52 protein-coding genes (1 of these 52 running past the window's edge) are annotated in these 57671 nt (G+C 39.9%); 18 read left to right on the top strand and 34 right to left on the bottom strand.

The features are described 5' to 3' along the window. Together mnmG and LKE05_RS03010 are read right to left on the bottom strand one after the other, a co-directional pair. Window positions 1-337, bottom strand: the 5' end (the start) of a protein-coding gene (gene mnmG, locus LKE05_RS03015; protein ID WP_308455886.1) for a tRNA uridine-5-carboxymethylaminomethyl(34) synthesis enzyme MnmG. 1535 nt of this gene lie to the left of the window's left edge; only the first 337 of its 1872 coding nucleotides appear in the window; its start codon is at window positions 335-337; its stop codon lies beyond the left edge, outside the window. Continuing rightward, a complete protein-coding gene (locus LKE05_RS03010) occupies window positions 337-1242 on the bottom strand; it encodes a DUF624 domain-containing protein (protein WP_308455885.1) in 906 nt (301 codons plus the stop codon). The genes mnmG and LKE05_RS03010 overlap by 1 nt, the downstream gene beginning before the upstream one ends. Before the next feature lie 139 nt (window positions 1243-1381). Here LKE05_RS03010 and LKE05_RS03005 point away from each other — a divergent pair, with 139 nt between their 5' ends. Beyond that, window positions 1382-2308, top strand: a complete 927-nt coding sequence (locus tag LKE05_RS03005) for an RluA family pseudouridine synthase (protein ID WP_308455884.1) — start codon at window positions 1382-1384, stop codon at window positions 2306-2308. On the opposite strand, the gene LKE05_RS03000 is transcribed toward LKE05_RS03005, so the two are convergent. Next, window positions 2260-3378, bottom strand: a complete 1119-nt coding sequence (locus LKE05_RS03000; protein WP_308456002.1) for an MGDG synthase family glycosyltransferase — start codon at window positions 3376-3378, stop codon at window positions 2260-2262. The genes LKE05_RS03005 and LKE05_RS03000 overlap by 49 nt on opposite strands. 149 nt (window positions 3379-3527) lie before the next feature. Between LKE05_RS03000 and LKE05_RS02995 the strand changes: the two genes are divergently transcribed. Then, window positions 3528-4853, top strand: coding sequence for an MATE family efflux transporter (locus LKE05_RS02995; protein ID WP_308455883.1), 1326 nt, complete (start codon window positions 3528-3530; stop codon window positions 4851-4853). Between the two features lie 32 nt (window positions 4854-4885). Here LKE05_RS02995 and LKE05_RS02990 read toward each other — a convergent pair whose 3' ends face one another. Both LKE05_RS02990 and LKE05_RS02985 read right to left on the bottom strand, forming a co-directional pair. After that, complete coding sequence (locus tag LKE05_RS02990) at window positions 4886-6895, bottom strand: leucine-rich repeat domain-containing protein (RefSeq protein ID WP_308455882.1); 2010 nt, start codon at window positions 6893-6895, stop codon at window positions 4886-4888. A gap of 91 nt (window positions 6896-6986) precedes the next feature. Further along, window positions 6987-9287, bottom strand: coding sequence for a SpoIIE family protein phosphatase (locus tag LKE05_RS02985; protein ID WP_308455881.1), 2301 nt, complete (start codon window positions 9285-9287; stop codon window positions 6987-6989). Between the two features lie 169 nt (window positions 9288-9456). On the opposite strand from LKE05_RS02985, the gene LKE05_RS02980 reads away from it, so the two are divergent. After that, window positions 9457-9927 carry a metallophosphoesterase gene (locus tag LKE05_RS02980; protein ID WP_117965353.1) on the top strand — a complete coding sequence of 157 codons (471 nt, stop codon included), beginning with the start codon at window positions 9457-9459 and terminating at the stop codon, window positions 9925-9927. Window positions 9928-10502: 575 nt separating this feature from the next. On the opposite strand, the gene galU is transcribed toward LKE05_RS02980, so the two are convergent. Then, window positions 10503-11372 (bottom strand): UTP--glucose-1-phosphate uridylyltransferase GalU, encoded by an 870-nt coding sequence (galU, locus tag LKE05_RS02975; RefSeq protein WP_308455880.1) that lies wholly within the window; start codon window positions 11370-11372, stop codon window positions 10503-10505. Window positions 11373-11547: 175 nt separating this feature from the next. Between galU and metF the strand changes: the two genes are divergently transcribed. From metF to LKE05_RS02935, 8 genes are all read left to right on the top strand, one after another. Beyond that, entirely contained in the window at window positions 11548-12417 is an 870-nt protein-coding gene (gene metF / locus LKE05_RS02970) for a methylenetetrahydrofolate reductase [NAD(P)H] (protein WP_022230960.1), read from the top strand. A 23-nt stretch (window positions 12418-12440) separates the two neighbouring features. After that, on the top strand, window positions 12441-13283 hold the full coding sequence (gene rsmI / locus LKE05_RS02965) for a 16S rRNA (cytidine(1402)-2'-O)-methyltransferase (RefSeq protein ID WP_308455879.1): 843 nt from the start codon (window positions 12441-12443) through the stop codon (window positions 13281-13283). Window position 13284: 1 nt separating this feature from the next. Beyond that, window positions 13285-13575: a hypothetical protein gene (locus tag LKE05_RS02960; protein ID WP_022230958.1), complete on the top strand. Its 291-nt coding sequence runs from the start codon at window positions 13285-13287 to the stop codon at window positions 13573-13575. 58 nt (window positions 13576-13633) lie between these two features. After that, window positions 13634-13816, top strand: a complete 183-nt coding sequence (locus tag LKE05_RS02955; RefSeq protein WP_022230957.1) for a hypothetical protein — start codon at window positions 13634-13636, stop codon at window positions 13814-13816. Between the two features lie 183 nt (window positions 13817-13999). Continuing rightward, window positions 14000-16723, top strand: coding sequence for a preprotein translocase subunit SecA (gene secA / locus LKE05_RS02950; RefSeq protein WP_022230956.1), 2724 nt, complete (start codon window positions 14000-14002; stop codon window positions 16721-16723). Window positions 16724-17018: 295 nt separating this feature from the next. Further along, window positions 17019-19427, top strand: coding sequence for a homocysteine S-methyltransferase family protein (locus LKE05_RS02945; protein WP_308455878.1), 2409 nt, complete (start codon window positions 17019-17021; stop codon window positions 19425-19427). Window positions 19428-19596: 169 nt separating this feature from the next. Further along, window positions 19597-20298, top strand: coding sequence for a tRNA threonylcarbamoyladenosine dehydratase (locus LKE05_RS02940; protein ID WP_308455877.1), 702 nt, complete (start codon window positions 19597-19599; stop codon window positions 20296-20298). Between the two features lie 2 nt (window positions 20299-20300). Further along, a complete protein-coding gene (locus LKE05_RS02935) occupies window positions 20301-20738 on the top strand; it encodes an RrF2 family transcriptional regulator (RefSeq protein ID WP_022230953.1) in 438 nt (145 codons plus the stop codon). A 298-nt stretch (window positions 20739-21036) separates the two neighbouring features. On the opposite strand, the gene LKE05_RS02930 is transcribed toward LKE05_RS02935, so the two are convergent. Continuing rightward, window positions 21037-22047 (bottom strand): nucleoid-associated protein, encoded by a 1011-nt coding sequence (locus tag LKE05_RS02930; protein ID WP_022230952.1) that lies wholly within the window; start codon window positions 22045-22047, stop codon window positions 21037-21039. A gap of 122 nt (window positions 22048-22169) precedes the next feature. On the opposite strand from LKE05_RS02930, the gene LKE05_RS02925 reads away from it, so the two are divergent. The 4 genes from LKE05_RS02925 (at window position 22170) to ilvC (ending at window position 27992) form a co-directional block, all read left to right on the top strand. Next, window positions 22170-24308, top strand: a complete 2139-nt coding sequence (locus LKE05_RS02925; protein ID WP_308455876.1) for a glycoside hydrolase family 3 N-terminal domain-containing protein — start codon at window positions 22170-22172, stop codon at window positions 24306-24308. Window positions 24309-24738: 430 nt separating this feature from the next. After that, a complete protein-coding gene (gene ilvB / locus LKE05_RS02920; RefSeq protein WP_308456001.1) occupies window positions 24739-26409 on the top strand; it encodes a biosynthetic-type acetolactate synthase large subunit in 1671 nt (556 codons plus the stop codon). A gap of 1 nt (window position 26410) precedes the next feature. After that, on the top strand, window positions 26411-26911 hold the full coding sequence (ilvN, locus tag LKE05_RS02915) for an acetolactate synthase small subunit (protein WP_022230949.1): 501 nt from the start codon (window positions 26411-26413) through the stop codon (window positions 26909-26911). Between the two features lie 40 nt (window positions 26912-26951). Next, window positions 26952-27992 carry a ketol-acid reductoisomerase gene (gene ilvC / locus LKE05_RS02910; RefSeq protein WP_022230948.1) on the top strand — a complete coding sequence of 347 codons (1041 nt, stop codon included), beginning with the start codon at window positions 26952-26954 and terminating at the stop codon, window positions 27990-27992. A gap of 422 nt (window positions 27993-28414) precedes the next feature. On the opposite strand, the gene metG is transcribed toward ilvC, so the two are convergent. From metG to purD, 19 genes are all read right to left on the bottom strand, one after another. Further along, window positions 28415-30343 (bottom strand): methionine--tRNA ligase, encoded by a 1929-nt coding sequence (metG, locus tag LKE05_RS02905; protein ID WP_308455875.1) that lies wholly within the window; start codon window positions 30341-30343, stop codon window positions 28415-28417. Then, a complete protein-coding gene (ytvI, locus tag LKE05_RS02900) occupies window positions 30336-31523 on the bottom strand; it encodes a sporulation integral membrane protein YtvI (protein WP_308455874.1) in 1188 nt (395 codons plus the stop codon). The genes metG and ytvI overlap by 8 nt, the downstream gene beginning before the upstream one ends. Before the next feature lie 36 nt (window positions 31524-31559). Next, window positions 31560-32774 carry a cofactor-independent phosphoglycerate mutase gene (locus LKE05_RS02895; protein ID WP_308455873.1) on the bottom strand — a complete coding sequence of 405 codons (1215 nt, stop codon included), beginning with the start codon at window positions 32772-32774 and terminating at the stop codon, window positions 31560-31562. A gap of 38 nt (window positions 32775-32812) precedes the next feature. Continuing rightward, window positions 32813-33679: a DegV family protein gene (locus LKE05_RS02890; protein WP_308455872.1), complete on the bottom strand. Its 867-nt coding sequence runs from the start codon at window positions 33677-33679 to the stop codon at window positions 32813-32815. A 177-nt stretch (window positions 33680-33856) separates the two neighbouring features. Then, complete coding sequence (locus LKE05_RS02885) at window positions 33857-34348, bottom strand: tRNA (cytidine(34)-2'-O)-methyltransferase (RefSeq protein ID WP_022230943.1); 492 nt, start codon at window positions 34346-34348, stop codon at window positions 33857-33859. Window positions 34349-34361: 13 nt separating this feature from the next. Continuing rightward, window positions 34362-35513, bottom strand: a complete 1152-nt coding sequence (locus LKE05_RS02880) for a DUF362 domain-containing protein (RefSeq protein ID WP_308455871.1) — start codon at window positions 35511-35513, stop codon at window positions 34362-34364. A 353-nt stretch (window positions 35514-35866) separates the two neighbouring features. After that, window positions 35867-36271 carry a methylglyoxal synthase gene (locus tag LKE05_RS02875; protein WP_022230941.1) on the bottom strand — a complete coding sequence of 135 codons (405 nt, stop codon included), beginning with the start codon at window positions 36269-36271 and terminating at the stop codon, window positions 35867-35869. A gap of 21 nt (window positions 36272-36292) precedes the next feature. Continuing rightward, window positions 36293-37084 carry a septum site-determining protein MinD gene (gene minD, locus LKE05_RS02870; protein ID WP_308455870.1) on the bottom strand — a complete coding sequence of 264 codons (792 nt, stop codon included), beginning with the start codon at window positions 37082-37084 and terminating at the stop codon, window positions 36293-36295. Between the two features lie 89 nt (window positions 37085-37173). Continuing rightward, complete coding sequence (locus LKE05_RS02865; RefSeq protein ID WP_308455869.1) at window positions 37174-37938, bottom strand: septum site-determining protein MinC; 765 nt, start codon at window positions 37936-37938, stop codon at window positions 37174-37176. Between the two features lie 18 nt (window positions 37939-37956). Then, entirely contained in the window at window positions 37957-40062 is a 2106-nt protein-coding gene (locus tag LKE05_RS02860) for a penicillin-binding transpeptidase domain-containing protein (protein WP_308455868.1), read from the bottom strand. Window positions 40063-40077: 15 nt separating this feature from the next. Beyond that, window positions 40078-40545, bottom strand: a complete 468-nt coding sequence (locus LKE05_RS02855; protein ID WP_308455867.1) for a hypothetical protein — start codon at window positions 40543-40545, stop codon at window positions 40078-40080. Window positions 40546-40591: 46 nt separating this feature from the next. Then, on the bottom strand, window positions 40592-41416 hold the full coding sequence (gene mreC, locus LKE05_RS02850) for a rod shape-determining protein MreC (RefSeq protein ID WP_308455866.1): 825 nt from the start codon (window positions 41414-41416) through the stop codon (window positions 40592-40594). A gap of 31 nt (window positions 41417-41447) precedes the next feature. Then, window positions 41448-42449 (bottom strand): rod shape-determining protein, encoded by a 1002-nt coding sequence (locus tag LKE05_RS02845; RefSeq protein ID WP_118446562.1) that lies wholly within the window; start codon window positions 42447-42449, stop codon window positions 41448-41450. Between the two features lie 16 nt (window positions 42450-42465). Further along, on the bottom strand, window positions 42466-43053 hold the full coding sequence (locus tag LKE05_RS02840) for a Maf family protein (RefSeq protein WP_489711272.1): 588 nt from the start codon (window positions 43051-43053) through the stop codon (window positions 42466-42468). A gap of 19 nt (window positions 43054-43072) precedes the next feature. Beyond that, window positions 43073-45130: a U32 family peptidase gene (locus LKE05_RS02835; protein WP_308455864.1), complete on the bottom strand. Its 2058-nt coding sequence runs from the start codon at window positions 45128-45130 to the stop codon at window positions 43073-43075. A 2-nt stretch (window positions 45131-45132) separates the two neighbouring features. Next, the gene (locus LKE05_RS02830) at window positions 45133-45624 is read right to left on the bottom strand and encodes a cell division protein ZapA (protein ID WP_308455863.1); all 492 of its coding nucleotides are present in this window, start codon (window positions 45622-45624) and stop codon (window positions 45133-45135) included. Between the two features lie 427 nt (window positions 45625-46051). Then, a complete protein-coding gene (locus LKE05_RS02825; RefSeq protein ID WP_022230931.1) occupies window positions 46052-46534 on the bottom strand; it encodes a deoxycytidylate deaminase in 483 nt (160 codons plus the stop codon). Window positions 46535-46654: 120 nt separating this feature from the next. Next, complete coding sequence (locus LKE05_RS02820) at window positions 46655-47128, bottom strand: hypothetical protein (protein WP_117968494.1); 474 nt, start codon at window positions 47126-47128, stop codon at window positions 46655-46657. A gap of 48 nt (window positions 47129-47176) precedes the next feature. Next, window positions 47177-48436 carry a phosphoribosylamine--glycine ligase gene (purD, locus tag LKE05_RS02815; RefSeq protein ID WP_308455862.1) on the bottom strand — a complete coding sequence of 420 codons (1260 nt, stop codon included), beginning with the start codon at window positions 48434-48436 and terminating at the stop codon, window positions 47177-47179. A 50-nt stretch (window positions 48437-48486) separates the two neighbouring features. Here purD and LKE05_RS02810 point away from each other — a divergent pair, with 50 nt between their 5' ends. Further along, on the top strand, window positions 48487-48681 hold the full coding sequence (locus LKE05_RS02810; protein ID WP_308455861.1) for a hypothetical protein: 195 nt from the start codon (window positions 48487-48489) through the stop codon (window positions 48679-48681). Here LKE05_RS02810 and LKE05_RS02805 read toward each other — a convergent pair. The 6 genes from LKE05_RS02805 to purE all read right to left on the bottom strand — a co-directional run bounded on the left by LKE05_RS02805 (window position 48678) and on the right by purE (window position 53407). Beyond that, window positions 48678-49850 (bottom strand): phosphoribosylaminoimidazolecarboxamide formyltransferase, encoded by a 1173-nt coding sequence (locus LKE05_RS02805; RefSeq protein ID WP_022230929.1) that lies wholly within the window; start codon window positions 49848-49850, stop codon window positions 48678-48680. The two genes, LKE05_RS02810 and LKE05_RS02805, sit on opposite strands and share 4 nt — an antisense overlap. Window positions 49851-49886: 36 nt before the next feature. Beyond that, a complete protein-coding gene (locus LKE05_RS02800) occupies window positions 49887-50600 on the bottom strand; it encodes an IMP cyclohydrolase (RefSeq protein WP_308455860.1) in 714 nt (237 codons plus the stop codon). Between the two features lie 14 nt (window positions 50601-50614). Further along, entirely contained in the window at window positions 50615-51103 is a 489-nt protein-coding gene (locus LKE05_RS02795; RefSeq protein WP_022230927.1) for a transposase, read from the bottom strand. Further along, a complete protein-coding gene (purN, locus tag LKE05_RS02790) occupies window positions 51103-51699 on the bottom strand; it encodes a phosphoribosylglycinamide formyltransferase (protein ID WP_147513881.1) in 597 nt (198 codons plus the stop codon). Before purN ends, LKE05_RS02795 begins: the two co-directional genes overlap by 1 nt. A 110-nt stretch (window positions 51700-51809) precedes the next feature. Continuing rightward, complete coding sequence (purM, locus tag LKE05_RS02785) at window positions 51810-52868, bottom strand: phosphoribosylformylglycinamidine cyclo-ligase (RefSeq protein WP_022230925.1); 1059 nt, start codon at window positions 52866-52868, stop codon at window positions 51810-51812. Window positions 52869-52909: 41 nt separating this feature from the next. Further along, the gene (purE, locus tag LKE05_RS02780; protein WP_022230924.1) at window positions 52910-53407 is read right to left on the bottom strand and encodes a 5-(carboxyamino)imidazole ribonucleotide mutase; all 498 of its coding nucleotides are present in this window, start codon (window positions 53405-53407) and stop codon (window positions 52910-52912) included. Window positions 53408-53636: 229 nt separating this feature from the next. Here purE and LKE05_RS02775 point away from each other — a divergent pair, with 229 nt between their 5' ends. Beyond that, window positions 53637-54260 (top strand): S-layer homology domain-containing protein, encoded by a 624-nt coding sequence (locus LKE05_RS02775; RefSeq protein ID WP_308455859.1) that lies wholly within the window; start codon window positions 53637-53639, stop codon window positions 54258-54260. 98 nt (window positions 54261-54358) lie between these two features. Here LKE05_RS02775 and LKE05_RS02770 read toward each other — a convergent pair whose 3' ends face one another. Together LKE05_RS02770 and LKE05_RS02765 are read right to left on the bottom strand one after the other, a co-directional pair. Further along, on the bottom strand, window positions 54359-55369 hold the full coding sequence (locus tag LKE05_RS02770) for a GGGtGRT protein (protein ID WP_022230921.1): 1011 nt from the start codon (window positions 55367-55369) through the stop codon (window positions 54359-54361). 24 nt (window positions 55370-55393) lie between these two features. Further along, the gene (locus LKE05_RS02765) at window positions 55394-56086 is read right to left on the bottom strand and encodes an iron-sulfur cluster assembly scaffold protein (protein WP_022230920.1); all 693 of its coding nucleotides are present in this window, start codon (window positions 56084-56086) and stop codon (window positions 55394-55396) included. Window positions 56087-56322: 236 nt separating this feature from the next. On the opposite strand from LKE05_RS02765, the gene LKE05_RS02760 reads away from it, so the two are divergent. After that, on the top strand, window positions 56323-57546 hold the full coding sequence (locus LKE05_RS02760; RefSeq protein ID WP_308455858.1) for a 6-phosphofructokinase: 1224 nt from the start codon (window positions 56323-56325) through the stop codon (window positions 57544-57546). Window positions 57547-57671 lie beyond the last annotated feature (125 nt).

Here is a 57671-nt window from a genome sequence, read left to right as displayed (position 1 = left end):
TTTCAACACGTTTTTTCATTTCAACGTGATACTTTTTTCTGTCAATCTGTGCTCTAAGTGAATGTACGGCAGGACCTTTGCCTTTATTAAGCATTTTTGACTGTATAAACGAAGCGTCCGCCGCTTTACCCATTTCACCGCCGAGTGCGTCAAGCTCACGAACAAGGTGACCTTTCGCCGTACCGCCTATACTTGGGTTACAAGGAAGATTTCCTATTGCGTCAAGGCTTATTGAAAACATAACCGTTTTCATACCCAATCTTGCCGCCGCCAAAGCCGCCTCACAGCCCGCGTGACCGCCTCCGATTACGGCAACATCATATTCACCTAAAACCATTATTCTTCCTCCCCGATATATTCAACCTTATGCTGTTTTTCTTTCATATCCTTTAATATTGAGCGTTCAATTACTCTTGCGGCATAAAATTGCGGTGGATAGCAAGTAACGCAAAGTCCGACAACTACTACTATAATTGCCGCTGCAAGCGGATTAACGAATGTAAACAACGCACCGTATATAAGTACTCCTATAAGCGTTGTAAAAAAGTTACCCGGTAATTTTGCAAGTGTTATAAGCAACGCATTTTTATAAAGCGATCCGATCCCACATTCAAATGTAATCATAATTTGATACAAATACGGATGCATCATTGTATAAACAACAAGTACAAGTATCATAACATACAGCAACATCATCCAAAGCATACTGCCCGTTGAAACGTAAAGCGAATGATAGAAAAGAATTGCATTAATTCCGAACACAAGCAAAACCGCATCAATCAGCACAACTACCATACTCTGTTTAAAGTTTTCCTTAAACTTGTCCGCACCGTCACTCAAAACCCAAGTATGTTCACCGCGTGTGAAACATCTTGTTATATACGAATAAGCCGCCGTTGCAGGACCTGAACCCCAAAACGTGAACACACCGATTGAAAAAGCAAGCTGAATAAGTATCATAATACTTCCCTGCACATTTTCCGCGCTTGATTCCGTACCAAGCGAAATAATAGTGTCTGAAACATTCTGAACGATATGCGTACTGCTCAAAACTATACCGCCGAAAATATATAAAATCGCAATCCATATAATACTCGTTATCGCATAAAGACAGTTCGCACCCAAAAATTTAGTGAACTTACGTATCACAATATCAAAAAACAAGAAAAAGCCTTTCTTTTTAGGTTCGTTCTTATCCACTCCCTTACCCGGTTTATCATAACCGCCGCCGAAAATTCCCATATTTTTTCTCCTTCCAAAATTTGAATACAATTTTTCATTCATATAAAATATTTATGCAAACTATATTGTAACACAATTTTTTTTATGATACAATATCAAAAATAAATGTTTACAAATAAAATATCAATCGAGGTAACAAATGAGGGAAATCACGATAAATCAAAACGACGCAGGGCAACGGCTTGACAAGTTTCTTACAAAATATCTTGTCAATATGCCACAGAGTATGTTATATAAAAGTCTTAGAAAAAATTGCGTCAGAGTAAACGGCAAACACATCAAAGACGGCAAATATATGCTCCAAAACGGCGATGTGTTGAAGTTATTTTTTAAAGACGAATTTTACGAAAGCAAATCAAGCTTTAAAGCAGGCAATTCCGATATTGACGTTGTATATGAGGACGAAAATATTATACTTATTAATAAAGAAAGCGGTGTTGTAGTCCATTCGGACGATAAAGGCACAAAGGATACGCTTCTTGAAAGAATGCAGAGTTATCTGTACAAAAAAGGCGAATACAATCCCGAAAACGAACACAGTTTTTCTCCTTCATTCTGCAATCGCCTTGACAGAAATACATCAGGTATAATAATCGGTGCAAAAAATGCCGCCGCACTTCGTATAATCAACGAAAAAATCCGCAGCCGCGAAATTAAAAAGATATACCTTTGCATTGTCGAAGGTCATCTTAAAAAAAGCGGTCACCTTACCGCATATCTTACACGCGGTGACAAAAAAGTTACGGTTTCAGATTATAATGAAGAAAATTCAAAGAAAATCGGCACAAAATATAATGTTATTGCCGAAAAAAAAGACACTTCACTTGTGGAAGTCGAGCTTGAAACAGGACGCACACACCAAATCAGAGCACAGTTTTCGCACATAGGAAATCCGCTGTACGGAGATACGAAATACGGCTCACAACACAGCGGAGGTATGAAGCTTGCAAGTTACAAGTTGGTATTTGATTTTAAAACGGACGCAGGCATATTAAATTACCTAAATCACAAAGAATTTCAAATAAGCGTTGATTTTGCCAAAACCTTTGCACAGCAGAAATTATAAAGGTCAGCCGTTGCATTCGGTTTACCGAGATGTCTTACGCTTTCCTCCATCATTGCAACACGCCAAGGACAAGCAAACATTTGATTTATCGCTTCAGAAATCGGATAAGTGTCGTTTACCATAATTGCCGCGCCATTATTCACAAGGAAATTAAGGTTTCTGTCCTCTTGTCCGGGAAGCGGATTCATTGTTATCATCGGCAATCCTTTTGCAAGCGATTCTGATGTTGTAAGTCCGCCCGGCTTTGTTATTATAAAGTCGGCGGCGTCCATCATTACGTCAACATTATCTACAAATCCGTATGAATATATTTTTTTATTCCAATCACATTCATCAACTACGCTTTTTATTTTCTTATTTGTACCGCAAACGCACAGCACTTGAAAATCTTTCGGATATGTATCAATTTGTTCCAAAATCTTTTTTATATTTCCGTACCCCATTGAACCCATCATTATAAGTATAGTGGGAATATTTTCAATTCCGAGTTTTTTCCGTGCCTCAATAGGGTCGTTTTTCTTTACAAACTGTTCTCTTATCGGTATACCGAAAGGCAAAAGTTTCTTTTTCGCTATACCTTTTTTCTGCATTTCGTGTTCCAAAAGTTCATCCGGAATTACGTAATAGTCAAGGAACGTACTTTCCCAAAACGGATGTACGGTGAAATCGGTTACTATTCCGACAGACGGACAATCAAAAGCCGCACGGTCGGCAAGTATGCTTATACACACTCCGGCATAGCTATGCGTACCGATTATCAAATCGGGATTATATTCAGCAACGAACTTTTCAAGTTTCTTTGAAACAAACCGCGAAAATATCGATACAAGCGAATTACGGTCATACGGCTCGTCCTTTTGCGTAAGTTTGCCGTAAGCCTTCGCATACGTCTTTGCAAGGTACTTTGTCGAAAGCAAGTATCCGTCCTGTATTGAATTTCCCAAACGATGATTTACATAGTCGAATATATCAAGCATATGACATTGATGTCCGTTCTCCTCGAAATATTCCATAATAGCCTTAGCCGTAGAATGATGTCCGTAACCGGCTTTTACGGATAACAACAACACTTTCAATTTTAAGACCCCCTTGTCTTTTTTAACAATATTATAACAAATAAAAATAAATTTTTCAACCTTATTGACTTTATGAATTTAATAGACTATAATGTCATAAGTTATTAAAATGAGGGGCGGTGTATTGTGAAATGATAAGCGATATGACTAAAGGAAATCCGTTAAAATTGATACTTTCTTTTTCAGTTCCTATGCTGATCGGAAATATCTTTCAACAGGTGTATAACTTTGTTGACGCGGCGATTGTCGGTAAGTTTGTGGGTGCCGAATCTCTTGCGGCGGTAGGTTCGACAGGTACGATTGTCGGAGTTATGATTTGTCTTATGATGGGACTTACGAGCGGTGCGGGAATTATTATAGCGCAGTGTTTCGGTTCAAGAAATTTTGACGAACTGAGAAAAACAGTTACGGGACTTATTTACATAGTGGGAATTTTGGCGGTGGTTACGTCAGTTGCCGGAGTTGTGTTTTCACGGCCGATTTTATCGTTTCTAAACACACCCGATAATGTAATTGATGAGGCGGTTGCATACATAAACGTAATATTCGCATTCACAATCGGTACGGCTATGTATAACGCGTTAAGCGCAATACTCAGAAGTCTTGGCGACAGCCGTACACCGCTTTACGCACTTATACTTTCTTCTATATTAAATGTAATTTTCGACTTGTTGTTCGTTGTTGTGTTTAAAACAGGTGTTGTCGGTGCGGCAGTTGCGACTGTTATCGCACAGATTATCAGTGCGATTTATTGTATTATACATATGATAAGGCACCGCAGACAGCTTAATCTTGAGGGCATAAACTTCCAAACAACAAAACGTGCAATCAAGCGGATTTTCCAAACAGGAATACCGTCGGCACTTGAAAGCTGTCTGATTTCACTCGGCACAATGAGTGTGCAACGTCTTGTAAACTCATTCGGTGCAATGACTATGGCAGGCTATACTGCCGCCGTAAAAATCGACTCAATCGCAATCGCACCGATTGTATCGGTCGGCTCGGCATTGTCGGTTTTCTCGGGTCAAAATATCGGTGCAAATCAAATGGACAGAATAAAAAAGGGTATGTATCAAACACTTGCGTCACTTATCGGTATATGTATAGTGATTGCTGCCGGAATTGTATTGTTCCGTAATCAACTGCTTGGCTTGTTCCTTGACAAAACACAAGCCGCAGAGGCTATCGCAATAGGAAGCAAGTACCTTACTATCGTATGTGTTGCGTATATAGTTGCGGCGGTTATGAGAACATATTTGAACGTTCTTCGCGGTGCGGGTGATGTTAATACCTCCGCAGTCGCAGGTATACTTGAACTTATAGGAAGAATTATTTTCGCATATATACTTGTTCGCCCGCTCGGCTCAACAGGTATTTGGATTGCTACTCCGCTCGCCTGGGCAATGGGTGCGTCAGTACCCGTTATCCGATACTATTCGGGTAAGTGGATTAATAAAAAGTTGGTATAAAAAAATGGCACTTTCGTGCCATTTTTTTATACTTATTCTTCTACTAATTTTACTGTTTTCTTTTCCGAAATAGGTTGTAATTGTGATGACAATACAAATATATTCACGTTCTTGGCATTATCCTTTTTGTCAAGAGAAATTTTTGTATCGTCTTTCATCGAAAGCGGTACTCTGTCAATTCCAATCATAACGCCGTTTTCATCATACATTGCCGCATATACATAGCAGTCGCCGTACTTCATTTGTGCGGATATATCAAAATCATATGATGTGTCGTTTTCTGTTTTTGTAACTTCTACCGTTGTCATAGTCATATCCGTAGGTATTCCGTTATAATGGATTGTTGCGTTTGTAAGATATGTATTTCCGACCAACACAATCTTACTCCACTCTTCCTCCGTACCTGCGTAATACACATTGGTAATACTATAACAATCACTAAAAGCATTTTTTGCAATTTTATTTATATTTTTACCCATCGTTACAGTGGTTAAGTTTGTACAGAAGGCAAATGCACTCATCCCTATCGACTTAACCTTATTCGGTATGTCAATACTTGTCAAACTTTCACATTCGTAAAACATATTTTCTTCTATTTTGTCGATATTTTCAGACAGCTTTATGCTTTCCAACTTGTTGCACCAGCTAAAAGCTTCCTCTCCTATGCTTTTAACATTATCCGTCACTGTAACATTGACTACTCCGCTCGAATAAAAAGCACCGACGCCTATACGTTCAACACTTTCAGGTATGTTTATATTTGCTAAATTGCTACAAGAATTAAATGCATTGTCATCTATCACCGTAACCGGCAAGCCTTCAATTTCACTCGGTATAGTAGCTTCGCTGACAGATTTGTCACACTTAACAATAACCACAGATTTTCCGTCGGTACTAAAATTATAAGTAAACGGCTCGATTGTTTTATTATAATGAATTGTTGCGTTTTTCAACGCGCCGTTGCCGTCACCTGCGCTGTTTTCTTCTATATCAATTTTATTCCATTGTGTTTCGGTACCAAAATAGTATATATCTTTTAAGCTGTTACAATCATAAAACGCATACTGTTCAATCAAATCAACACTTTTAGGTATTGTTATACTTTCCAGACTTGCACAACCGCTGAAAGCAGAAGAATATATTGTATCTACATCACTTGGAATTTTTACACTCTTTAGGCTTGTACAATTTGAAAATGTCGAACCCTGAATCCAACTTAGATTCTCAGACAATACCACTTCCGTCAAATTTGTACAGCTGGAAAATACAGAAGTTCCCATAGTATTGACATTATCCGAAAGAGAAACAGAGATCAAATTTTTGCAGCCCGAAAATGCCTGCGCCTTTATAGCCGTCACGTTTTCCGAAACAGCATAACTTGTATCGCTCTTGCCCGACGGATATGCAAAAATCAGTGTTTTACCTTTATTAAACAACACTCCGTCCTCTGAGCTGTAATCACTGTTGTTTTCATCAACGTTTATCGCTTCCAAATTAACGCTGTTACTGAATGCACCCGCTGCTATTGATGTTGTTTGTTGCGGAACATTTATAGTCTTAACATTTTGTGTATACTTAAAAGCACAACCGTCAATTTTCGAAACACTTGACGGAATTGTATAGCTTACACCACTTTTTGCAGCAGGATATTGAATAAGTTCTGTTTTACTCTTGTTAAAAAGTACTCCGTCCTCTGAAATATAATTTTTGTTTTCAGAATCGACAACTATATTTTCAAGGCTTGTACAGCCCAAAAATGTATCGTACCCTATTGAAGTTACGGTTGACGGGATTGTTACTTTCTTCAAATCCACACATTTAAAAAACGCATCGCCATCAATCTCAGTTACCGTTGCTCCCTCAATTTCACTTGGTATATTTACTTCCGCCACTTCCTTGGCACATTTTGAAATCGTAACCGTATTATCTTCATTTACCCAATATTCCAAATAGTTCTCATACGTTTCCGCACTTGCCGTCATCGGCACAAATGCACACAGCATTGACAGTGCCAAAATCATACTTAAAATTTTCTCCCTCATAAAATAATTGCCTCCCACATATAAATTTTTACATATATAGCTTATCACATCTTGGTAGAAATTGCAATATATTTTTCGAATATTGTCTTTTTTAGTTCCTTATCAACCTTATTGTCGCAACGGTCATATCGTCGATTACTGCGTCACGGCTTTTTTTGACTGCATTTTCAATTACGGATTGTGCCATTTCGTCCATAGTGTCAAACGGCATTTTTATTTCTTTTTTCAGCCAATCTGTACGGACAGTACCAAATCCCGCTTCGCTTATTCCGTCCGACATCATTATTATTATATCGCCGTCATCAAGGCGTTTGGCTTGTCCCTGTACCTTTATATCAGGCAGCATACCGACAGGCAACGATACAGAAAACACCGTTTCAACATTCGGACCGTGAAGTACAATACTCTCCGAACCGCCGATTTTGAAAAACTCACATATACCTGTCATAAGGTCTATACATAGCAGGTCCACGGTAGAAAAACACTCATAGTCAAGTTTTAAACAGAGTGCCGAATTTATCATATCAATAGACGTTTTCACGCCAAACCCCGACTGCAAAAATTCTCTCAACAATTTCAGTGTTATATGGCTCTCAAACATTGCCCTTTTACCGCTGCCCATACCGTCCGACAAAATCACATACTGTTTATAATCCTCCGTCACAAACGTATCTATACTGTCGCCCGACACTTCGCTGAAATCTCGGCTTATCTGTCTTATCGCAATATCTGCGGTAAATTTTGCGCGTGACACAAATTTCATAAGTCCGTTCGCACTGTCACATTCATAGCCCATAGGTGTTTCGACAACGCTTTCAAGCACGTTTTCAATCTTCCCGACTTCCGTACCCTTAGACGTTCCGAGATATACCTCCATTTTCCCGTGACTGCTTTCAATAACGCTTATTTCAAATGCCATAATTCCGACTTTGTCAAGCTCGGCAATAAGTGTTTCCTCCAAATCCTCTCTGAACGTAAATCCGGAACATATATTTTCCGCCATTGTGTCCATAAGGCTTGACATTTCTTTATACTGTCTTGCAACCAAGTCACGGCTTGTAACCGCCTCACCCGTCCGTACAAGGTTTTTCTTATACAGTTCATAGACGTGATTAAACTCCACAACGAACAAATCAGGTCGTAAGCATTTATCCTTAAAGCTGTTCGGTACTGATGTAAACTCCAATATCCCCCTTGTTTCAATCGTATCAAGCAACAGCATTATACTGCGGTATGTGCGTGTAAAGTCGGACTGCCAGCATTTAACCGCATTCGGACACCCCTCGCACACTCTGTCCGCAACCTCATCAAAAAGCGTAGCAACATCTTTATTATATGATTTCAGTCTTTTCTCCGAAGCATTTGAAAAACACTCCTCCAAACTCTTAAATGCCTTTGCCGATTTTTCAAGCTGCATAGACAAATACTCTTTAACTCTTACGTCCGCACTCACCGTTTCAAGCTTTAACGACCTTGCAAAAAAAGATTTTATATACCATTGAACTTTATTCGGTGTCAGTACAAAAAGCACCGCCCCTATCGCTGTTTCGATAATCGTCACAGGCAAAGACGATGCACTTCCCGCATACAAAAGTGTCACCGCACTGCCGCCCAAGAATCCCAACGCAACTCCGAAACGTCCGAACGATTTCAGCAAATTTCCGAACAATGCACTTATACCGAAAATACCCATAGTCACAACCGCCGACGGTGACGATATTGCCGACATAAACCCTATACAAAGTCCCCCGCTGCCCGCCGCCGCAATACCGCCGTGAAGTGCAATGCAAAGTACCGCATATACGGAAACTATATTGGCAAGACTGATATTATACGGAAACACAATTCCCGAAAGTCCCGTTATAAAAACACCCACGCTTACAGAAATACTGATAAGCTCGTCCTGTGCGGTCTGCGTGCGTTTTTTGCGGTTTGCAATCAATCCGTGTGCTTTTTTGAATATTATATACATGAGTGAAGTGACTATCGACTCAACAAAAAGCATAAGTATATCGTATGCTCCTACATATGTATATATAAGAAAAACAAATCCGCCGACCATAACCGCACCGCCCACGCACGCCGCATCAAGCACAAGATTTTCCTTATTTCTGAAACGTGTATATATCCAAAACAACAGTGCCGCAACAAGATATTTTGTAAGCACCGCACTGCTTGCCGACGTCATAAGTGCAATCGAAAGCACAGTTATACCGAGATACGCAATACTTTTATCAAAGCAAGAAGCAAAAAAAGCCACTCCGAACGGAAAAAGTCCCAAAACAGACGCTCGTCCTGCCAAAAGCAATAGCATACTCATTCCCACATCTCTCACAGACGGTGCTCGGAGCATTTCTGTATTCCGTTGTCTTTTTACCGCTGGCTGACTCATTTTTAATTCCTCCTACAAGTGCAATATAGGTTATTATACCACTTGTTTATGGATAAATATGTAAAATCCTGTTGTCGATATATAAAAATATTTCGACATCATTTTTTGACAAATTGCGTTTGCATATGATATACTACATACATATTTTTTATATTGAGAGGATTAGATTATGAAAAAAATTTTGATTTTTTCCGATACTCACGGCGATATTAACCGCTGTTTAGATATAATCGAAAAAGCCGACAGTGTAAGTGCGATTTTCCACGCAGGCGATTACACAGGTGACGCGGAAGATTTGGAGTCGATATACCCAAACATACCTATATATTATGTAAAAGGCAACAACGACTACTTTTCAAAAGCGCCGTCACATATGCTTGTTACAATAGACGGTGTTAAGATATTTATTACGCACGGTCACGAACAGAATGTAAAATACGAATATGAATTTATGACTCTCCGCAAGGCTGCCGAAAAATATGATCCCGATTTAATAATATTCGGTCACACGCACATTCCTTATACCGATTACAAAGGCAAAGCCACACTTTTAAACCCGGGAAGTATACGTTATACAGGCACATATGCAGAGGCTGAAATCGAAAACGGTAAACTAAAAACAAAAATCATAGAGGTTTGATGTACAAATTACACAAAAATGTCACGTTATTTTATATATCCCCGTTATGCGTGACATTATTAATGAATTATTTGTAAAAATGTCACGTCTTATCACGCAATATGACAATTTTAAACGATTTATACCTTTTAAATATAGAAGATTTATCCTTTATATTGCAATTTTTACAGTAATAATTTATACTATGAGTGAACTTAATTGAGTTCATTAAACGAGAAAAGACGGTGCATTCCCCAATGTGCACCGTCTTTTTTTCTCAGAATCCGATAAATTGTCCGGAACGTGCAAAGCAATTTATTTTTTGTTTTTTACTTTAATTTATAACCCAACCAAAAAACAGGCAAGCCTATCTTTATACGGCTTGCCTGTGCACTTTTTGTGAAAATAAAACTCTTGCGTACCAACGTACGCGACGAGTTTATTTTCGCAAAATCCGAACTAATTTCTCGGATTCTGAACGGTATGATAAATTGTCCGGAACGTGCAAAGCATTTATTTTATGTTTTTACTTTAATTTATAACCCGACAAAAAACAGGCAAGCCTATCTTTGTACGGCTTGCCTGTACACTTTTTCTTATAAATTTTTTGTTACTTCTTTTAAATATTCCGCAAATTCATCTTTTAAATCATCTCTTGAAAGTGCAAAATCGACTGTTGCCTGTAAAAATCCCTGTTTACTTCCTATATCATATCTTCTGCCCTCAAAGTCATATGCGTACATATCTTCATTCTTTGCAAGCATTACAAGTGCGTCGGTAAGCTGTATTTCGCCGCCTGCACCCTTAGGTGTTTTTTCAAGGCAATCGAATATTGCAGGTGTGATTACATATCTGCCGAGTACCGCAACGTCTGACGGTGCGTCCTCTTTTTTCGGCTTTTCGACCATTCCTTTCAGCTTATACATTCTGCCTTCAACATTATCGCAGTCCACAATACCATACTTTGAAACTTGATCCATTCCGACCTTTTGCACTCCAAGCACTGTCGCATTATATTTGTTAAACTGTTCGATAAGCTGACTCAAACACGGCTTTTCCGCCACAACCACATCATCACCGAGCATTACCGCAAAAGGCTCGTTTCCGACAAAGCTTTTCGCACAAAGTACAGCGTGTCCAAGACCTTTCTGTTCCTTTTGACGTACAAACTGAACGTTTATTTTATCCGACACTTCACGAACAGCATTAAGCATTTCCTGCTTGCCGTCACGTTCAAGTATCGTTTCAAGCTCATATGCCCTATCAAAATGATTTACAAGTGCGTCCTTACCGCGTGATGTAATTATAAGCAAATCCTCAATGCCCGATGCGATTGCCTCCTCAACAATATACTGAATTGTCGGCTTATCGACTATCGGCAGCATTTCTTTCGGCACTGCCTTAGTCGCCGGAAGAAATCTTGTTCCGAACCCTGCCGCAGGTATTACCGCTTTTGTTACTTTCATATTTTCTCCTCCCTCAATTTCTAATTTTATAACTATCTATTATTATACCACATATTTTCCATAATTGCGATATAAAAATCAGTTAATTTATTTCAAATTTCAACACTTGATATTGTTTCAAATCTGCGGTATAATATTTTATATATATAATTACAGATTAAGGAGAAAAAACAGAATGTTTATAAGAGATATATTTGCTCAAAAAAAGCCGGTGCTTTCATTTGAAGTATTTCCGCCGAAAAAGGACAGCGGACTTGACAATGTCATTTCAGCAGTTGACGAGCTTTCAAAAATGCCTATTGACTATATGAGCGTTACATACGGTGCAGGTGGCAGTAATTCAAAAAATACCGCATATATCGCCTCACATTTAAAGAATAATCTTTCTATTCCGTCACTTGCACATCTTACTTGCGTTGCAAACTCAAAGGACGATATTAAGGTAAAATTACAGGAATATAAAGACCTTGGAATTGAAAATATCCTTGCACTTCGCGGTGACAAGCCGAAAGATTATGACGGTGAAATATTCCCGGGTTATCACTATGCAAACGAACTTGTAGAGGCAATCAAAGATTTCGGAGATTTTTGCGTCGGCGGTGCTTGTTACCCTGAGTGTCACCCTGATTCTCCGAGCCTTGACGCCGATATTGAAAATTTAAAAGTAAAAGTTGACGCAGGTGTTGATTTTCTTGTTACTCAAATGTTTTTTGACAACGACGAATTTTACAAATTCCGCGATAAACTTGCAAAGAAAGGTATAAACAAACCTATCACAGCCGGAATAATGCCTCTTACAAACGCAGGTCAAATACAGCGTATGGCAATTCTTTCAGGCGGTGCGTCTATGCCGTCAAAATTCTTGCGTATGATTTCAAAATACCAAGACAATCCGGAGGCTTTAAAACAAGCAGGTATTGCGTATGCGGTTGATCAAATTATCGACCTGCTTTCAAACGACATTGACGGTATTCATCTTTACACAATGAACAAGCCCGAAACCGCACAGAAAATCGTAAATGTTATAAACAACCTATTTGTATAATTCGCATTTTGCAAGGAGAACTTATGAACGGAAAACTATATTTATGTGCCACACCGATAGGCAATCTCGGTGATGTGTCCGCGCGCTGTCTTGAAGCATTTAACAATGCCGATTTAATTGCCGCAGAAGATACAAGGCGTACTCTTCAGCTTTTAAATCACTTTGAAATATCAAAGCCACTGACAAGCTACCACGAACACAACAAGCACGAAAAAGGCGAATATATTATATCACTTTTAAAAAACGGTAAAAACATTGTACTTGTATCGGACGCAGGTACTCCCGCAATTTCAGATCCCGGTGAGGACTTAGTTAAGCTATGTATCGAAAACGATATTGACGTCACCTCAATCCCCGGACCTGTCGCAGGTATAAACGCACTGATACTGTCGGGACTTCCGACAAGACGATTTGCATTTGAGGGATTTCTTTCGGTGAACAAGCGTCACAGAAAAGAACATCTTGAACTTGTGAAAAACGACACTCACACACTCATTTTTTATGAGGCTCCGCACAAATTAAAAAACACGCTTTCCGATATGCAAAAGACATTCGGCGGTGACAGAAAAATCGCTCTTGTGCGTGAGCTTACAAAAATTCACGAAGAAGTGAAAAGATGTACAATCGACGAGGCAATCGCATATTATTCCGAAAACAATCCGCGCGGTGAATACGTACTCATAGTCGAGGGTGCAAAAGAAGTCGAAGAAACGGAAGAAAACGAATGGGAAAATATTTCAATTAAAGAACACGTTGACAAATACATTGCGGAAGGTATGACTTCAAAAGACGCAATAAAAAAAGCCGCCGTAGACAGAAATCTTCCGAAACGTGACGTATACAACGAATATCACAGAGGTGAATAACGTGAAAAAGAGAACATTATTTTTAATAGGCACTGCCGCCGCGGCAGGCATATACAGTGCAATAACAGGCAAAGGTTTATTCAACAAACCACGCTTCAAAGAACAGCACGAACGCGTTGCAAACTACGTTGAAACTCACTATCCGAACGCGGTTTACACTCCTATCGAAATGACCGCAAACGGTTGGGTAACGGTCATAAGACGTATTGCAAGACCGAACATAATCCTTTACATCACCCGTGACGGAAACGGCAATTATGTCTTTACCGAATCGGAAGTCCGAAATGCGTAACCAAAAACAACGCTTTGGCATAGTATAAATCATAAACAAATTAAAGGAGGTTTTTACTATGTTTTTCGGCGGAGGATGTAATAACAATTCAGACAGTTGGATATGGATTGTGGTAATAGTGGCACTTGTTATACTTTGCTGTGACGGTAATATTTTCGGCGGAAGCAATAACAACTGCTGTTGCTGTTGCGATCCATGCTGCGACCCTTGCTGTGACAATCACAAAAACGATTGCTGCTAAAATCTACTGTACTTAAAGGTGCCGGCATATCGGCACCTTTTTTAGTGCAAAATAAATTTTACAAAAAATTAATAAAAAACAGTAGTAATCCTTACGTTTTTGTGATATAATATACGTTAATAATGCGATAATTCCATTCTTTGGGATTACACAGACCGATATTATTTATGAGGAGAAAAATAAATGAGTATATTCGACAAAATATTCGGCACATATTCTGACAGAGAACTAAAGAGAATACGTCCTATCGCAGACAAAGTTATGGCACTTGAGGACGATATGGCAAAACTTTCAGATGCAGAATTAAAAGCCAAGACACCTGAGTTTAAGGAAAGACTTAAAAACGGCGAAACACTTGATGATCTTCTTCCTGAGGCATTTGCGGTAATGCGTGAGGCAAGCTGGCGTGTACTTGGAATGAAACACTTCTATGTACAGGTTATCGGTGGTATTATTCTTCATCAGGGACGTATCGCAGAAATGAAAACAGGTGAAGGTAAAACTCTTGTTTCTACACTTCCTGCATATTTGAACGCTTTAACCGGTGACGGTGTACATATTGTCACCGTAAACGATTATCTTGCTAAGCGTGACAGTGAGTGGATGGGAAAAGTTTACCGTTATCTTGGTATGAGTGTCGGACTTATTATTCACGAACTTGACAACGGTGAAAGACGTGAGGCATATGCCGCTGACATTACTTACGGTACAAATAACGAACTTGGTTTCGACTATCTTCGTGACAACATGGTTGTTCATAAAGAAGAAATGGTACAGCGCGGTCATAATTATGCAGTAGTCGATGAAGTTGACTCAATTCTTATAGATGAGGCGAGAACTCCGCTTATCATTTCCGGTATGGGCGAGGACGCAAATGACCTTTACAGAGTTGCCGATATGTTCGTTAAACGTCTTAAAAAGGTTGTCGTTACAGAACACGACGACAAACAGCTTGACGAAGATGTAGACGCAGATTATATCGTTGACGAAAAAGCAAAAACAGCTATGCTTACCGAACAGGGTATTAAAAAAGCTGAACAAGGTTTCGGTATCGAAAACCTTTCCGACCCTGAAAATATGAAACTTCAACACCACATCAACCAAGCCTTGCAGGCTAACGGTGTTATGCACCGTGACCAACAGTACGTTGTTCAAGACGGCGAGGTTATGATTGTTGATGAATTTACAGGACGTATCATGCCGGGCAGACGTTACAGTGACGGTTTGCACCAAGCTATCGAAGCAAAGGAAGGCGTTAAAATTGAAAACGAGTCAAAGACTCTTGCAACAATCACATTCCAAAACTTCTTCCGTCTTTACAACAAGCTTTCTGGTATGACAGGTACAGCTCTTACTGAAGAAGAAGAATTTCAACATATATATAAGCTTGACGTTGTTGCCGTTCCTACAAATAAGCCGGTAATCCGTAAGGATTTACATGACGTTGTATTCAAAACAGAAAAAGGCAAGTTTATGGCGGTTATCAAGCAAATTCAAGAATGTAACGCAAAGGGACAGCCTGTACTTGTAGGTACCGTAAACGTAGACAAGTCGGAAATACTTTCGGCACTTCTAAAGCGTGCAGGAATTAAACACGAAGTCCTAAATGCGAAGTATCACGCAAAAGAGGCTGAAATCGTTGCACAGGCAGGTAAAAAAGGTGCTGTAACAATCGCAACAAACATGGCGGGTCGTGGTACTGACATTAACCTTGGCGGTAATGCAGAATATATGGCTAAACATGAAATGGCACGTCAAGGATTTACAGATGAGCTTATCGCAGAGGCAACAGGTTTCGGTGATACAGATGATGAAGATATTATCAATGCAAGAAAAGTATTTACCGAACTTAACGACAAATTCAAAGCACAAATCAAGCCGGAACAAGACGAAGTTCGCGAGCTTGGCGGTTTGTATATTATAGGTACTGAACGTCACGAATCAAGACGTATCGACAATCAGCTTAGAGGTCGTGCAGGTCGTCAGGGTGACCCCGGTGTATCTCAATTCTTCCTTTCACTTGATGATGATCTTATGAGAATTTTCGGCAGTGACAAGGTTAAGTCTATGGTTGACGCACTCGGTCTTGAAGAGGACGAGCCTATTCAAGCAAAAATGCTTACAAATGCAATCGAAAATGCACAAAAAAATCTTGAAAGCAGAAACTTTGATTCTCGTAAGCACGTTCTTCAATACGACGAAGTTATGAACGAACAGCGTAAGATTATATATGCACAGCGTCAAATGGTACTTGACGGTGAGGATATAAGCGGTACTATCAAGAATATGATGGAATCTGCAATCGACAGTGCACTTGACGATTATATCGGAATTTCAGAAATTCCTGAAGATTGGAACATTCGTGCAATCACAGAATTTGCAAATCAATATCTAAATGCTCAAGGTGAATTTAAAATCCCTGAGGAAGATATGGAAACTATCACAAAAGCAGACGTTAAGGATATGCTTATGGAGCTTGGCAACAAGCGTTACGAATCACAAGAAGAAGTATTCGGCGAGAATATGCGTGAGCTTGAAAGAGTGCTTATGCTTAGAGTTGTCGATACTCTTTGGATGGATCATCTTGACGAAATGGAACACGTTAAACGTGAAATCGGTCTTAGAGCATACGGTCAGCATGACCCTGTTCTTGAATACAGAAATGTCGGCAGTGAGCTTTACGAAAATATGCTTGACAGCATAAAGAAAGATACTGTAAGATACGTACTTTCAGCTATGCCGAGAGTTAAGATTGAACGTGAGCAAGTCGCTAAACCGCTTGATACAGGCGGTGACGGTTCTCTCGGAAACACACCTAAACGTGCAAAGAAAGAACCCGGCAGAAACGACCCTTGCCCATGCGGCAGCGGTAAGAAATACAAGAACTGCTGTGGTAAGAACAAATAATCTAAACAAACCCTACGGTTTTTTTACACGCTGACAGACGTCAAGAAATTAGTTCGGATTTTGTGAAAATGAACTCGTCTGCGTACGTGGTTACGTTAGAGTTTATTTTCACAAAAAGTGCACAGGCAAGCCGTATATCGAAGATAGGTTTGCCTGTTATTTATTATAGCTATAAATTAAATTTTTAAATATATAAATAATATTTTGCACGTTCCGGACAATTTGTCGACAATCTGAGGGTATTGCAAAATGCAATACCCTTTTTATACGAAATTTTTACGAAAGGATATAAATAATGAACGTAAGAGAATTACTCGGCAAGAGAATGCTGTTTTTTGACGGCGGTATGGGTTCAATGCTGCAAAAAAACGGTATGGGTGCGGGTGAAATTCCCGAACTTTTAAACCTTACAAATGCCGCTTTAATAGAAAAAATACATACCGAATATCTTGAAGCGGGCGCAAATATCATAACCACAAATACCTTCGGTGCAAACCCGTTAAAATCAGAAGAAATCGGCGAAAGCCTTGATATGATTATCGCCGCCGCAATAGGCATTGCAAGAAAGGCGGTAAACAGTTTTCAATCAGAGGAAAATCCGCGATTTGTTGCATTCGACATCGGTCCTTGCGGTAAATTGTTAGAGCCTTTGGGCGACCTTTCTTTTGATGATTGCTATGACGCATTTGCGAAAATCGCAAAAACTGCCGAAAAATGCGGTGCCGACCTTGTTATAATAGAAACAATGTCTGACACTCTTGAGGCAAAAGCCGCCGTACTTGCAGTAAAGGAAAACACTTCACTCCCTATTTTCTGTACAATGACGTTTGACGAAAGCTATAAAACGCTTACGGGCGGTGACGTCAAGGTTATGTCGGCGATTATGGAAGGACTTGGTGTTGATTGTGTCGGTATAAACTGCGGTCTTGGTCCTGCTCAAATCGGTGAAATGATGACTGACCTTGCCGAAATTTCTTCAATTCCTATAATGGCACAGCCAAACGCAGGTTTGCCGCAAATCGAAAACGGCAAAACAGTTTACAATGTATTACCGAAACAATTTGCAGACGAATGTGAACATATGGCAAAGCTTGGTGCGTCTGTTCTCGGCGGTTGTTGCGGTACAACACCTGACCATATAAGAAGTCTTGTTGAAAAATGCAAAAACTACAAACCGATAGTCGAAGAAAAAAACATCACTGTCGTTGCGTCATATTCAAAAACGGTTGTACTCGGAAAAGGTCCTGTAATTGTCGGCGAACGTATCAATCCGACAGGTAAGAAAAAGTTTAAAGAAGCACTTAGAAACGGCGACATAGACTATATTCTAAACGAAGCATTTGCACAACGTGACGCAGGTGCGCACATACTTGACGTAAACGTCGGACTGCCTGAAATTGACGAATGTTCGACAATGGAAAAAGCAGTTAAGGCTATCAGTGCCGCTGTAAATCTTCCTTTACAGATAGACAGCTCCGACCCTGTAACAACCGAACGTGCATTGCGTATTTACAACGGTAAACCTATGGTAAACTCCGTAAACGGCAAGGAAGAAAGCATAAAAGCAATTATGCCGATAGTACAAAAATACGGCGGTGTACTTGTCGGACTTTGTCTTGACGAGGAAGGTATCCCTCCTACTGCCGAACAAAGATTTGAAATTGCAAAAAAAATCCGTGACAGAGCGTCAGAATACGGCATAAAGCCGAAAAACCTTGTAATGGACGCACTTACTCTTACAATTTCGGCACAGCAAAAAGAGTCTGCCGAAACAATCAAAGCATTGAAAATGATAAAGGACCGGCTTGGTATTTGTACAACGCTTGGCGTATCTAACATATCATTCGGACTTCCGCGCCGAGAAATAGTCAACGGAACATTCTTCGCATTGGCACTTAACAACGGTCTTGACGCCTGTATTATCAACCCGTGTGCCGATTCAATGATTAACACCTATCGTGCATTTATGGCACTTTCGTGCTATGACGCGGATTGTCAGGAATATGTAAGCAAATATGCGGGTACAAAGTCACAGACAACCGTAACAAAAGAAAATCAGGCGGAAGAAAAAGCTGAAAATGTCAATCCGCTTTTCGATATAATCATAAAAGGTCTTAAAGACCAGTCGTTTGACGAAACAGTTCGTCAGCTTGAAACTACCGATCCGATGGACATTATCAACAACATACTTGTTGAAGCACTTAACGTTGTCGGTCGTGAGTTTGAAAAAGGTACAATGTTCCTACCTCAGCTTATGATGAGTGCAGAAACCGTCAAAAATTCATTTGACGCAATCAAGGCTCACATTGACCAAAGCGGCGAAGCACAGGAAAGCAAAGGTAAAATCTTGGTTGCAACGGTTAAAGGCGATATTCACGACATCGGCAAAAACATCGTAAAGGTGCTTTTGGAGAACTACGGTTATGATGTTTATGATTTAGGCAAGGACGTACCGCCCGAACTTATTGTCGAAACATTAAAAGAAAACGACATTCACATATGCGGACTTTCCGCACTTATGACTACAACAGTAGTAAGTATGGAAGATACAATCAAAGCAATTCGTGCGGCAGGACTTGATACAAAAGTATGGGTCGGAGGTGCGGTGCTTACACAGGAATATGCCGATATGATAGGTGCGGACAAATACTGCAAAGACGCACTTTCTTCGGTAACTTACGCAAACGAATTTTTCGGAAATTAATAAAAATTGAGAGTCCGGCGACAAATTAATCTAAGCAGATAAATCAAATGTCGATTTATCTGCTTTATTTTTTTGCAATAATGACAGATTTGAATTGACAAAAAGCAAAAAGAATGTTATAATCAATTCATAGTGAACAAATAGGAAAATAGGAGTATAAAATTACGGTATGGAAAATCAATTTGAACGAACGGAACTTCTTTTAGGAAAAGATGCCATACAGAAACTGAAAAATGCACACGTTGCGGTTTTCGGTGTAGGCGGTGTAGGCGGTTTTGTTGTCGAGGCACTCGTTAGGAGCGGTGTAGGCGAAATAGACGTTATAGACAAAGACACCGTTTCGCTTTCAAACATAAACCGACAGATAATCGCACTTCACAGTACTGTCGGACAACCTAAAGTCGAAGTTATAAAAAATCGTGCATTGGATATAAATCCAAATGTAAAAATAAACGCGTTTGAAACATTCTTCTTGCCCGATACGGCAGATATGTTTGATTTTTCAAAATATGATTACGTTGTTGACGCAATAGACACCGTAAAAGGTAAAATTGAAATAATACTTCGTGCCGAAAAAGCCGGAGTAAAAATTATCAGCTCTATGGGTGCGGGAAACAAGCTTGATCCGACACTTTTTGAAGTTTCGGACATTTACAAAACGTCCGTATGTCCTTTGGCGCGCGTTATGCGCCGCGAGCTTAAGGCAAGAGGTATAAAAAAATTAAAGGTAGTTTATTCAAAAGAAGAGGCTATCAAAATTCCGTCACCGGACGGCGAAAGACCTGTTCCGGGAAGTATTGCGTTTGTACCGTCAGTTGCGGGATTGATTATAGCCGGAGAAATAATTAAAGATTTGGTTAAGGAGGAATAACATTGAAAATTTCAACTAAAGGCAGATACGCCGTAAGGCTTATGCTTGACGTTGCAATTCACGGTATGGATAAAAACGTTTCTATGCGTGATGTTGCAGAACGTCAAAATATATCAATAAAATATCTTGAACAAATTGTGAGTATCCTTACCCGTGTGGGATACTTAAAGAGTGTGCGTGGTGCCCAAGGGGGTTACCGACTCACAAAAGCACCGTCAGAATACACAATCGGAGATATTTTGCGTACAACGGAGGGAACACTTTCACCTGTATCGTGTCTTGAAGATGAAGAAAATACTTGTCCGCGAGTTTCTGTGTGTCCGACAATAAAGCTTTGGAAAGGGCTTTATGATGTTATCAATAAATATGTTGACAGCATTACTCTTGAAGATTTGGTAAACGAAAGTATTACAATCAATTCACCTGATTTTTGTATATAAAAATAACGGACGGCTATGGTTCGTCCGCTGCGAATACAGTGTGTAGGGGCGATCATTGGTCGCCCTTTTTTAATTTTCAGTATTGTGCCACCCCTCAGTCAACTTCGTTGACAGCTCCCCTCAAGGGGAGTCTTTTTTTGCCTCTCCTTGAGGAGAGGTGGCACGAAGAGTGGTGGCTTTTGCGGGATGTCGTGGGACGCCGTCACCTACTAACAAACCACTTAGGCGACCAATGATCGCCCCTACGAATGTTCGCATTTAGGACGTCGTGGGTGCCGTCCCATACGAAGTAAGGTATTTACTTATTAATTACTTCCCCGATATTATTAATCTGAATTGAAATAGTTCCGTCATCGTTATTTATAAATTCGATATACTCATTATTTTGATAATATTCAGCCGGGAAAATAACTTCAACACCGATATCCGTTACAATTTTCACGTTTGACGCCAATTTCTTTGTAACATAGCTGTTCACTTCAACCTTTTGAGGTACGTTTGCTTTCTCAATTTTGTCGATAAACTCACTTTTCATACCCGGTTTACCGTCAAAAATTTTATCGGCAACCTGTTCGGTATCAATAAATTCCGTTTCGCCCTCCTCAATATTTTCGGTGATGTATTCTTTCATTTTTGAAAGTGTTTCGATTGTATCGCCGCCGTTTTCTTCCGTAACCTTTTTCGCAATTTTACATACTGCATTTACCGATTCTCTTGAAGAAATATCATAAATACATTCAAGCAATACATCTGCGATAAGGTCGGTTGTTTCACCGTCGATTTTGCGTTTTTTGCCGAGATATTTAATTGAAAAATCATCTTCAAATATAAACGCACATTCCGCAATTTTTTGTGAAGTAGTCGGCAAAATCGCATAATGGTTTATAATCTGATTTTTCACTTTACCGTCGTCCTGCAAAACTTGGTGTGTATACCCTATTTTATTTTCACACTTCAAAACCGCAAGCAACGGACGTTCATTAATCATACAATCGCAAACTATAAGGTCGGACGAATCGGGCTTATCCGATTGAGTAACCCCCTCATAAACGCGTTGTGCAATAAATTTCGACATTGTAATAAAATAATTTTCGTCCTTTATATACTCTGCCAAATGATATTTAAAACCGCTGTTTTCCGAAAATTCGGCATTTCGCATACTTGCGTCCTCAAAAACTTTTTCTATATGCTTTGTAATAAAACTGTTTATACTTGCGTCTGTAACATCAAGTTCTTCTTCCGAGTACACACTCACACCCGAATTTGCGTCAAGTATATGTACAATCGCTCTTTTTAATGATGCTATCATTTTATCAATCCTTTCAAATCAAGTAAAATTCATTATACCACATCACTCAAAAAAAGTAAACATTGACAAACATAACTTTAGTGTTTATACTAAAAATATCTAACAGAAACGGCGGTGAAATTATGCAAAAATATAAGGATAAATCTTTGAATATCGAAGAAAGAATTGACGATTTACTCTCTAAAATGACAAACGAAGAAAAGGTCGGTCAAATGTTGCAAGTCAGCTACAACACGTTGAGCAAAGAAGATTACGAAAAGTACAAAAATCTCGGTATCGGCTCATTCCTGCACGTTTTGGGTGATGAGGCAGACGATATAAAAGAACGCGCAGAAAAGACACGTCTCGGCATACCGCCGATATTCGGCATTGACGCAATTCACGGTCACTGTCTTTTAAACGGTGCGACAGTGTTTCCGTCACAGCTTGCAATGTCGTCAAGTTTCAATCGCAAGTTAATACACGATATGGGCAAGGCTACTGCCAAAGAAGTTGCGGCAGACGGTCTTGACTGGACATTCTCCCCCGTTTTATGTATCGCAAGAGATTTAAGGTGGGGACGCGTAAACGAAACATTTGGTGAGGACAGTTATGTTATAGGCGAACTCGGCAAAGCCATAATTGAGGGATACGAAGAAGATAATTTGATTATTGCGTGTGCAAAGCATTACATTGCATACGGTGAGGCAACAGGCGGACGTGACGCATACGACAGTGAAGTCAGTGAAAGAAAAATCAGAGAAGTATTCCTACCGCCGTTTGAAAAAGCCGCAAAAATCGGTTGCGGCTCGGTTATGACCGCTTACGGCACTGTTGACTCCGTTCCGCTTAACGCCAATCCGCATATGGTAAGAGAAATTCTTAAAGACGAAATCGGTTTTGACGGATTTGTTGTGAGCGATTACGAAAATGTCTTAAATCTTGTCACCAGGCAATTCATAGCCGAAAATTTAAAAGACGCGTCCAAGCTGTCGATTGAGGCAGGCAACGATATGAGTATGAATACGCACGAATTTTACGATTGCGTGTCAGAACTTATAGAGAACAACGAAATTGACATAAAATATATTGATGATGCGGTAAGAAGAATACTTAGAGCAAAATTCAGAATAGGTCTTTTTGACGGTAAAAAGACAGTTGACAGAAGCGTCATAAACTGCAATGAACACAAAAAACTTAATCACAAACTTGCACAGGAAAGTGCGGTTTTACTTAAAAATGACGGTACACTGCCACTAAAAGGAAACAAAACCATCGCCGTTATAGGTCCTAATGCGGACGACATAAGAGCGATTTACGGCGACTGGACATATTTTTCACACCCTGTTCCGAAAGAAAACGTTACACCTATGGGCGACTATTACACGATACGTCGCGGTATGGAGGAAGTATTCGGAAAAGAGAATATTTTATACAGCAAAGGCTGTGACATTTTAGGTGAAGAAAATTATATTAATGACGCGGTAAAAATTGCCGAAAAGGCTGACGTGGTTGTATGTGTAATCGGCGACTGTCTTGCTCAAAACGGCGAGTATCGCGACAGAGCCGACCTTGAATTATCGGGTTATCAAACAGAACTTGTCAAACGTCTGATTGACACGAAAAAGCCCGTAATAGCCGTACTTGTAAACTGCAAACCGCTTTGCATATCGTACCTAAAAGAAAACTGCAATGCAATTATCGAGGACTTTAACGGCGGTGAATTTGCCGGTTTGGCGGTTGCGGAAATGATTGGCGGTAAATTTAATCCGAGCGGTAAATTGACAATTTCTTTCCCGCGTCACAGTGCCCAAACACCTTGCTACTACAATCAATACGAGGGTTGGCACGGCGGTCAGTATGTTGATTTGGAAAAAGGCTATGTATACGAATTCGGTGACGGTCTTTCCTACTCCGAATTTGAATATTCAAACCTACGCTTATCCCAAAACACAATAAAAAATGAAGAAGAAATAACCGTATCGGTTGATGTTACAAACAAAGGCAATATGGACGGCAAAGAAACCGTACTTATGTTCGTCAACGACGTCATAAGCTCCGTCCTCACACCGACAAAACAATTAAAAGGTTTTGAAAAGGTATTTATAAAAGCAGGCGAAACAGTAACGGTAAACCTAAAATTAAACATAAAAGACCTTGCAATCGTGACGAGAGATTTGGAATATATCGTTGAAAAAGGCAAGTTTGAAATTATGGTTGGCAGAAACACAAAAGAATATTTAAAAGATATTTTATCGGCAGAAGAAAACATAAAATTATAATTGAGCCTGTCGACAAAACTGCAACGGTTTTGTTTAAAATCTGAATTTTTTTATCACTCATAATATAAAAATTATGAGTGATTTTTTTGATAAAATTCGACTGATAATGAATATTTTAATATCAAAATTCAATAATATACAAAAAATTTGTTTTAACATAAATATAAGTATCTAACAGTAACAATTCTGTATAAAAACAGTTGACAATTAGCTTATTCGCTGATAAAATAAAAGTAGTACGATAATATATTTGTACATATTCCGCCATAAAATGACGGACAAAACAGCACCATCTTTTCAAAAAAGCATTAGCTTTTAGAAAATTCGATTTTCCACAAGACAAATCAAATATGGTGGTTTTTTTTCGGCACAGAAAATCGGTGTGCCAATATTTATTACATTAAATTTCAAAGGGGGAATTTTTTTGAGAATGACCGGTGCTGAAATGGTTGTTAAAACACTTGAAAAGAACGGCGTTAAGGTTGTATTCGGTTATCCGGGTGCAGCTAACTGTCCTATTATAGATAAGCTGTCCTTTTCTTCCATAAAGCATATCCTTACTCGTAATGAGCAGGGTGCGGCTCATATGGCTTCCGGCTACGCAAGAGTTACGAAACAGGCAGGTGTCTGTACCGCAACTTCAGGTCCGGGTGCTACAAACCTTATAACAGGTATCGCAACCGCATATATGGATTCTATTCCGATGGTTGCACTTACAGGTCAGGTTGCTACAAAGCTAATCGGTAAAGACGCTTTCCAAGAAGTTGACATTACAGGTGCTACGTTGCCTTTTACAAAGCACAGCTACCTTATAAAAGACGGACTTGACATTCCGCGTGTTGTAAATGAGGCATTTCATATTGCAAACACAGGCCGTCCGGGTCCTGTACTTATCGACTTTCCTATGGATCTTCTAAAAAAGGAATTTGATTATCCAGACGAAGATGAGGACGTTAATATCCGTGGCTACAAGTTAATGGGCAAAGCTAACGAATCACAGGTTAAGAAGGTTGCCGAGGCAATCAAAGGTGCTAAAAAGCCGGTTATACTTGCCGGTGGCGGTGTCGTTATATCCGATGCTACAAATGAATTCAGAAAATTTGTAAAAGAAACAGATATTCCTGTTGTTTCAACAATGATGGGTATAGGTATTCTTCCGTCGGACAATCCGAGATACTACGGTATGATCGGTTCACACGGTGTTAAGAGAGCTAATCTTCTTTTCAATCGTGCAGACCTTGTAATCGTAATGGGTTCAAGACTTGGTGACAGAACTGTGGCAAATGTCAAAGGACTTGAGGAAGGCAACAAGCTTATACATATCGACCTTGACCCTGCCGAAATCGGCAAAAACACTCAGCCTTATATTCCTGTTGTTGGTGATATTAAAGATGTTCTTGAACAGCTTACATCGCAAATTTCAGGTTACAAGACAAGCAAAGAGTGGATTGACGAAGCTGACGAACTACGTCAAAGATTTACACATAAACCGGTATGTGAGGATAACGGATTTGTAAATCCGAAGTATTTCTTAAACGTACTTTCGGAAAAGACAAATTCAGATGTATACCTTTCAACCGAAGTCGGTCAAAACCAGATTTGGTGTGCCAATAACTTCAACTTTAAAACACCACGTTCACTTTTGACTTCAGGCGGATTCGGTACAATGGGTTACGGACTTCCTGCAGCAATCGGTGCGTCTGTTGCCGCAAACGGCTCAAAGCCTGTTATCGCGGTAATGGGTGACGGCAGTTTCCAAATGGATTTACCGGAAATGGGTACTATGGCTCAATGGGATATTCCCGTTAAAATGGTATTGTTCCAAAACCACCGTCTTGGTATGGTACACGAACATCAGTATCTTCTTTATAAATCAAATTATCAGGCTGTTGAAATAGAAGGAAAACCTGATTTTGCAATGCTTGCAAAGGCATACGGCTTTGAGAGCGGCATAGCTAACGAAAACAGTGAGGTTTCAGAGGCGATAGATAAGATGATGGCACATGACGGTTCATATCTTCTTATCGTAAACGTAAATCCTTTTGAACCTACCGGTGATGCTCTTAATGAGGCTACTCTTCCGAAAAAGGAGGATAAGTAATATGGAAAGATATACATTATCAGTCCTTGTCGAAAACAATCCGGGTGTACTTTCAAGAGTTGTAGGCTTGTTTTCAAGACGTGGATTTAACATTCATTCACTTTCAGTGGGTACTACCCAAGACCCGCAAGTATCTCGTATCACTATTGAAGTGAACGGCGATGCACAAATTGTCGAACAAGTGTCAAAACAGCTTTCAAAGATTATGGAAGTTATCAAAATTAAGACACTTCGTGACAGCGAAATCGTAAAGAGAGGACTTTCACTTGTAAAAGTTAAGGTTACACCTAAGACAAGAAGTGAAGTTATCGAAATTACAAACGTATTCAGAGCAAAGATAGTTGATATTTCACCTAACACTTTGACTATCGAATTGACAGGTCATAATACAAAGCTTAACGCATTTATCGACCTTGTAGAGCCGTACGGAATTGAAGAAATCGCCCGTACCGGTATGACTGCTCTTGAACGCGGGGCAAACACATTAAAACTAGATAAATAATTATTATTTATAATACATATTTAAGAAAGAGGTAATCAAAATGGCAAAAACATTAGACCATGAAGCAAAAGTATTTTATGAAAGCGATTGTAATCTTGGACTACTAAAGGGCAAGACTATCGCAATTATCGGCTACGGTTCACAAGGTCACGCTCACGCACTAAACCTAAAGGACTCTGGCTGCGATGTAATCATCGGTCTTTATGAAGGTAGTAAGTCATGGAGCAAGGCTGAAAAGCAAGGCTTGAAAGTATATACATCAGCAGAGGCTGCAAAGAAGGCTGACATCATCATGATTCTTATCAACGATGAAAAGCAAGCTGACTTGTACAAGAACGAAATCGAACCAAATCTTGAACCGGGCAATATGCTTATGTTTGCTCACGGTTTCAACATTCACTTCGGAACAATCGTTCCTCCTGCAGACGTTGACGTTACAATGATCGCTCCTAAGGGTCCTGGTCACACAGTACGTTCAGAATATCTTGAAGGTAAGGGTGTTCCTTGTCTAATCGCTGTTGAACAAGACGCAACAGGTAAGGCACAGGATTTAGCACTTGCTTACGCTTTGGGTATCGGTGGTGCAAGAGCCGGTGTTCTTGAAACAACATTCAGAACAGAAACAGAAACAGACCTATTCGGTGAACAGGCAGTTCTTTGCGGCGGTGTTACAGCTCTTATGCAAGCAGGTTTTGAAACACTTGTTGAAGCAGGTTATGACCCAAGAAACGCTTACTTTGAGTGTATCCACGAAATGAAACTTATCGTTGACCTTATTTACCAAAGCGGTTTCAAGGGTATGAGATACTCAATTTCTAATACTGCTGAATACGGTGACTATGTAACAGGTCCTAAGATTGTTACTGCTGAAACAAAGAAGGCTATGAAGAAAGTTCTTTCTGATATTCAAGACGGTTCATTCGCTAAGGAATTCCTACTTGATATGTCACCTGCAGGCCGTCAAGTTCACTTCAAGGCTATGAGAAAGATTGCAGGAGAACATCAACTTGAACAAGTCGGTGAAGAAATCCGTAAGCTTTATAGCTGGAACAGCGAAGATGATAAGCTTATCAATAACTAATTTGACATATTTGTATTTAAAAAGACTTCACGAAAGTGAAGTCTTTTTTGTTGCATTTTTGCCACCACTCAACCACTCCGTCACGCCGTGACACCTCTCCTCAAGGAGAGACTTATTTAGCTCCCATAGAGGGGAGCTGGCGACGCAGTCGACTGAGGGGTGGTACTATCTGTTTATTTTAAGGACAACCACTGGTCGCCACTACAACACCGGTATTTTTTATGCTTTTCTTGCCACCACTCCGTCACTTCGTGACACCTCTCCTCAAGGAGAGGCTTGTTTGGCTACCATAGAGGGGAGCTAGCGACGCAGTCGACTGATGGGTGGCACATTTAATGGCGACTAATGGTCGCCACTACGAAACATCAAACGCAACACAAAAAGCCGTCAAAGTAATACTTTGACGGCTTTTACCTTATCAATTATACGATTTCAGCACCGCTTTGAATATCATTAAGAGTAGTCAAAACAGTAAGCTTATCTTCAAATTCGGCTGACAAAATCATACCGCAAGATTCAAGTCCCATCATCTTTCTCGGTTTCAAGTTTGCAACAAACAACACATTTTTACCGATTAATTCTTCAGGCTTATGGAACTTTGCTATACCGGAAAGAATTTGTCTTGTTTCACTTCCGACTTGCAAAGTAAATCTAAGAAGTTTTGATGACTTTGGCACTTTTTCGCATTCAAGTACCTTACCGACACGAATATCAAGTTTTTCAAATTCTTCAAACTCGATATAATCTTTATACGGTGCAATTTCAATCTTTTCTTCTTCCGGCTGACCGAATTCTTCTTCAAGTTCGGCAAGTTTCTTTTCTGCGTCAATTCTTTGGAACAGCGGAACAGCCTCTCCTACTTTTGTACCCGCCTTTGTTTCACCGAATGTCTTTGTACTTTCAAAGCTCAAATCATCTGCACCGATTTGTTCGGCGATTTTCTTTGATGTTTCAGGCATATACGAGCTTAACAATGCCGCAATAATTCTGATTGTTTCAACAAGATTATAAAGCACTGTACCCAATCTTGGCTTATCGTCTTCATTCTTTGCAAGCACCCATGGAGTTGTTTCGTCAATATACTTATTCGCTCTGTCAACAACTTTCCAGATTTCATCCATACTATCCGCAACGTGAAGTGTATTCATCTTCTTAATAATCTTATCAATCGCACCTGTTGCAACAGCTTTCAAATCATCATCAAAATCACCGTGTACGTCACCGCTCTGAATTTCACCGTCAAAATACTTATTAATCATTGCAACAGTTCTGTTTACAAGATTGCCAAGTGTATTTGCAAGGTCACTGTTAAATCGGCTGATAAACACTTCATAAGTGATTGTACCGTCTTGTGCGAAAGGCATTTCGTGAAGTGAATAATATCTTACCGCGTCAACACCGAAATGCTTTACAAGGTCCTCCGCATAAATTACGTTACCTCTTGACTTACTCATCTTTTCATCACCGACAAGCATCCAAGGGTGTCCGAACACCTGTTTCGGAAGTGGCTCGCCCAATGCCATAAGCATAATCGGCCAATAAATTGTATGGAAACGAAGAATATCCTTACCGATAATATGCACATCGGCAGGCCAATACTTATTATACAATTCGCCCTTTTCTTCCGGTGTATAACCAAGGGCCGTAATATAGTTTGAAAGTGCGTCAATCCACACGTACACAATATGTCCAGGGTCAAACTCAACAGGAATACCCCATGTAAAGCTTGTTCTTGACACGCACAAATCCTGCAATCCCGGCTTTAGGAAGTTATTAACCATCTCATTCTTACGTGATTCAGGTTGAATAAATTCAGGGTGTGACTCGATGTATTCCATAAGCTTGTCCTGATACTTGCTCATCTTGAAGAAATAGGCCTCTTCCTTAGCCTTTTTAACTTCTCTGCCGCAATCAGGACACTTACCGTCTACAAGCTGTGTTTCAGTCCAGAATGATTCACAAGGTGTACAGTACCAACCTTCATATTCACTCTTATAAATATCACCTTGATCATAAAGCTTTTTAAAAATCTGCTGAACAGCCTTAACGTGATAATCGTCGGTTGTACGGATAAATTTATCATAGCTGATATTAAGCATATCGGCAATATCCTTAATTTGTCCCGCAATCTTATCAACGTGCTGTTTCGGTGTTATACCCTCATTTTCAGCGATTTCCTGTATCTTCTGACCGTGTTCGTCAGTACCTGTAAGGAAAAATACATCCTTTCCTATAAATCTGTTAAAACGTGCTATTGCGTCCGTAAGAACTATCTCATATGTATTACCTATATGAGGTTTCTTTGAAGTGTACGCAATGGCAGTAGTAATATAAAACTTTTCTTTACTCATTCCAGTCACTCCCCATTAAATTAATAACAAAATCTTTGAACAATAGGCACTGTTCTTTTATAAATCTGCCTATTCTCTTTAAAAGTCTTATCGGTGCGTCAAACACACCCGCTTTATAAAAACTGATTATCAGCATAAGTATTATCGGGCCTAAAATCATACCGCCGATACTAAGCGTTCTGTAACCGATATACATAGACATAAGCGTCAATATCGGATTCATACCTATTCTTGAGCTTACAAGTTTCGGTTCGGTAAAATGTCGCATAAGCGCAACTGCGGCATATATAACAATCAGACCAACTCCGAGTTTAATATTGCCGTTCAAAAACGAAATAAGCGACCACGGCCACAAAACAAGACCGCTGCCGAAGAATGGCAATGCGTCCAAGAACGCAATACCTAACGCAATAAGAAGTGCATACTCAATATCAAGTATACTCAGTCCGATAAACATAATCGCAAACGCGATACACATAAGTATTCCCTGCACTTTAATATAACCGCCGAGATACTTTTTCAATTCCGTCTTTATAAGATTCAGCCTGTCCACAAATTTAGGACTGAACACGCCCTGCACAGTCGACATAACGGTTTTGTTTTCCGAAACCATAAAATACGATGACAAGATAAAAACGACTATACCTATAAACACGCTCGGCAAAGCCTTTGCAAAATTGCCCGCATAATCAACCATAGGCGTTGACTTCATATTGATAAATTCAGCGGCTTTGCTTGAAATAGTTTCACCTGCCGAAGTAATCGCCTGTTGAATGTTGCTCGGCAAATTCATATACACAACAGACCATTTTTCGCCCAGTGCCTTTGTACTGTTTTGAATGTTTTCGTAAATAGTCGGAAACTGCGTATATAACATTCGTCCTTCATCAACAATTTTCCATATTGCAAATGTGAGAACACCACCAAAAATTCCGACTATCAGTACTATTACAAGCACCGCCGACAGTCCTCGCGGTATTTTCAGCCGTTTCTGCAATGTATCCGCAAGCGGATTTACCGCCATTGAGAACAGATAGCCGAGCAAAAACGGCAAAAACAACTTAACAAGAAAACCTAACAGCTGCAATATTTTAGGCAGACATATATATGCCGCCACAGCCAATATCACAACCCCCAATACAAACAGTACAATTTTCACCCAATTTTTTTTCAGTTTCATAAAATCATTCCCTTCGTAAATCACGAGAATGTATCATTATTTTTCAAGGAATCTATTCATCAAAGTATATCCTTCTTCGATATAAATACCTGTCTTTTTACCGTTTTCTTCAGTATATGTAAGATTAGCATTTTTATCCGTTTCGTTGGTGCTGTCATAGATGATGTACGGAACAGGGTCCGAAACGTGCGTCTTTAGCTTAATCGGAGTCGGATGGTCAGGAAGAATCATCATTCTGTAATCAATGCCTCTCTTTTCAAGCTCGTCCTTTAGGAACTTGACAACCTTTTTATCTATCGTTTCAACCGCAAATTTCTTCTTTTCAGGTGCACCTTGGTGTCCCATTTCGTCAGGAGCTTCCATGTGAACATAAACGAAGTCACTGCCGTTTAAAATTGCGTCAAGTGCGGCTTGTGCCTTACCTTCCCAGTTTGTGTCACAGTTACCTGTTGCACCTTCAACGTCAATCGAATTCATTCCGGCACATTTTGCAATACCTTTGATAAGGTCAACAGCGGAAATAACACTGCCCTTTAGACCGAACTTTTCTTCAAAGTTATCAAGCTGAGGTTTTGTACCCTCGCCCCATACCCATATTGATGTTGCAGGATTTTTGCCCTCTGCAACACGCTTTTTGTTTACAGGATGTTCTCTTAAAATCTTTTCACTTTTTTTCATCATTTCAAGAAGTGTATCCGCACCGTCACCCTTTGGAAGATGGTCTGTTATCTTCTTGTCTGAAATGTCGTGAGGAGGTGTTAATTCAACATTAGTCGAACCGCCCTCCCAAACTGTAAGATGACGGTAGCTGATACCCGGATAGAACTTAATCATATCAGTATCAAGCTCTTTTGCGACAGCCTTGATAAGCTCAGCAGCCTCTTCTGTTGTGATTTCGCCTGCACTATAATCAAGCATTGTCTTATCCTCGTAATTTTCTTCGTCAGAAAGAGTTACAAGGTTACATCTGAATGTAACGTCATTATCCTTTAGCGGAACGCCGATTGACGCCGCCTCAAGCGGTGAACGACCGCTGTAACATTTCTTTGTATCATAACCCATAACAGATAGATTGGCTACGTCACTGCCCGGTTTCATACCGTCTTGAACAGTCTTAACCATACCCATCTCGCCATGCTGTGCCATATAGTCGATTGTAGGCTTATCAGCCACCTCTAAAATTGTTTTACCGTCAAATGCGTCAACGGGATAATCTGCCATACCGTCGCCAAGTATTACTACATACTTCATTTTTTATCTTCCTTTCATTTTATCTTTATGTTTAAAGTTTATTCAGTCACGATTTTCACCAATATTGCTATTGCCCCACGTCCGACGTGAGTACCGATAAGCGGACCGAATTCACCATACATTTCTATACAATCTTCGCCGTATTCATCGCGAAGTTTTTCACAAACCTCCTGTCCCTTATCCTCGTCCGACTGAACGATTAAGAACTTAGGATTTTCCGCGTCAAAATCAGAATCATCTTGAATTTTTGCAATCAATTTATCAAGCAGCTTTTTCTTACCTCTCAGCTTGTCTAAACTTTCAACAAGTCCGTGTTCTATTGTAAGTATTGGCTTGATGTCAAGCATTGTGCCGACAAATGCGGCTGCTTTTGAAAGTCTGCCGCCTTTTTCAAGATATTTTAACGTATCAACCAAAAGGTAACATCTCCATGTTTTTATGTACTTTTCACATTCCGTTATAATCTCGTCAACGCTTTTGCCGTCCTTAGCCATTTGCGCCGCATGAACGGCGGTTTGTGCAATGTACAGAGAAAACTTCTGCGTATCGACAATGTGAAAATCCGCATTCGGATTTTCTTCTTCAATCTCACTCTTAACAAGATTTGCTGTTTGGTACTGACCGCTTGCGGCTGATGAAAGTGCAAAATATATTACGCTCTCATGCTCCTCACACTGCTGTTTAAAGTAGTCAAGCATATCACCGAACGGTGTCTGTGAAGTAGTCGGAATACCGTCGTACTCCTCGAGTTTATCAAAAAATTGCTCATTTGTTATTTCAGTTCTCTGAACATATTGTTCAGTGCCGAAAATACTTAAAAATGATATAACGCCTATATTATATTTGTCGGCTATATCCTGCGGAATGTCCGAACCGGAATCCACTATTATTTTTATATCTGCCATATTTGCTCCTCTCATATAAATTCGGTATAAATAAAATTTAAAATTGTTTTTTATTCTCTTGATTAAAAGCTTTAGACGCAGAGAAAATTGTTCACAGTGCCGTTTTGCAGCTCACGGTGCTGTACGGTTACCGCCCTAAGCAAAAAATGGTGCTGTTGGCAATTTAATCAAGTCTAATTACCAATGGAATTGAGTCAGCTGTCCTAAATCCTTTAAATTATCAAACCCTTGCTGACGAAGTGCCTCGTATACAACAATCGCAACGGAATTTGAAAGATTAAGACTTCTCGCCTCTTCTATCATAGGTATTCTTATACAACGTTCTTCGTGTTCGTACAAAAGTTCTTCGGGAAGTCCTGCATCCTCACGACCGAACAATATATAATCGTTATCCTTAAATTCAGCCTCAACATATGTATGAGGTGCTTTTGTTGTTGCATAAAAATATCTTGCACCCTCTGTTTTTTCAAAAAAGTCCGCCAAATTATCGTAATAGCATACATTCAGCAAATGCCAATAATCCAAACCCGCTCTTTTCAAATTTTTATCGGTAATCTGAAAAGCCGTCGGACGTACAATATGAAGTCTACACCCTGTCGCCGCACAAGTACGGGCAATGTTGCCTGTATTCTGCGGTATTCTCGGTTCAACAAGAACTACATTAAACAAAAAATCATATCCTTTACTTTAGAAATTTAATCATAAATCTATTTAACAGCGGTCGTTTTATCTTTACCGCTTTTTTGGGGCAAAGTTCTTGACAGCAAAAACATTTTATACACCTTTTCGTGTCAATAACAGGTTTACCCGTTGACATATCAATCGCTTTCGGCGGACAACATCTTGCACATTCTCCGCAACCTACGCATATATCGTAATCCATTGCCGGCTTTGACGCAAGTGCATTTATAAGTCGTGCATTAAGTGCGTCCGGAAGTGAAATCAATTTAATCAAATTAAAATGGCTTTCAGGCTTTAAATAATCCTTCATAACAAGCGGTTTAATATCTTCGCCCGCTATATCAATTTTTTCCGCACTGTCACACACAAGTCCGCGTTCAATCGCCTCACGCACCGTATCAACTTCATTCGGTGCATAATCAATCAAATAACATGACGCCAAGTCAAGCGCGTGTGCATTTTCTGATGCCATAACAAGTCCTATATGTCTGTTCTGACCTGCCGTCGGACCGTTGCCCTCCATACCCCAAACAGCGTCCATAATGGACAATGTCGGTTTTACACATTCGTGCAAATCCACAAGCATTGAACAGAATGACTTTCTCTCATTCAATCTGAAATGCAGTTCCGCTTTATATGTTCCGGGAATTGTGCCGAAAAGATTTTTAACGGCACCTGTATAACTCGTCATTGCGTGAGTTTTCAGTTTCGGCAGTGAAATTATAACATCTGCATTCAAAATCGGATTTATTATCGGAATTTTCTTTACGGTCTTTCCCTCAGGGAAATGCACTTCCGTAAAACTTGTATCAAAATTCAATTTTGCGTTTGTTCCCTCGACAGCCTTATCCACACCGCAGACTGAATAAACGCCCTTTAAAGCCGTAGTGTTATACGGACCGCCGGGACTTTCGGCAATCGTCACGTTTCCGCCGGCTTTTTCGACCATCACTATAACCGCGTGAAGAAATTCGGGATTTGTCGTAACCGCCTCCTCAGGCTTTTTCTTGGAAACAAGGTTGGGCTTTATAACAACATTATCACCCTTTTTCACAAACTTCCCAATTCCACCGATTAAAGACACCGCATTTTCTACGGCATTTTGCACTTCGGAATATCTGTCACATTTTACGACGGAAACTTTATTATTCATTCTTTAATTCCTCTCTTAGGTTTCTAAATGTTGTAAACCTCTGCCTATTCTATCATTATACAATATTCCGAGTAATATTTCAACCGTAAAACAGTAATTTTTATAGGCATAGTGCCATTTTATTGCATATATATTTTGCTAAAATACGGCACACTCCATTAAATTATATCTTTTTTCGTTTTATAGACAGTTTGCTCCCTTTAAAGTAAAAAAAAGACTTGACATAAAGTCAAAAGCAGAGTATTATTTTCACATATCGAAAATACGTTACTTTGATGTAACTTTTAAACGGTGTATTTTTGGTATAAAAAAAGGTGATTTGCAAAAATCACCTTTTTTCAATATCAGCTTTTTTAGTTTTTTGGATTGACAATATCACGCCAATCAAGGTCACCGCGTTCAAGACCGTGAATAAGCACTTCTGCCGTTGCACAGTTCGTTGCAATCGGGATATTGTGCATATCGCAAAGTCTCAGAAGCGAAAATACGTCAGGCTCATACCCTTCGGCGTTAAGCGGATCACGGAAGAAAAGCACCAAGTCAATTTCATTATATGCAATTCTCGCACCGATTTGCTGATCGCCGCCCTGCGGTCCTGACAAAAATCTATATACATTAAGACCGGTATTTTCAATAATCATCTTACCTGTTGTGCCGGTTGCATACAGAGAATGTTTTGACAGAATACCCGAGTAAGCAATACAAAACTGTACCATTAATTCTTTTTTCTTATCATGTGCTATTAAAGCGATGTTCACGAAAATACCTCCTCATTCACTCTATTTTCCGAAAAGCTTTTTAACCTTATCAAAAAAGCTTTCCTTTTCATCAAATTCCATAATAGGCACTTCTTCGCCCATAAGTCTTGCGGCAATATTTAAAAATGCTTGTCCTGCCCTTGAATTTTCAGCCGAAACCGCCAAAGTGCCTTTAAGAGCGGCAACCATAAGTTCCTCGTCATCGGGAACAATTCCAAGCACAGGTACGCCCAACATATCTACGCAATCGTCCATATTCATCATTATTCCCTTATCAATCATATCCGATCTTACGCGATTAATGACAACCTTGACATCTTCCACACCCATATCTTCAAGTACGGATATTGCTCTGTCACCGTCACGAAGTGCCGTAACTTCTGGCATTGTGACCAATATGGCACTGTCCGCACCCATAGCCGCATATAAAAAACCGCCGTCAATTCCTGCCGGAGCGTCTACAAGGCAATAATCAAACCTTGAAGAAAGTTTTTCCCATATCCCCTTTACCGCCTCATCTTCGACAGATGAAGTGTCACGCGTTTGCGGAGCGGGTATAAAATACAAGTTTTCATATCTTGTATCCTTAATCAAAGCCTCGTCCAAGTCACAATTTTCTTCGATTACGTCAAATATATCGTAAACGATACTGCTTTCAAGCCCGAGTGTAATATCCAGATTTCGACAACCCATATCCATATCGACAAGTGCAACAAGATTACCCCTCATAGCCAATGCCGCACCTATATTTGCAGTTACAGTTGTCTTTCCCGTACCGCCTTTTCCGGATGCAACTATGATGATTTTTCCCATTTTCCTTATCCTTTCAATATGAATTTATGCGTAGTAAAATTACCCAAAACTCTTTTCTGCGTAATTATATCACATTTTTTTCTCTTTGTCTATATTTTTACCAAAAAATCATCTACACAAATTTGATTATTTATTAAATATGCCTTTTTAGGATTTTCGGTATTCGGCGTATCAAATTCATCAAAATTGCAGTGAGTTTTTGAAATTCTTACATCTGTCGGCTTAAAGTCAAGCGCAAATATATAGGCATTGTCATTACCCATACACCCTGCCTCAACGCTGCCTTTTATACTTCCGATAACGATAACGTTACCGACCGCCGTTATCATTCCACCCTCTTCAACGTCACCGAAAAGGGTAAGGTGTCCGTCCGCAAAAACTGTTTTGCCTGCTTTAACAACGCCTTCGTAAAACCTCGCACGACTGCTTTTAAAATTAGTCGTTACGACTTCCTTTATCTCCTCAAGCTCCGTTTCTTCCTCAGCGATTTCACGGACTTCTTCACTCTCATTATGTATTTCTTCAGTGTTTTCCTGAAGAAGTTCCTTAGGCAGTTCAAGAGTTTCTTCAAACGAATCTTCGGCTTTTATCACTTTTCTTTCACCGTAATTTATCTCACATTCCGGCAACATAGCCGTAATAACCGCGTCAAGACGCATTTTATCACTCGTTGAAAGTTCCCTGCCGACAACGTATATATTACAACGTCCGCCGCCGAAAAACTTTCTGAACTGTCTTATTTTTTCATACAGGGAGTTCATCAACTTAGAAAATTCACATTCACTGTCAAGATATATCTTTACCCCGTCAGCCGTACCTTTCAGCTTTATAAGCTCTTTTTCCAATTCAATCAAACCTCCCCATATTATAAACTATCTCAATAATCCGCCTTGCACATCTGTTGCGGTTGTAGGCTCTGCGGTTGTGTCTGCACTGTCAAGATCGAAATATTTATCAAAAATATCTTTTGCTACCTGCGCGGCATTTGTACCACGAACACCGTGTTCAAGCACAACCGATACCGCGATTTGCGGATCGTCAAACGGTGCAAAAGCAATAAACACAGCGTTATTTGAACCGTTTCCGACCTGTGCCGTACCTGTTTTACCGCCGACCGCTATACCGTAATTCGCGAAAATTTCACTCGCACTACCTTCGTCAACAACTCGTTTCATACCTTGTTTTACGGCATTGATAACTTCATCGTCCATATCGACTTTTTCGACAACTTCCGGATTAAATTCTTTTACAACACCGCCGTCAACCGATGAACGAACGCTTTTTATAAGATTTACTTTATATCTTGTACCGCCGTTTGCGATTGTTGCGGCATAATTTGCAAGCTGAATAGGTGTAAACAAACTGTATGACTGACCGATTGCCGCTTGAAGAGTGTCACCGCCAAACCATTCCCGATCGGTAGCACTTGCAACTACCTCTTTTTTATATTCCGGGCTTGCCATATGACCTGCCACTTCTTCGTCAAGCTCGATACCCGTCTTTTCACCAAGACCGAACTTCTTTGCGTACTCGTCAAGTTTATCTATTCCCATACGTCTGCCGACTTCATAGAAGAAATAGTTACACGAATTTTCAAGTGCCGCACTGACGTTTTGCTTACCGTGAGTCAATTTATATTCGCCCCAAATCCAGCAAGTCGGCTGATAGTCGGCATAGAATTTATAAATACCCTCGTCCTCGATAATTTCGTTTACATTCAAATTACCCGTTTCAAGTGCCGCAATCGCCGTCAAAGGTTTAAATGTCGAACCCGGGCTGTAAAGTCCGCTTACAAGTCTGTTCCACATAGGCTTTGCGTCATTATTAATCAAAGTTTCATAATCCTCGTTAAACCTCGACATATCGTATGTCGGATACGATGCACCTGCAAGCAAATCTCCTGTCTTTACGTCAATGACAGCAACAGAACCTGCGTCACAGTCTGCACCGTCCTTTGCTTTCACACCGCTTGACGCACGAATATTTTGTATTGTATCTGCAAGCGATTTTTCCGCCACTTTCTGCAAATCCGAATCCAATGTAAGCACGATATAATCGCCCGGAACAGGCTCTGCATCGTTCATAACGGTAATCTCTTTACCGTTTACTTCCTTAGTTGTACCTGTAGTGCCGTCAATACCTCTTAAATACTGTTCGCCCCATTTTTCAATGCCCTGTTTACCGATAATGTCATTATAGCCGTAACCCAAATCTTTGTTTGCCTCGTATTCTTCGGCATTGATTTTACCTGTACGACCTAAAATATGCGTTGCAAGTCCGGGAGCGTCATATTGACGGATATAGTCGTTTATAACGGCTATGCCTTTAAATTCGTCCTGACGTTCCTTTATCTGTGTTACCGCATCGACGGATATATCGTCCGCAACTGTAAACAATGTTGTCTGCGACAAACCGCTTGCCTCCGCAGCGTATCGGATACCCACGATACGTCTTTGCTCGTCCTCGCTGTAAACGTCACTGACTTTATATATCTCCTTGTATGCCTGCATTATTTGGTCGGCAGACATATTTTCTTCTATACCCTTGCCAAGATGTGAATTATTCTTAAACCACGCTTCACGTTCGTCCTCCACGGAGCCGTCCTCGTTTTCGTCCTCAAACTTAAACTGATACGGTGCGAACGAAATTGGTAAATCGTCATAATATTCACATTGAGTCGAATAGAATATATCCACAAGTTTTTTTATAATATCGTTAAATTCTTCGTCTTTAACATCGGTTTTCTGCATAACAACAGAATAACCGACTTTGTTGGATACAAGAGTTGTTCCGTATCTGTCAAGAATTTCACCTCGCGGCGCTTTTTCGACTATATTGGTAGTCATTCTGTCATTAGCGATTTCATAATACTGTTCGCCCTTTAATACCTGTAAATCAAAAAGCTTCCATATCACCGCCGCAAACATAACAGCTATAACTATTTTTAATATAATAAATCTCGCTTTACTGTTTGGCATTTATATACATTCTCCTTAAGCTATCAAAAGCTTTTTCTTCTTTTCTTCTTTATACAATGTCTTTTTTAGTATCGGATATAATATAACTGCAATAACCGTATTAAATACCGCCGTCGGCAATGCATCACTGAAAATTACCGACACATCAAGCGTCATTTCTCTTATGACGAACAACAATATTTCAAGTATTGCCGACATAATAAAGGTCCATACAATCGTTTTCGGAAAATTACCGACATATCTCGGACGTTTTCTTGCCGCGAATACGATTATCGAACTGTACGCATAAAACAACGTAATCTCCGTAAAATTTCTTCCTCCGATTGCGCCCATAACAACGGCACATATTCCGCTTATTATAACAGCAGTGCGAAATTCATTTTCAAGAATTGCCACACACATCACAAACGCCAATACCGCAGACGGTACCGCACCGAATATATGGATAGGTGAAAGCACTACCGTCTGAACAAGAAAAATCACAAAAATCCACAGAAAAATCTTAAAATTTCTCACTTTTCCTCTCCAATCAATATGTTCCGTTTATAACAAGCACTTCATAAAGCTTGTTGAAATCAACAAGCGGTTCTACTGTTGCATAATTCAAATTACCCATAGCGTCCGAATTTATCTCACGAATTACGCCGACAGAAAGTCCTGCCGGATAAATTCCGCCTGAACCCGATGTTTCAAGAATATCGCCTATTATAAGGTTTGAGCCTTTGTCAATAAACGTCATTTTACAGTAGTTTTGGCTGTACAATTCACTGTCGCCTTCAACAACCGCAACATCGCTTGTTCTTGAAACCTTTACGCCCATTGCGTTATCGGGATTCAATATTGTCGAAACAATCGACCATGTAGGACCTGTTTCAACAACTTTTCCTACTACTCCGTCAGGTGTTATAACCGCGTTTCCGACAGCCACACCCGCAAGCGAGCCTTTGCTTATCTGTATTGTGTCGTACCAGTTATTTGACGAATACGCAATAACAGACGCGGCAACGGTTGAATAATTTTCAAGACTGTTTTGAAGTTCAAGCGTTTCTTTTAAACGTTCGTTTTCTTCTCTGTAATTTGCAACATCTTTATTTTGTTTTTTCAGCTCATTAATTTCGCCCACAAGTCTTGCGTTTTCTTCCTTGTAGCCGTTCATTTCACGAATAAAATCAGTCGTATCCGTAACCTTGTTCACTATATACGAAAAACCGTTCTGAAACGGTGAAAATACAGTTCTAAGCACTTTGGATACGGGATTTGCACCGCCGAAATGAGCAATAGCGGCACATACAAGCACTACGGCGGTTATAATCGCCGCCGCAATCACGCCTTTTCTTTTAAAAAATGATGACATATTTTCTAACCTTCCGTTATACAATCCAAAATTATTTTGATGATTCGATAAGTTCTTTTATATTATCAAGAGCCTTGCCTGTTCCTATTGCAACACAGTCAAGCGGATATTCGGCAACGTGTGTAGGAATTTTTGTGGTTTCGGTGATAAGTTTGTCAAGTCCTTTAATCAACGCACCGCCGCCTGTAAGCACTATTCCGCGTTCCATAACGTCTGCCGCAAGTTCCGGAGGGGTGTTTTCCAATGTCAGCTTTATAGCTTCAATCATTTCGTCCACATTCTCGCTTATAGCGGCTCTGATTTCACTTTCCTTGATTTGTGCCGTTTTCGGCAAGCCTGTCGCAACGTCACGACCTCTTACTTCGTAAACGCCTTCTTCGTCATCTTCATATGCAGATGCAATGGCTACCTTAATATCTTCAGCCATTTTGTCACCTATATTGATTTGATTTTCTTTCTTCAAATAATTGATAATAGCACTGTCCAAAGCATTTCCCGCAATTCTGATTGATCTTGACGAAACGATACCGCCCAGCGAAATAACCGCAACTTCTGTTGTACCGCCGCCGATGTCGACAACCATATTACCTGTTGCATCATTCACAGGAAGTCCGGCACCCATAGCAGCCGCCATAGGTTCTTCGATAAGTGCAACTGCCTTTGCGCCTGCTTGAATAACCGCCTCTTCAACTGCACGTCTTTCAACTTCCGTTATGCCCGACGGTATGCAAACAACAACTCTCGGCTTAAATACGTTGCTCACGTCAGCCTCTTTTATAAACGCTCTTATCATAGCTTGAGTTATGTCAAAATCCGCAATAACACCGTCTTTCATCGGACGTACCGCAACAATGTTTTCAGGCGTTCTGCCTATCATCTCATTTGCCGCATTACCGACCGCAAGCACCTTACCTTCGTACTTGTCAATCGCCACAACAGACGGCTCTCTTACCACTATTCCCTTGCCCTTTACATACACAAGTGTGTTTGCTGTACCAAGGTCAATTCCTATATCTTTTGAAAATATCCCCATTTTCGTTGTTCTCCTTTTATAATATCTTTATATCCATTTCGTCCTCAAGCGTGTCCGCAAGTGCACTTATCGGCAGACCGACAACATTAAAATAATCGCCGTCAATCTTTTCAATCAAAATTGAACCGAGTCCCTGTATTCCGTATGCACCTGCCTTATCCATAGGCTCGCCCGAATTTATATATCCGCGAATTTTGTCATCGCTCAAATCTTTAAACTTTACTTTTGTCCTAACTTTTCCGCAAACGGCTTTTCCGTCGCTTATTCGCATAACGCAATATCCCGTATATACTTCATGTTCACGTCCCGAAAGTTTTGAAAGCATATTAAATGCGTCATCTTCGTCTTTTGGCTTACCGAGTATTTGTCCGTCAAGCGTTACGATTGTGTCTGCTGAAATTATAACCGCATTTTTATTGCGTAAAACCTCTTTCGCGGTTGCGCTCGCCTTTAAAAGTGCAAGCTCCTGCACATAAAGCTCGGGTTTCAAATCTTTTGAAACGGAATCTTCGTCCGCTTGCGAAACAATCACCTTAAATTCAAGTCCCATAAGCTCCAAAAGTTCTTTTCTTCTCGGTGAACCCGACGCAAGTATAAAATCTATCATTGCATTATAACCTTTCTTAAAGCACACCGCGATAAAAATGTCCTCTTGTGTATGTGTTTTCCGTCATACTCTGCACATTTTTTTCGCCGTTTAAAGCTCTCTTATACATATCTATTATTTTATCACATTGAGCGAATTTTTCAACAGTAAATATCAATCTGATACTGTTTATTTTAAGTTTTTTTAAATCCGCGATTTTATCCGCCATAAATATAGGCTTTGAATTTAAAATTTTTGCTATACAGCCTTTTGAACAGACAATCGGAAATTCCTCTCTTTTTCTGTCTTTCAGCTTGTATATCATTTTGCCCTTTTGGCATTTTCCCATAGCTTTTATCGGACAGTTTTTCATCATCATAAGCGGAATATGTCCGTAGCCTATAACTTCAAGATTAGCGTTTGTATTTTCACATAAATCGGCAATTTCATGTAAATTAAGTTCAGGAGATAATGTAACCGTTTTCAAATGGCCGTAATGCTGTGCCGTTTGCGAATTAAAAACATTCAATCTGAAATCGCCGTATATCTCTTTATCTTTATACTTGTAAATTGCCGCCGGTGACGAAACAAGTACACCGTCCGTCTTTATGTTTTCTTCACAAAATATATCCGCCGATTTTGATATTATTTCAACATCGTCAGGCACATCTTTTAGTGTCCCCACCAAATCATTGGGGACATATATTCTTTTTATATTATTTTTAACGGCAGCTTTGAACTGTTCTTCATCACTAACTTCACAAGTGAGTATTATATCCGTTTTTTTACGGTTGATATGCTCAATTTCAAAGTCAAGTTCTCTGCCTTTTTCACGCATTTGTCTTTGCTTTATAAGGCTTTCGCAACATTCACGTCTTACGCTGTTTATTTCCTTAATCGGAATTGTAATTCCTTCGTCTATCGTAATATTTATATCGTCACATTCAAACGGTGTACTTCCGAGTTTTAAAAGCTGGTCGCGAAGTCTTTTTTCGTCCATAGGTTTATGGAGTGCTTTTTCGGATTTTAGTGTCCCTTGTGCATACGCGTAATGTCCGTCATTATCGTACATTGTAAGTTCAAGCGGGGCATCAATATTTAGTGTCCCCATAATACCTGTATTGATTTTACGGATATTTGAGTCCTCTGCGGCGCGTTTTTTCGCCTCTTCGGTAAATTTATTTTCCGCGCTGTTACTCGGAGTATCGTGGCTCATCATATTTTTACCGAGATTGCCTTTAAAATATCCGTCTGTAAAACCTGTTCTTGAAAATGCGTCAAGCAGTTCCTGCATATCTTTTTTTGACACGTTTCCGCCCTTGTCAAGATACTTTCGGTACACGCCCACAACCGCGGATACATATTCCGCTCTTTTTAAGCGTCCTTCAATTTTCAGTGATGTTACTCCTATACGTTTTAGTGTCCCCAAGTCATTCACAAGTGCCATATCTTTAGGACTTAAAACATATCCGCTTTTAACCGTTTTGCCGTTTTCAAGCAAATCATACGGTAATCGACACGGTTGAGCGCAGCGACCGCGATTGCCGCTTCTGCCGCCTAAAATACTCGACATAAGGCACTGTCCGGAGTAACACATACAAATTGCACCGTGAACAAAAACTTCAATTTCCGCTTTTGCATTTTTGCAAATATGCTCTATCTCTTTTTCCGACAGTTCACGCGCCAAAACCACTCTTGAAAATCCCATATCCTCAAGATATTTTACACCCTCAAGACTTGTAACGGTCATCTGTGTGCTTGCGTGCAAAGTCATATCCGGAACAGTCTTTTTGATAATCTCCACAGCGCCCATATCCTGAACAATAAGTGCGTCAACGCCGATTTCATTAAGTTGCTTCAAATATTCTTTAAGGCTTTCAATTTCCTTTTCCTTAACAAGCGTATTTACCGTAACGTGAACGTCAACGCCGTATAAATGGCAGTAATCCACCCACGTTTTCATTTCTTCGATTGTAAAGTTTTCGGCACTATAACGTGCGCCGAACTGCGGGCCGCCGAGATATACCGCGTCCGCTCCCGATTGTACCGCCGCCGTAAGTGCCTGTCTGCTGCCGGCAGGTGCTAAAAGTTCCATACTCATTTAACCTTCTTCTTGCCGTCTGATACAACTGTATTTTCTTCGTATGCTTTTAGTTTTTCTTTTAAACTTTTAATAGTTTCTTCAAGTGTTTTATTGTTTTTATTTGCTGTTTCAAGGTCTTTTTTTGTTGATGTTAATTCGGCATTCAATTCTGTTTCATCAATCGTAACCTGTCCGCTTTTTGCGTCGTCAAGTTCTCTTTTTATCGAGTCGTTCTCTTTTTTTAAATTATCGATTTTTGAATTTAATTTTTCCATTTCAATCTTTACAGAATCGTCCGATTCAAGTGCTTTGAAATATTCGTCACAAATATTAAGTGCCGCCAAAACAATAGGACGTTCCCCAAGAACATTTTGACCGCCATTCAAAACGTTTTTAACCTTTTCATTTATATGTTCGCCCAATCTTTCGATATACTCTCTGCTTTCCTCAGCAACAACTGTATATTGACGTGAATTAATGGTTATTGAAACTCTGTTCACCGCCATGACTTCATCTCCGTTTCTTAATTTTTTCGCATAAAATACCTAATATACTCTTATTATACAATAAAACCAATTAAAAAAACAGAGTTTTTTTGACTTTTTTCAAAATATTTTATAAAAAAAGAACGGTCACGCCGTTCTTACAGATTATATACAAAACCATTATGGTTTTGTATACTTTATTTTTGGGAGTTTGATGGCGTATCGGAAAGACATCCGATGCTCGCAGAGCAGTTTTGCCGTAGGCAAAACTACTGAAAAAGCTAACCTCAATTAATAATCATTTCTGGCAACCTGTGCGGCAGAAATGGCTTAAAATCTAAAGTTTCGACTTTGGAGGAACTTTATGATTTTTCTCTGAAAACACTCAAAAATCACATTGAAAGATGTGATTTTTGGAGCTGTCGACACTTTGTCGACAGGCTCACTTTTATAATTCTATCGTTAATTTTCTGCCCGTTTTTTCATATATTCTGTATTTAATACCTACCATGTCAAACATTTTCTTTGACGCAATAGTGTTAGCCTCATCGGCATATTTGTCGGACATATACACAACTTCCTTGATACCGCTTTGAATAATCGCCTTCGCACATTCGTTGCAAGGGAACAGCGTTACATACAGCTTAGCGCCCTCAAGCGAGCCTGAACTTCTGTTTAAAATCGCATTAAGTTCGGCATGGCAAACGTACATATATTTCGTATTTACAGGATTTTCACCGTTTCTTTCCCAAGGCATATCGTCATCGCAACACCCTGTCGGCATACCGTTATACCCAAGCGACAATATTTTATTTTCATGGTTTACAATACACGCACCAACCTGTGTATGCGAGTCCTTGCTCCTCTGTGCCGACAGTAACGCAATCCCCATAAAATATTCGTCCCACGATATATAATCTTGTCTTTTCATCTTCAATCCTCCAGCAAAGAAATCTTTCGTCATATAACAATTTTAACATTCCTAAAATCATTAGTCAAGAAAAAAAGCCGTCCGATTTTTTCAATCGAACGACTTTAATTGCCGTATCTCTTATCTTACAGCCGACAACATCATGCAGAGCATACCCAAAACCATAAAGGCAGTTGCCCACAAAAAGAAAATCGAAAGGAATTTAAAAACCATATATGCTGTGCCGTGGTCTTTTCCGGGCTTAATTTCTTCACCGTATATTGACAAAAATCCTTTATCCCAATCATCATCGACAAGTCCAAACATATTAGCATTGGTAATACTTGAAGTGTGTGAACGCTTTTCTTTTTCAATCTCTTTGTTAATTCTTTTCTCATCTCTGCTTATAAAAGACACCATTGCAAAAAGCATTACGGTAATACCTATCATCAAAGGCATAGTTATGCGTATTTTGTACATTGTCATCCTTGCCATGTACGTAAGTTCATTTACTTTCATAAATAAATTGCAAAGCCACAATACCACAAAAGCCGGTACTGCACCTATGCCAACCGATATTGCCGCATTTTTCAACATCCTTTTAGTTTTATTCATAATTATCCCTCCGCAAAGAGCAATCAAAAACGCCATTCACCTACAGAATTAATATTTCTTTATACCTATATCACTTCTATGGAATTCATCTGTCCAAGAAATTTTTGCAACACCTGCATAAGCATTCTTAATAGCCTCGTCAAGGTCTTTGCCGACAGCCGTAACACCAAGAACACGTCCTCCATTAGTAACGATTTTACCGTCCTTTACAGCTGTTCCTGCGTGGAACACAGTCAAATCGCCTACGTTATCAAGACCGCTGATTTCATAGCCTTTTTTATAGCTTACAGGGTAACCGCCCGACGCCATAACAACGCATACAGCCGCATTATCTTCCCATTCAATGTTGATTTCATCAAGGCGTTCATCAATAACAGCCTCCATAATTTCAACAAGGTCAGTTTTCAATCTCGGCAAAACAACTTGTGTTTCAGGGTCACCGAAACGGCAGTTATATTCAATAACCTTAACACCGTTCGCAGTCATCATAAGGCCGAAATAAAGCACGCCCTTGAAAGGTCTGCCTTCACTGCTCATAGCCTTAATAGTCGGAACGAAAATATTTTTCATACATTCTTCCGCTTTTGCGTCATCATACAAACGACTCGGTGAGAATGTACCCATACCGCCTGTATTAAGACCTTTGTCATTATCATATACTCTCTTGTGGTCTTGTGCCGATACCATAGGTTTAACAGTCTTACCGTCGGTAAATGCAAGTACACTGACTTCAGGACCTGTCAAAAATTCTTCGATTACTACACGACTTCCGCTCTTTCCGAACTTTCCGTCGTCAATCATTTCGTGAACGGCTTGCTCAGCCTCCTCAAGGTTTTGTGCTATGATAACACCCTTGCCAAGTGCAAGTCCGTCGGCTTTTATAACTGTCGGAAACGTGTTTTGCGCTTTGATATAATCAATCGCAGACGTACTGTCTGTAAACACTTCATAATTTGCGGTAGGAATATTGTACTTCTTCATAAGTTCCTTTGAAAAAGCCTTACTTCCCTCTATTATAGCGGCATTTGCACGAGGTCCGAATGCACGAATACCCTCTTTTTCCATTGCGTCAACCATACCAAGTACAAGCGGATCGTCAGGTGCAACCATAACAAGATCAATCGCATTGTCCTTTGCAAACTTAACCATATTTTCAATATCCGTTGCGGCAATGTCAACACACTCCGCAAGTTCCGCAATACCGCCGTTACCCGGTGCACAATAAATTTTATCTACCTTTGGCGACTGTGCTATTTTCCAAACAATAGCATGCTCACGTCCGCCGCCGCCTACTACTAATATTTTCATAATTCGTTCTCCCTTTAATTAAAATACTCACCAATTAAAATCGCAGAATTGTGTGCAGTTCGTTTGAAACGGCGAGCGGTGCTGTACGTTGGTACTGCCCCGAGCCGTTGAATACGAAATATACCAAACCAGTAAAAGTCGCAGAATCAGTTTCAGATGTGCCAAAATGCAATGGGTGCTGTACGCGTGTACCGTCCTATTGCTTTGAAGTGCATATGGAACTGATTATGCGTCTTTGGGATTAATGATGGAACAATCTTATACCTGTGAAACTCATACACATATTGTACTTGTTGCACGTTTCAATAACATTATCGTCACGAATTGAACCACCGGGTTGTGCAATTACTGTAACACCGCTCTTTTTGGCTCTTTCAATATTGTCACCGAACGGGAAGAATGCGTCTGAACCAAGTGCAACATCTGTATTCTTATCAAGCCATGCTCTTTGTTCTTCCTTTGTGAACACTTCCGGCTTTACTTTAAATGTCTTTTCCCATACGCCGTCTGCAAGTACATCCATATATTCATCTGAAATATACACGTCAATCGCATTATCTCTGTCGGCTCTCTTAATTCCGTCAACAAACTGCAAACCAAGCACTTTCGGTGCTTGTCTCAGCCACCATATATCAGCCTTATTGCCTGCAAGACGTGTACAATGTATTCTTGACTGCTGACCTGCACCGATACCGATTGCCTGACCGTCCTTAACGTAGCAAACACTGTTTGACTGTGTATACTTCAATGTTATAAGCGCAATCTTTAGATCTCTCTTTGCCTCGTCTGAAAGTTCCTTGTTATTCGTTACTATATTTCCAAGCAATTCGTCATTAATATCCAGTTCATTTCTGCCTTGCTCAAATGTGACACCGAAAACTTGCTTTCTTTCGATTTCGGCAGGCTTATAATTTTCATCAATCTTTATGATGTTGTAATTGCCTTTTTTCTTTGCTTTTAAAATTTCAAGTGCCTCGTCTGTATAACCCGGAGCAATAACACCGTCTGAAACTTCTTTCTTTATAAGAAGTGCGGTAGCCTTATCACACACATCCGAAAGAGCGATAAAATCACCGAATGACGACATTCTGTCAGCACCTCTTGCGCGTGCATATGCGTTGGCAAGCGGAGTAAGTTCAACGTCATCAACGAAATAAATCTTCTTCAATGTGTCAGACAACGGAAGTCCAACAGCCGCACCGGCAGGAGAAACGTGTTTAAAAGAAGTTGCGGCAGGAAGTCCTGTTGCTTTCTTCAATTCCTTTACAAGCTGCCAGCCGTTAAGCGCGTCCAAAAGGTTAATATAACCAGGTCTTCCGCAAATTACTTCAAACGGTAAATCTCCATTCTCCATAAACACTCTTGACGGCTTTTGATTAGGGTTACAGCCGTACTTTAATTGCATTTCATTCATTATTTTATCGTCCTTTCGTTTTTATTTATGTAAATATTATTTGTTTTTGTTTACAATCTTTGTTTTTGTTTCGCCTGTTGCAATGTCGATAAATCTTACGAACAACGAAACTTTATTATCCGCATTAAGCGAATTCCAAAGACCGTCTGTGAATTCATCAATATCGTTTGGAATTGCAACCTTTTTAGGCTCGCCCTCAAAAGACGGAAGCGGACTGCCGTCACCCATATATGTATGGATAAAGTGTCCCTCGCCGTCAAGCGGATTGTTATACGAAAAAGTATATCTTTGACAAGACTGCGGATTGCCGTCAGCACTCTTTAGGATTGACATTGAATAATCAAATCCGCCATTGTTAGGTTCAATAATACCCGATATTCTCGGTGTAAAGTTAGGGTCATCGTCCTCAAATTCACGAGTTCTTAATGACTGTTCAAATGTCTGACCGTTTTCCATATGTTCGTAAATCGTATCTGTTTGGTCACCGTTTGTGACGATAGTCTTGTCACCAAGCACGCGAACAGGTGCATATATGATAAGATGCGGGTCTTCAAGCTTTGACGGGTCAAACGCTTGTGTACGAATACCGTCGCCGTCCTCAATAAATACACGGTTACGGCTGTTTACACTTCTGCCCATTATAAAATATGCCGTAACGGCACTTTTACAGTCAGCACTTTTTCCGATTACAATACCACGACCCGGATAGTCGTTGCTTTTTAGTTCTTCATATATATCAATTTTTTTCATTATACTTCTCCTTTTTAGTTGTAATAGCAGTCCGATTCCCACTTTATTGCGTTTGTGTCTACATACTCCCATATGCGATTGTAATCCGCTTGATTTCGGATTATATGGTCGTGAAATGACTTTTGCCATACAGGGTGTCCAATTTGTTTTGAACAATACCCTTTAAATTGATTGACTATTTGCGAGAGAGTAGGGGCGGTCATTGGCCGCCCGTTAATATCATTGTTATCTATGCGTATTATCAAATGCACATGATTCGGCATAATGACGTATTTGTCAACCGTTATATTTTGATAATACAATGGAATTTTTTCAATACCGATTTTAACAATCAAACCTAAATGATTTAATTTGTCTTGCGGGCGGCCGCTGACCGCCCCTACGGAACATTGTTGATTATTCCAAAATATTTTTTGTTTGTCTTTCGCGCATATAGTCACAAAATACGCACCGTTTTGTGAATAATCATAAAATTCCAACCTATTATTTTTACGGCTATTCATCACACCATATCGGCACAAACCAATTCAACGGCTTGAGGTAAAATAATCCATTCTGCCTGTTCCATAACACGTTTTTGCAAAATTTCAGGCGTATCGCCATCCTCAATATAAACCGCTTTTTGTAATAAAATTCTACCGCCGTCTGTGATTTCATTTACGAGATGTGCCGTTGCGCCGGTCACTTTAACGCCGTAATCAAGTGCCGCCTGATGTACTTTCAATCCGTAAAAGCCGTCACCGCAAAATGACGGTATAAGTGACGGGTGGATATTGACAATTTTATTTGCGTATTCTTTAAGCAAGTCACCGCCCAAAATCGCCAAAAATCCTGCAAGGACAATCACATCAACGTCCATTTCTTTCATATACGCACAAATTTGTCGGTTAAATTCGTCGTTATCACCGCCGCAATCGGCATTTTTGCGGATTACTTTAGTCGCAATACCTGCATTTTTTGCACGTTCAAGACCGTACGCCTTACTGTTATTTGAGCATACACACACAATCTTACCGCTTTTCAAAACAGTACCCTGTTTATCAATCAAAGCCTGTAAATTCGTGCCGCCGCCCGAAATAAGAACACCTATTCTTTTCATAAATTAAACCTCCTCGTGAAAAAGATGTGGTATATATCGGGAGCAAAAGGAACGCTGACGTATGTTTATACTTCAAGTTCCTTTTAAACCCGAGAGATGCCTCATATTTTTTACGAGATAACCTCATTATTACCGACTATCTCCACACCTTTTTCGCCGTCAACAAGTTCACCGATAATATAAGCTTTTTCGCCTGCGTCCTCAAGGCACTTAACAGCCTTTTCAGCCTTATCCGCATCAACAGCTACTATCATACCGATACCCATATTGAATGTGTTGTACATATCTCTTTCAGGAATATCAGCCTTTTTCTGCATAAGATTAAATATAGGAAGAACCTCCCATGAACCCTTTTTGATAACGGCTTTCAAACCATCAGGCAACATTCTAGGAACATTTTCGATAAATCCGCCGCCTGTGATATGAGAAACGGTATTAATACCTACTTCGTCAATAAGCTTTAGAAGCGGTTTAACGTAAATTCTTGTCGGTGTCAAAAGTTCCTCACCGATTGTCTTGCCAAGTTCGTTTGAATATGTATTAAGAGTTTCCTTTGCGTTATCGTCATTAAGACCGAAAACTTTTCTTACAAGTGAATAGCCGTTTGAGTGAACACCGCTTGATGCGATACCGATAAGCACGTTACCTGCTTTTGCATTTTTACCGTCAGTGATTTTGCTCTTTTCAACAACACCAACGCTAAATCCTGCAACGTCATATTCATCTTCCGGCATCATTCCCGGATGTTCTGCAGTTTCACCGCCTACAAGCGCGCAACCCGACAAAACACAGCCGTCCGCAACGCCTTTAACGATTTGTGCAACCTTTTCCGGAACATTCTTACCGATTGCGATATAGTCAAGGAAGAACAACGGCTTTGCACCCGAACAAGCAATGTCGTTTACACACATTGCAACGCAGTCTTGACCGATAGTATCATGCTTGTCCATAAGGAAAGCAACTCTGATTTTTGTACCTACACCGTCAGTACCCGAAACAAGTACAGGATTTTCGTAGTTTTTCGGCATTTCAAAAAGTCCGCCGAAGCCGCCGATTCCGCCAAGTACGCCCTCAATCGCTGTCTTTTTAACGTCGTCCTTGATTAGTCTTACTGATTCGTAGCCCGCCTCAACGTCTACACCTGCTTGTTTGTACGCATTTTCACTCATATTTTTATCTCCTTTAAAATTGTTTTCACTTAAATATCAAATTACATTTCTGCAACTGCTTTTTTAATTTTTTCGTCTTTTTTCTCGACGCCCTCAACCATTTTAACTTTTGCGTCTTTTAGAGCGTCTTTCAAATAATCATATTTAATAGCAAGCATTTGTGCAGCCAAAATCGCCGCATTCGTGCCGTTATCTATACCGACCGTCGCAACAGGGATACCCGGAGGCATTTGGACTGTTGCCAAAAGTGCGTCCATACCCTCAAGTGTTGACTTAATCGGAATACCTATAACAGGTACTGTTGTGTGAGCCGCTATAACTCCACCGAGATGTGCCGCCATACCTGCCGCACAAATTATAACCTCAATACCGTTTTTCTCGGCATTCTTGGCAAATTCTGCCGCTTTGTCAGGTGTTCTGTGTGCAGAAATTACATTCACATCTACCTCAATTTTAAATTCTTTAAGCTTTGCAACGCAACTCTTTAATTTTTCAAAATCAGAGTCACTTCCCATTATTAATGCTACTTTAGGAGTCATAAAAACTCACCTGTCCTTCCCTAAAATTTACTTATAGTAATACATAATAATAGTATCAAAAATCGACCCTGTTGTCAATATTTCTTGCATATTCATTTAACTTATATTAACTAAAAATTCATCTGTAAACATTTATTGCAATTAACTAACCAATATGATAAAATTAAATAATCAAATTTAAAGTATTTGCAATTACCGAATTTTAAGCAAATGGAACGGAGGAATTAAAATGTTAAAAAAAGCAATAACAATTATTCTTGCATTGGCGATGATGTCAGGTACATCTGTATTTGCAAGCAATGAAACAGAAGAAAGCAACAACGCAACTCAAATTGAGCAAAACAGTGAAGTCACCGCATTTGAAAGCGACATATCAAGAGCGGTATCACTTGGCATTATCAACAACGAAAACTACAACTTTAACGATGATATTACACGTGAACAATTCTGTAATTTTGTATACAACTGGGTAAACCCGATAAAAGAATTGCCCATATTCAAATATGAACGTGCTCCATTTGATGACACAAACGGCAATGACAAAATTACCGTATTATATTCCGCTAAAATAGTATCGGGTAAGGGCGATTATATCTTCTCACCAAACGACAAACTCACGCGTGAAGAAGCCGCAACAATTCTTTGCCGTGCCGCAAACTACTTAGACATTGAACTTCCGCTTGTCAAGGTAGATATGTCATACGCCGACAATAGCGAAATATCATCATGGGCAGTGTCTTCTGTGTACAGTTTAAAAACATTGAATATCTTAAACAACACTGACGAAAATTTTAATCCAAAAGCAAACATAACAATCAGCCAAGCTGTTTCCGCATTGGTCAGATTATCTTAGTCCGGCTGTATCAATCGACTGTATCGAACTTGAATAGTACAAAAAAGACACCATTTAGCATTTGCTAAATGGTGTCTTTTAAAATACCGTTCTTTAAATTAGAACTTACCGGCCTTTGCAGCTTCCTCTACGGCAACGGCAACAGCAACTGTTGCGCCAACCATAGGGTTGTTACCCATACCGATAAGACCCATCATTTCAACGTGAGCAGGAACTGAAGATGAACCTGCGAATTGAGCGTCTGAGTGCATACGACCCATTGTATCTGTCATACCGTATGAAGCAGGACCTGCAGCCATATTATCAGGGTGAAGTGTACGACCTGTACCGCCGCCTGATGCAACTGAGAAATACTTCTTACCTTGTTCGATACATTCTTTCTTATATGTACCTGCAACAGGGTGTTGGAATCTTGTTGGGTTAGTTGAGTTACCTGTGATAGAAACGTCAACACCCTCGTGGTGCATTATAGCAACACCTTCACGAACATCGTCTGCGCCGTAGCAGCGAACGTTTGCTCTTTCGCCCTTTGAGTAAGCTGTTTCCTTAACGATTTCAAGCTTACCTGTATAGTAATCAAACTTAGTCTGTACATAAGTAAAGCCGTTAATTCTTGAGATGATTTGAGCGGCGTCCTTACCAAGACCGTTAAGGATAACTCTTAGGTCTTCCTTACGAGCCTTGTTTGCGCTTCTTGCAAGACCGATAGCACCTTCAGCAGCTGCGAATGATTCGTGACCTGCAAGGAATGCGAAACATTTTGTTTCTTCTCTTAGTAGCATTGCGCCAAGATTACCGTGTCCGATACCAACCTTTCTGTCATCGGCAACAGAACCAGGAATACAGAATGACTGCAAGCCAAGACCGATTTTCTCAGCAGCCTCTGCAGCTGTCTTAACACCGTCTTTAATTGCGATAGCCGCACCTACTGTGTAAGCCCAACAAGCGTTTTCAAAGCAGATTGGCTGAATGCTCTTTGTGATGTTGTATGCGTCAACACCGGCGTCATCACAGACTTTCTTTGCTTCTTCTATTGATGAAATGCCATGCTTTTTAAGCTCAGCATTGATTTGATCTATTCTTCTTTCATAACTCTCAAATAAAGCCATTATATATTTACCTCCCTTTTCAGATTATTCGTGTCTTGGGTCAAGAAGTTTTGCAGCATCGTCAACTCTTCCGTATTGTCCGCTTGCCTTTTCCAAAGCTTCGTTAGCGTCCATACCCTTAGCTATCATTTCCATCATCTTACCAAGATGAACAAACTTATAACCGATAATTTCGTTGTTATCATCAACTGCAATCTTTGTTATGTAACCTTCTGCAAGTTCAAGGTATCTTGGGCCCTTTTCAAGTGTTGCATAAGTTGTACCAACCTGTGATCTAAGTCCCTTACCAAGGTCCTCAAGGCCTGCACCGATTGGAAGACCGTCCTCTGAAAAAGCTGTTTGTGTACGACCGTAAACAATCTGCAAGAAAAGCTCTCTCATAGCTGTATTGATAGCATCACAGACAAGGTCTGTATTAAGAGCCTCAAGAATTGTCTTGCCTACAAGAATTTCTGATGCCATAGCAGCTGAGTGTGTCATACCCGAACATCCTACTGTTTCTACCAATGCCTCTTGGATAATACCTTCTTTTACGTTTAGTGTAAGTTTACAAGTACCCTGTTGAGGTGCACACCAACCAACACCGTGTGTAAGACCGGAAATATCTTTAATTTCCTTTGCCTGTGTCCATTTACCCTCTTGAGGGATTGGAGCAGGACCGTGATATGCTCCTTTTGTCAAAGGACACATATGTTCTACTTCTGCTGAATATTTCATACTATTACTCCTTTCGATTTATGCGGCAAAATCCGCTCATTATCTTCATTATAACATATTAATTTCATTGTATCAATAAAAAAATATACAAAATTATCGTTTATTGTAACTTTCTTTTTACATAAAAACATCATATCTCAAATATTATCGTTTTACTATTGCCCAAATTCGGATAAAATGTTATAATGTTAGCGTAATTTTTAAAATATATTTTCTCACAGAAAGGCTAAATAATTATGAACGGTAATGTAATTGTAGGACAATCGGGCGGACCGACATCTGTAATCAATTCAAGTCTTGTCGGAGTTTTTCAAGGTGCTAAGCGTGCCGGCTGCGGTAAGATTTACGGTATGCGAAACGGTCTTGAGGGACTTTTGCAGGAGAGATATGTCGAACTTAACGACTGTATTAAAAACGATCTTGATATTGAAATTTTAAAACGCACTCCTTCATCATTTCTCGGCACTTGCCGTTACAAGCTGCCACATTATGAAAAAGACAGTGCCGTATACGAAAAACTTTTTGCGATACTTAAAAAGCTTGATATTAAGCACTTCTTCTATATCGGCGGCAACGATTCTATGGATACGATAAAAAAGCTTGCCGAATACGCAAGCAAGATAAACAGCGATATTACATTTATGGGCGTGCCGAAAACAATCGACAACGACCTTGACAAAACCGACCATACACCGGGTTACGGAAGTGCGGCAAAATACGTTGCGTCCGCAATGAAAGAAATCATTCTTGACACTGACACTTACACGACCGACTCAATCACAATAGTCGAAATTATGGGCAGAAATGCAGGTTGGCTTACCGCCTCGGCGGCGCTTGCAAGAACGGAAGACTGTACAGGTCCCGACCTTATTTATCTTCCCGAAACACCTTTCAGCTACGATAAATTTGTAAGCGATATTTTAGAGGTTAAAAAGCATAAGTCGTCTGCTATTATCGCATTGTCGGAAGGTATACGAAACGCCGACGGTCAATATATATGCGAAACACAAAAGGGCGATATGAAACTTGACGTATTCGGTCACAAAATGCTTGGCGAAACCGCACTTTTCCTTTCTGATATGGTTGGTAAAGATACCGGTATGAAGTCAAGAGGTATCGTGTTCTCAACACTTCAAAGATGTGCGTCACATATCGTTTCAAGACGCGATATAACAGAGGCATACGACGCAGGTGCAACAGCCGTTGCGGCGGCGCTTGCAGGCGAAACGGGTAAAATGGTTATATTTAAACGTATATCAAATGATCCGTATAAAGTGTTTACCGAAACTCACGACATCGGCGATATTGCAAATGTAGAAAAGACTGTGCCTAAGGAATGGATTACCCAAAACGGCACCTATGTTTCACAAGAATTTATAGACTACGCACGTCCGCTTATTATCGGCGAACTTACACCGTTTATGGTTGACGGTCTGCCACGTCATTTGACCATAGAATAAACAGGCTTGTTGACTGCCCAATACAATGTAATTTTAAAGAGCTTATTCAAATGAACCGACCCCCAAAAGTTAGACCAAAAATCTAACTATTGGGAGGTCGGTTTTTTCATGGCAAAATATAGTTT

This window comes from Hominilimicola fabiformis, from assembly GCF_020687385.1.
GTDB lineage: Bacteria > Bacillota > Clostridia > UBA1381 > UBA1381 > Hominilimicola > Hominilimicola fabiformis.
This window is presented reverse-complemented; position numbering and strand designations above follow the sequence as displayed.

What these genes read in the sequence shown, in the direction of transcription:
- LKE05_RS03010 (WP_308455885.1), bottom strand. Translation starts at nt 1,242, where the DNA reads ATGGGAATTTTCGGCGGCGGTTATGATAAACCGGGTAAGGGAGTGGAT.
- LKE05_RS03005 (WP_308455884.1), top strand. Translation starts at nt 1,382, where the DNA reads ATGAGGGAAATCACGATAAATCAAAACGACGCAGGGCAACGGCTTGAC.
- LKE05_RS02995 (WP_308455883.1), top strand. Translation starts at nt 3,528, where the DNA reads ATGACTAAAGGAAATCCGTTAAAATTGATACTTTCTTTTTCAGTTCCT.
- LKE05_RS02990 (WP_308455882.1), bottom strand. Translation starts at nt 6,895, where the DNA reads ATGAGGGAGAAAATTTTAAGTATGATTTTGGCACTGTCAATGCTGTGT.
- LKE05_RS02985 (WP_308455881.1), bottom strand. Translation starts at nt 9,287, where the DNA reads ATGAGTCAGCCAGCGGTAAAAAGACAACGGAATACAGAAATGCTCCGA.
- LKE05_RS02980 (WP_117965353.1), top strand. Translation starts at nt 9,457, where the DNA reads ATGAAAAAAATTTTGATTTTTTCCGATACTCACGGCGATATTAACCGC.
- galU (WP_308455880.1), bottom strand. Translation starts at nt 11,372, where the DNA reads ATGAAAGTAACAAAAGCGGTAATACCTGCGGCAGGGTTCGGAACAAGA.
- metF (WP_022230960.1), top strand. Translation starts at nt 11,548, where the DNA reads ATGTTTATAAGAGATATATTTGCTCAAAAAAAGCCGGTGCTTTCATTT.
- rsmI (WP_308455879.1), top strand. Translation starts at nt 12,441, where the DNA reads ATGAACGGAAAACTATATTTATGTGCCACACCGATAGGCAATCTCGGT.
- LKE05_RS02955 (WP_022230957.1), top strand. Translation starts at nt 13,634, where the DNA reads ATGTTTTTCGGCGGAGGATGTAATAACAATTCAGACAGTTGGATATGG.
- secA (WP_022230956.1), top strand. Translation starts at nt 14,000, where the DNA reads ATGAGTATATTCGACAAAATATTCGGCACATATTCTGACAGAGAACTA.
- LKE05_RS02945 (WP_308455878.1), top strand. Translation starts at nt 17,019, where the DNA reads ATGAACGTAAGAGAATTACTCGGCAAGAGAATGCTGTTTTTTGACGGC.
- LKE05_RS02940 (WP_308455877.1), top strand. Translation starts at nt 19,597, where the DNA reads ATGGAAAATCAATTTGAACGAACGGAACTTCTTTTAGGAAAAGATGCC.
- LKE05_RS02930 (WP_022230952.1), bottom strand. Translation starts at nt 22,047, where the DNA reads ATGATAGCATCATTAAAAAGAGCGATTGTACATATACTTGACGCAAAT.
- LKE05_RS02925 (WP_308455876.1), top strand. Translation starts at nt 22,170, where the DNA reads ATGCAAAAATATAAGGATAAATCTTTGAATATCGAAGAAAGAATTGAC.
- ilvB (WP_308456001.1), top strand. Translation starts at nt 24,739, where the DNA reads ATGACCGGTGCTGAAATGGTTGTTAAAACACTTGAAAAGAACGGCGTT.
- ilvN (WP_022230949.1), top strand. Translation starts at nt 26,411, where the DNA reads ATGGAAAGATATACATTATCAGTCCTTGTCGAAAACAATCCGGGTGTA.
- ilvC (WP_022230948.1), top strand. Translation starts at nt 26,952, where the DNA reads ATGGCAAAAACATTAGACCATGAAGCAAAAGTATTTTATGAAAGCGAT.
- metG (WP_308455875.1), bottom strand. Translation starts at nt 30,343, where the DNA reads ATGAGTAAAGAAAAGTTTTATATTACTACTGCCATTGCGTACACTTCA.
- ytvI (WP_308455874.1), bottom strand. Translation starts at nt 31,523, where the DNA reads ATGAAACTGAAAAAAAATTGGGTGAAAATTGTACTGTTTGTATTGGGG.
- LKE05_RS02895 (WP_308455873.1), bottom strand. Translation starts at nt 32,774, where the DNA reads ATGAAGTATGTAGTAATACTTGGCGACGGTATGGCAGATTATCCCGTT.
- LKE05_RS02890 (WP_308455872.1), bottom strand. Translation starts at nt 33,679, where the DNA reads ATGGCAGATATAAAAATAATAGTGGATTCCGGTTCGGACATTCCGCAG.
- LKE05_RS02880 (WP_308455871.1), bottom strand. Translation starts at nt 35,513, where the DNA reads ATGAATAATAAAGTTTCCGTCGTAAAATGTGACAGATATTCCGAAGTG.
- minD (WP_308455870.1), bottom strand. Translation starts at nt 37,084, where the DNA reads ATGGGAAAAATCATCATAGTTGCATCCGGAAAAGGCGGTACGGGAAAG.
- LKE05_RS02860 (WP_308455868.1), bottom strand. Translation starts at nt 40,062, where the DNA reads ATGCCAAACAGTAAAGCGAGATTTATTATATTAAAAATAGTTATAGCT.
- mreC (WP_308455866.1), bottom strand. Translation starts at nt 41,416, where the DNA reads ATGTCATCATTTTTTAAAAGAAAAGGCGTGATTGCGGCGGCGATTATA.
- LKE05_RS02845 (WP_118446562.1), bottom strand. Translation starts at nt 42,449, where the DNA reads ATGGGGATATTTTCAAAAGATATAGGAATTGACCTTGGTACAGCAAAC.
- LKE05_RS02835 (WP_308455864.1), bottom strand. Translation starts at nt 45,130, where the DNA reads ATGGAACTTTTAGCACCTGCCGGCAGCAGACAGGCACTTACGGCGGCG.
- LKE05_RS02830 (WP_308455863.1), bottom strand. Translation starts at nt 45,624, where the DNA reads ATGGCGGTGAACAGAGTTTCAATAACCATTAATTCACGTCAATATACA.
- LKE05_RS02825 (WP_022230931.1), bottom strand. Translation starts at nt 46,534, where the DNA reads ATGAAAAGACAAGATTATATATCGTGGGACGAATATTTTATGGGGATT.
- LKE05_RS02820 (WP_117968494.1), bottom strand. Translation starts at nt 47,128, where the DNA reads ATGAATAAAACTAAAAGGATGTTGAAAAATGCGGCAATATCGGTTGGC.
- purD (WP_308455862.1), bottom strand. Translation starts at nt 48,436, where the DNA reads ATGAAAATATTAGTAGTAGGCGGCGGCGGACGTGAGCATGCTATTGTT.
- LKE05_RS02805 (WP_022230929.1), bottom strand. Translation starts at nt 49,850, where the DNA reads ATGAATGAAATGCAATTAAAGTACGGCTGTAACCCTAATCAAAAGCCG.
- LKE05_RS02800 (WP_308455860.1), bottom strand. Translation starts at nt 50,600, where the DNA reads ATGAAAAAAATTGATATATATGAAGAACTAAAAAGCAACGACTATCCG.
- LKE05_RS02795 (WP_022230927.1), bottom strand. Translation starts at nt 51,103, where the DNA reads ATGAATAGCCGTAAAAATAATAGGTTGGAATTTTATGATTATTCACAA.
- purN (WP_147513881.1), bottom strand. Translation starts at nt 51,699, where the DNA reads ATGAAAAGAATAGGTGTTCTTATTTCGGGCGGCGGCACGAATTTACAG.
- purM (WP_022230925.1), bottom strand. Translation starts at nt 52,868, where the DNA reads ATGAGTGAAAATGCGTACAAACAAGCAGGTGTAGACGTTGAGGCGGGC.
- purE (WP_022230924.1), bottom strand. Translation starts at nt 53,407, where the DNA reads ATGACTCCTAAAGTAGCATTAATAATGGGAAGTGACTCTGATTTTGAA.
- LKE05_RS02775 (WP_308455859.1), top strand. Translation starts at nt 53,637, where the DNA reads ATGTTAAAAAAAGCAATAACAATTATTCTTGCATTGGCGATGATGTCA.
- LKE05_RS02770 (WP_022230921.1), bottom strand. Translation starts at nt 55,369, where the DNA reads ATGGCTTTATTTGAGAGTTATGAAAGAAGAATAGATCAAATCAATGCT.
- LKE05_RS02765 (WP_022230920.1), bottom strand. Translation starts at nt 56,086, where the DNA reads ATGAAATATTCAGCAGAAGTAGAACATATGTGTCCTTTGACAAAAGGA.
- LKE05_RS02760 (WP_308455858.1), top strand. Translation starts at nt 56,323, where the DNA reads ATGAACGGTAATGTAATTGTAGGACAATCGGGCGGACCGACATCTGTA.